Below are 56,413 nucleotides of genomic sequence, written 5' to 3'. Positions count from 1 at the left end.
TCTTCTCCAGGAGGAGGTACACACCCTGGTACTCCCCGTTGACGATGACCTCGCAGAACCGCGTCCGGCTCGCGTACCGGCCCATCCGCCGCACCAGCCGGTACGCGACGGCGTTGCGGACCAGCGTTTTGTCGGTGTATGGCGCGTGCAAGATCCAGTCGTTCTCAGACGGCATCCCGAGAAGCGGCACGTTGCGGTTCTCGCCGTCGGCGTCGCGCGTTTCGAGCGCGTACTGCTTCTTGGGGAACAGCTGCGAGGTCGCCCCGCGCACTTCGATGCCGATGTGGCCGTCGTAGCCCGTCGGCGGGTCCGTGACGGCGTTCCGCCGCCCGCCGCCGTTGTCGATCACGCGCATCCGCCCCGGCACCTTCGGCTCGTCCGGGATCGGTTCGTCCGTCTCGATCAGCACGATCGGCAGGTTGGAGGACGTAAGCGTTTGCCCCGCCAGAGGCCCGGCGATCAGTGCAGAAACCGCGAGCACGCCCAACCCGCGCCAGAGGCGTTCACGAACGGAAACACGGTGCGCCATACGGGGCTCTTTGCAGACGGGTATGGACGTACAGGCGTCGCGACGCGGAGGTTCAGCGCTCGGCACCATTCACGGGAGCTACGCCCCCAGCGGCGCCCTCCACGCGCTCCTTGCGCCCCGTGCCCGGGCCTCTGGCGCGAGGGCTCGCCAGCGCCGCGCGCGGAGGTCGGCCTCTGGCGGGATACTCGGACCGGGACAGGCGTTGGAGCGCTGAACACACTCTCCCCACCCGTATGGAACCGCTCCGTGAGACCCAGACCGAGACGCTCACCATCGAAGGGATGACCTGCACGCACTGCGTGGCCGCCGTCCGTGCCGCGCTCGAAAGCGTGCCCGGCGCCCTTGTCCGCACGGTCGACATCGGCTCCGCAACCGTCGATCTCTCGCCAGAGGCCGACCGCGACGTGATCCGCGCGGCCGTCGAGGACGCCGGATTCGACCTCGCGCCCGAGGCCTAAACGCACCACCGCCCGGCGCGCGCGATCTTGCCGCGTGACCGACGCCCCGACGATGCCCGACTCCCCCGACGCACAGCCCGACTCCACCCCGACGCCAGAGGCCTCTGGCGCGGCGAAAAAGCACGTGGGCCTGCACACCATCAACCTCTCCTCCGGCGAGGTGCCGCCGCCAAAGCCTCCCGAGCCGAAGCCCAAGCCGGTGCCACCCGCGGCCTCTAGCGAGAGCCGGGGGCACGAGGGCGTGTTCACCGTCAACCTCGCCTCGGACGTGACGCCGGGCTCGCGCCCGCGGCGCGCCCGGAAAGTCGCCGCAGCGCCCACGCTGGTCACCAAAACGATCAACCTCTCGACGCCCAAGACGGAGGAGCAGAAGGCCGCCGAAAAGGCCGAGCGCGAGCAGGCTGAGCAGGCCAAGGCGCAGGCAAAGGCCTCTGGCGCCAGAGGCGGATCGCGAGGCAAGGGCGGAAAAGGCAAGCGGGGCAGCGGACCATCCGGCGGCGCCCCCCGGGGCGGCAACCGCCGCGACGACGCCCGCGGAAACGCGCGCCCGTCCTCGGGCAGCAGCCTCGCTGACCTTCTCGATCCGGAGGTGCTGAAAAAGCTGCGCGGCGGCTGACGTGGAGCGCGGCCGCCAGAGGCTGAACAGGCGCCTCTGCGCCGCTCTTCAATCCCCGCTTCTCGCCAGAGGCATGAAAGCGCTTGCACGAGGTCGCTAGTTTGGGGCCATGACCTCTCCCGTCCCGCCCGAAGAGGGCGCCCGCCAACGCGGCGGCCTCCCCGATTACGACGTCGTCCTCACCGTCCGCAACGCGCAGCGTCCCGGCATGATCGGCGCGCTGCTCGGCGTCATCGGCGAGCACGGCGCGCTCGTCGGCGACATCGAGACGCGCTACGTCGGCCGCGATCACTTCCTCCGCGACGTCACCGTCTCGGCGTACGACCAGCCGCACCTGGACGAGGTGCTCAAGGCCATCCGCGAGGAGACCGAGACCGAGATCCAGAACGTCCGCGATCTCGTCTTTGAGCGCCACGCCGGCGGCAAGATCCGCGTCGGCCGCACGACTGCCGCCGACACGCCAGAGGACCTCCGGTACATCTACACGCCGGGCGTCGCGCGCGTGTGCCGCGCCATTGAGCAGGACCCCGCCCTCGCGCGGCAGTTCACGTCGATGGGCCACACGGTCGCGATCGTGAGCAACGGCACGCGCGTGCTCGGGCTGGGCGATATCGGCGCACTCGCGAGCCTGCCGGTCATGGAAGGCAAGGCCGTTCTCTACGATCGGTTCGTGGGCCTCAGCGCCGTCCCGCTCGTGATCGACGAGGACGACCCGGAAGCGTTCGTGGACACGGTCTGCCGCGTGGCGGTCGGCTTCGGTGGCATCCACCTCGAAGACATCCGCACGCCGGATTGCTTCTGGATCGAGGACGAATTGATCCGCCGCCTGCCGCAGCCGGTCATGCACGACGACCAGCACGGGACCGCGACGGTGCTTCTGGCGGCCGTTCTCAGCGCGCTCCGCCACACCGACCGCGAGGGCCGCCGAGACCTCACGTGCGCTCAGGTCGGCCTGGGCGCCGCCGGGCTCGCCATCGCGCGGCTGCTCATGGACGCCGGCTTCGACGTGGTGGGCGTGGACCCCGGCGCGGAGGCCCGCGAACGCCTCGAAGCCTCTGGCGGGCGCACCGCCGAGCTCCACGCCGCCGCCGAGGAAGCGGATGTCTTGATTGCCACAACGGGCGTGATCGGGCTGATCACGCCGGAGATGATCCGACCCGGCCAGGTCGTCCTCGCACTGTCCAACCCGATCCCCGAGATCTCGCCAGAGGCCGCCGTGGAAGCGGGCGCGGCCTTTGCCGCCGACGGCCGCAGCGTCAACAACGCGCTCGCCTTCCCGGGCCTGTTCAAGGCCGCGCTGGACGTGGGCGCCCCGGCTATCACGAGCGCGATGAAGATCGCCGCCGCCGAGGCCATCTCGGCCCTCGCGCCGGACCAAGAGCTCGTGCCGAGCCCGTTCGACCCGCGCGTCCACGAACGCGTGATCAAGGCCGTCTCTGCCGCCGCCTAGCCTCTGGCGCCGCGCCGTTGCGCATCGCTCTTAGGGAGCGGCCGCCTCTGGCGCCAGAGGCGTGGTGAGAAGGGGCGAACCTCTGCAATCGCATGCCGGTAGGAGCGGCATGGCCGTCGCTGTTTCCTACCCCGCTCCGCTGCCAGCGCCGCGCCAGAGGCGCGGCCGTGGTCTCGTGCTCCTCGCGTTGTGGGCCGTCCCCGCCGCAGTCGCGCTCGGCCAGATCTACATCGCGCAGACGCTCGGCGGCGAGCCCGTGGACTGGCCTCTGGCGCTGTGGACGACGCTTCCGAACTGGGCGCTGTGGGCGCTGATGACGCCGGCCGTCGCGTGGCTCGCGCTGCGGTTCGCGCTGGGGCGCGTGCCGGTGTGGCAACTCGTAGTCGCGCACGGGCTCGGCGCGGCGCTCGCGCTGGGCTTCCATGCCGTGGGCAACGTGGCGGCGTTCCAGATCGCCGGCCTGCCCGCGCAGTGGACGCTTGGGGACATCCAGACGCACTACGCGCTTCGGGCGCACGTCAATGCCGTGGCCTACGCGCTCGTCGTAGCGGGGACGTGGGCGTGGGCGGCCTCGCGCCAGAGGCAGGCGCGCGAAGCGCGAGAGGCCGCGCTTCGGGCCACACTTGCCGAGACCGAGCTGGGGGCGCTGCGGATGCAGCTCCGACCGCACTTCCTGTTCAACGCTCTCCACGCCGTCGGCGCGACGGTGCGCCAGGGCGAGAGCGAGAAGGCGGTCTCGATGATCTCGTCGCTGGGCGATCTCCTGCGCCTCTCGCTCGAAGCCGACGGCACCGATGAGATCCCGCTGCGGCGCGAGCTCGACGTGCTGGACCGATACCTCACGCTGGAGCAGGTCCGGTTCTCGGACCGCCTCACCGTTTCTGTAGAGGCCGACGACGACGCCAGAGGCGCCCTCATCCCCGCGTGGAGCCTGCAGCCGCTCGTCGAGAACGCGCTCAAGCACGGCATCGCGCCCAAGCCCGGACCGGCGCGGCTCTCCGTGCGCGCGCGCCGCGAGGGCGATGCGCTCGTCGTCGAGGTGGAAGACGACGGGATCGGGCCCGCGGCCTCTGGCGCCCGCGCTAGGACCGCCGGGACCGGCGTCGGGCTGGCGAACACCCGCGCCCGGCTGGACGCGCTCTACGGCACTGACGCCTCGCTCACGCTGGCCCCTGGCGAAAGCACCGGCGCGCTCGCGACCCTCACTCTTCCCTACCGTCTGGCATGAGCCCGCTCCGCGTCCTGGTCGCCGACGACGAGCCTCTCGCCAGAGGCACGATCCGCCAGCTTCTGGCGACGCAGCGCGACGTGGACGTGCGCTGGGAGGCGACCGACGGTCAGCAAGCCGTGGACGCCGTTCGCGAGCACCGCCCGGACCTCGTGTTTCTGGACGTGCAGATGCCTGCGCTGGACGGCTTCGAGGTGGTCCAGGCGGTCGGCCCCGAGGCCATGCCGACGACCGTCTTCGTGACGGCCTACGACCAGTACGCCGTGCGCGCGTTCGACGTGGCCGCCGTGGATTACCTCCTCAAGCCGTACGACGACGCGCGCTTTTTCCAGGCCCTGGACCGCGCCCGCGATGCCGCTCGTCGCCACGCCGACGCCCCCACGGACCTCGCCGGCCAACTCCGCGACCTCCTCGCGGCGCAGGCCCTCCCGCCAGAGGCCTCTGGCGCCGCACCGCTCGACCGCCTTCTCGTGCGCGAGGGCAAGCGCCTGGCCGTGCTGCGGACCGAAGCCATCGACTGGGCCGAGGCCGATGGGGACTACGTGGCGCTCCACGTCGGCCCACGCACGCACCTGGTCCGCGAGACGCTCACGCGGCTGGCCGAGCAGCTCGGCCCTCGCTTCGTGCGCGTCCACCGGTCCGCGATCGTCAACCTAGACCGCGTGCGCGACCTCCGCCCGACGGCCTCTGGCGACTGCACCGTGCGCATGCACGACGGCGCCGAGGTGCGTGCCAGCCGCCGCTACTGGCGCGACCTGGCCGACCGGTTCGGGGGCGCGCGGTAGCTGGGGACTGGGGACTGGGGACTGGGGACTGGGGACTGGGGACTGAAGCTGCGTGGCTGGAGCCTCTGGCGCCAGAGGCTCGTCCCCGTTCGGCGTCCTGCTCCGCCGCTCGGCGGCGCAAAGCCGCCGCTTGTCGCATCCAGGGATCGCGAACCGCCAGAGGCTCCGTTGAGAGAGCGCCCGGCACCTCCGCCGGCTCTCTCACCAAGCCTTTCTTGCCATGCGCCTCCGCATCTCTCTTTTCGCGCTCCTCGCGCTTCCGCTCCTCGCCGCCAGCCCCGTCCAGCGCCACGACGACATCGTCGACATTGCCGCCGGCAACGACAACTTCGCGACGCTCGTCGCCGCCGTGAAAGCCGCCGGCCTGGTCGAAACGCTCAAGGGTGACGGCCCCTTCACCGTCTTCGCGCCCACCAACGACGCGTTCGCCTTGCTCGGCGACGATGCCATCGAGCGCCTCTTGCGTCCGGAAAACCGCGCGCAGCTCACCGCGATCCTGACGTACCACGTCGTCCCCGGCGAGTACAAGGCGCGCGACATCGGCCGCCTGGACGAGCTGAAGACCGTCAACGGCGAGGCGCTCTCGCTCGGCTCCCGCGTGGACAACGCGCAACTGCTCTCGACCGACATCGAGGCCTCCAACGGCGTCATTCACGTGATCGACCGCGTGCTCATGCCGCGCGAGATGCCCGCGCCGCGCCGCGCGCAGCGCTCGCACTAACGCCTGGCCCTCACCCAGTGCCACGTTCTCGGGCCGCTCTCCACCTCGGAGGGCGGCCCGGATCACGTTTCGCGCCAGAGGCCTGGGGTCTCGCCAGAGGCCTCTGGCGCCACGCTACTGAGCGGACGGGTCCGGCGCGAACGCCTGCCGCGTCTCCACGTCGTAGCGCGCGCCCTCGGCGAGGAGGTGGAGCTGCAGGCCGATAAGGCTGACCGGCTCCTTCGGCGCGGCCGAGTCCATCGAGGAGTAGGTGAGCCCTGTCGGGTCCACGACCGTGACGGCGCCGCTGCCGACGACCTCGAACGAGCCGTCCGGTCCCAGGAAGATGGCCGTGTCCTCGTCCAAGCCCACACCCACGGCGAAGGGGTTGAACGAGACCGCCGTGAGCAGCCGACCGAGGCGATCGCGCTGGCGGAAGTGCTGGTCGATCAGGAGCCGGTTGGTAAGGCCGAGGCCCGGCGCCATCACCACGCCGTCCACACGTGGCGTGTGCCCGCTGCGCCCGCCCGCGATCATATGCTCTGGGAGGATCGCCGCGCCCGCGCTCGTGCCGCCGACGTGCATGCCGTCCGCGTTGCGGCGCCGGATGGCCTTGGCCACGGGAGAGCCGCCCAGGATGGTGGAGAGCCGGAGCTGGTTGCCGCCCGTCAGGAACACCGCCGTCGCGTCCTCGATCGCCGCCACGCACTCGTCCTCCATCGCGTGCTCGCGCGTGGTGATGGGCAGCGAGCGCGCGGCCTCGACGTAGAGCCCCTCGAAGAGGTCTACGTAGCGGTCACCGGTGTCCTCCAGCTCGGAGGCCGTCGGGATCACCACGATCCTCGCGTCGCCGCCGCCGGCGATCTTGACGAACCGCTTGAGGATCGGCATCTCGGCCGTTTTCTTTTCCGCGCCCCCAACGGGGACGATGTAGCCGCGGCTCACGCCGGGAGTGCCTGTAGAGGGCATGGGAGAGTTCCGATGGGTAGAAGTCGGGGCCGGAAGTTCGCCTCTGGCGCGCGTAGGCGCTTGTGAGGCGCCGGGGAAGCCTCTGGCGCCAGAGGCCGGTCCCCTAGAGGCCTACGCCTCGAACGTGCCGCGCACGACGGGCTCGCCGCCGCGCACGTGCCAGCGTCCTCGCGCCATCACGTCGCGCGGGCGGTGGTCATCGCCTAGAACAACGAGATCCGCATCGGCGCCCGGCGCGATGCGGCCTTTGGCGTGGAGGCGCAAGAGGTCCGCGGGGTTGGAGGTGAGCGGCGCGAGGGCGTCCTCTGGCGCCATGCCGCCGTCTAAGAGATCTGCGAGCAGGTCCGCGAGCGCGCCGCTCGTGGCGAAGTCCATGCGCGTCATCTCGCCCTGCGCGTCGAAGTGCGGCAGGCAGCCGCCGCCGTCGGAGGAGACAGTCAGTTGCGCTAGAGGCAGGCCACCCGCGACGTAGGCGCGCACGGCCTCGGCGGCGCCGACCTCGTCGGTCTCGGCGAACTCCGGCGGAAAGGCCGTCACGTCGATGGTGCTCCCGCGTTCGGCGAACACCAGCGACTCCTCCCAAAGCGCGCGCTTGCGGTTGACGTGCGTGGGGTGGAGCGTGCGCGGCGGGATCTCGGTCGTGTCCAGGATATCGCGCAAGAGGCCGAGGCCTCTGGCGCCGTCGCCCATGTGGCAGTGGAGCACGCCTGCCTTGCCGGTCATCAGCCCGCCCACATGGCAGTCCGCCGCCACGCGCGCCACCTCGTGGACCGTCGGTTGAGAGGAGCGGTGGTCGCTCAGCGCCAGCTCGCCAAAGCCGATGACTTCGGAGAGGTGCGCGATGTCGCCGCGGACCGAGCCGGTGAGCGTCGTCGGGGGCAGGTGATAGCCGCCGGTCCAGGCCCACGCGCCGAGGCCTTCGCGCCGGAGCGCGCGCACTTGGCGCAAGAGGCCTGCGGTCGTCCGCGTCGTGTCGTCCGTGCCCAGCAGGCCGACCACGCTGGTGACGCCCGCGCGGGTGTAGTGGCTGAGGCTCGGGGCAGGCGCCGCCGTTTCCGGCCCGGCCTCTCCCCCGCCGCCGGTCACGTGCACGTGCAGGTCGATAAGTCCTGGCACCAGCCGCGCGCCGTCCAGATCCACGGTCTCCACCTCCACGCCTGCAAGCGTCGGAGGCCGCTCCGAGATCGCGAGGATCTGCCCGCCTCCGACGAGGACGCAACGCCGCCCGAGCGGTTGGGGAGCGAACACCTCGGCGTTGAGGAGAAGCGTCAGAGCAGGCATCGCGGGTCAAAGGTGAGGGCCGGCAAGATCGCGCCCGGCGCATGTGGGCGCGTGCGGGTGGAATGCAGAGCTCTGGGCGCCAGAGGCGCACCGGGAAGCCTGGCCTCTGGCGGGATGCCGCGGGCACCGCCTCTCACGCCTTCAGCCCCCTCGCTCCGTGCCGAAGTCCAGCGTGATGCGCGTGTACGTCCGCACCGTGCGCCCCTCGTGCTTGGCCGGGCTGTGGACATAGCGCCGCGCCGTCGCCAGCGCGATGGCGTCCATGCCGTGCGGGAGTTGCGCAACCGGGCTCTCGCGCCCGCGCCGGTCGATGAGCACGCGCTCCACGATCTCCGCCTCCAGGATGCGCCCGCCCTCGCTGATGAGCACCTCCACGACCGCGCGCGCGCGCACGCCCGCCCGCCGCGCCTCGTCCGGGTACTCCGGGAACGGCGCGAAGCGCGTCTGCGGGACCACGTCTGGCTGACGCACGAGCGTGGGCCCCGTAGAGCCTGTGGCCGCCGCGCGGCCGGGGCGGCTGGGTGCCGGAGCGGGCGGACCCGGTGGGGCGGGCGGCGCGGGAGGCCCCGGCGCTGAAGGCCGCTCCGCCGGCGTGGTCACGCGGAACGGCGCGATGTCCAGGTCCTCGATCTCGACGAAGTCCTCCACCTCGATGGGTGGGATGTCGGCCTCCGCCAGAGGCGGCGGGGGCGGCGGCAGGAGGTTCGCGGGAGGCGGCGGCTGCGACGTGGGCAGGATCTCGAGGACCTCCATCGGGTCCACCAGCTCCGCGTCAGTGTCAAACGCGACGGCCTCTGGCGGCGTCCGCGGGGGCCACAACAGGATCGCGAGCAGCGCGACGCCGATGCTCGCCGCCAGGCACGCAAGCGTGCGCGTCGCGACGTGGGGGTCGCGCTCGTCGGGGAAGCGGGGGCGGCGGAGCGGCATGGGGGATCGAACGCGCCAGGGGCACCTTTCGCGCGAGAGGATACGCGAAGCCGGCCGGAGCCCGTCGGGCCATTCGGCGGCACCCTCCGCCCGGCCTCTGGCGCGATGGTCCCCCCGGGGAGCCGAAAACGTATAGGTTGTCCGCCCCTCTCCACGCGCCGCCTAAACCCTGTGGACGACAGCCGATACAGCGAAGCCAAACGCCTCTTCAACGAGGCACAGTCGCTCTCGCCCGAGGACCGCGCTGCCTTTCTCGACGCGCTCGCGCCAGAGGCCCGCGCCGACGTGCAGGCGCTCCTGGACGCCGATGCCGAGATCGACGACGCGTTTATGCAGCCCGTGGCGAATCTGAACGAGATCATGGGCCACGACCCGCAGATCGGGACGCAGGTGGGCGCGTTCCGCCTGGACCAGCTGATTGGCGAGGGCGGCATGGGGCGGGTGTACGCGGCCTCCCGCGCCGACGGCGCGTTCCAGCAGCAGGTGGCGCTGAAACTGGTCAAGAGGGGCATGGACACCGCGGCCGTGTTGCGCCGCTTCGAGGCTGAGCGGCGGATCCTGGCGCGGCTGCGGCACCCCGGGATCGCGCGGCTCGTCGGCGGCGGCGAGACCGAGGACGGGCGGCCGTACGTCGCGATGGAGCTCGTGGACGGCGAGCAGCTCAACGAGTACGTGGAGCGCTACTCGCTGGGCCTGCAGGACCGCGTGCGCCTCATGCTCCAGGTCTGCGAGGCCGTCGCGCACGCGCACCGGCACCTCGTGGTCCACCGCGATCTCAAGCCGTCCAACATCCTCGTCGAGACTGACGCCAGCGGCCGGCCGACGGTGAAGCTGCTCGACTTCGGCATCGCGCGGCTGCTCGAAGGCGACCCCGACGACGCGCTGACGCTGACCGGGCAGCGGCCGATGTCGCGCCCCTACGGCGCGCCCGAGCAGGTTCGTGGCGGCGAGATCACGACCGCGACCGACGTGTGGGCGCTCGGCGTGCTGCTCTACCAGCTCCTGGCGGGGACTAAGCCGTTCAGCGCCGACAACCAGAAGGGGTTGGAGACGGCCATCCTCGAAACCGACCCGACGCTGCCCAGCGCAGCCGCCGCCAGAGGCGAGCCCAGCACGGCCTCTGGCGCCGCCCGTCGCGTGCGCGGCGACCTCGACGCGGTCTGCCTGACGGCGCTCGCGAAGGAGCCCGAGCGCCGCTACCCCAACGCCGACGCCTTCGCCGCCGACCTCCGGCGCTACCTGGACGACCTTCCTGTGGAGGCCCGGCCGCCAGCGGCCAGCTACCGCATCCGCAAGTTCATGTCGCGCCACCGCGGGACGGTCGGCGTGGCCTCGCTGGCGCTTCTCGTGCTCGTGGCCAGCGCGGCGTTCTACACCACGCGGCTGCGCGCCGAGCGCGACCGCGCCGAGGCCGCGCTCGCCGAGGCCGATGCGACGGCCACGTTCCTCGAAGACATCTTCGGCGCCGCCGATCCCACCGGCGCCGACCCTGCCGACCGCTCCTCGCGCGAACTCCTCGCGCTGGGCCTGGAACAGGCGCGGGAAAACCTCGCCGGCCAGCCCCGGCAGCTTGCGCCCGTGCTCGCTACGCTCGGCCGCGTCCACATCGCGCTTGGGCTCTACGACGAGGCCTCTGGCGCGCTCACCGACGCCGTCCGGCTCTACGAAGACAACGACCTAGACCCGCTCGGGCACCGGGACGCCCTGCTCCAACTCGCGAACCTCAGCTACCGCACCGACGACTACCCCGCTGCGGTGCAGCACGCGCAGGCCGCGCTCCGCCTCCACGAGCGCCACGCGTCGCCGGACTCCATCGGCAACCGGCTGGAGATCCTCAACACGCTCGCGATCTCCTACTCCGACCTCGACAGCCTCGGCCTCGCCGCCCGCCTCCTGCAAGAGGTCGTAGAAGGCCGCCGCGCTATGACGAGCGAGGACGCGCGCGTCGACCTCTCGGTCAACCTCAACAACCTCGGGCTCATCCTGTACGAGTTGGAGCGCTACACCGACGCGCTCCCCATCATGGACGAGTCCATCGCGCTCGCTACCGACGTACGCGGCGCCGAACATCCGTACGTCGCCTTCGCGCTGCACGGGCGCGCGGGCGTCCACGCCAAACTGGGGCACGGCCAGAAGGCGCTGGACGACGAGCGCCGGGCGCTCGCCATCGGCGAGGCCGCCTTCGGACCGGACCACCCGTTTGTAGACGCGGCGCGGAGCAGCCTGGAGGAGTTCGAGGCCCTGGGCGGCGTCGCGCCCCAGGACTGAGCCGCTGGCGGCGCGCGCCCACGCCGGGCGCGGTGGCCTCTGGCGCCAGAGGCTGAACCGCGCGTGAAGACCCGCCGAGCCTCGCCGTCCGGTTGCCGGCGCGCGGCGCGCGCCCGTAGCTTGGGAAAACCACGGAGCCCGATGCTGCTAACACCGCTGCACTTGCCGATTTCCGACTGGGGCCAGCCAGCCCCTCGGCTCCGCCGTTCCCGCGTCCAGCCTTCCCCCGGGGAGGCTGTTTTTGTATCCGCCCCGCACGCCGTCCCGTGCGCTCCCGCCAGAGGCCACCGATGACCGAGACCGCCCCCGCCAAGATCGCCCTCGAAGATGGGCTCGTCCTTACCGGCACCGCCGTCGGCGCCAGAGGCGAGACCGGTGGCGAGCTGTGCTTCAACACGTCCATGAGCGGCTACCAGGAGATCCTCACGGACCCCTCCTACGTGGGCCAGCTCATGATGATGACCTACCCCCACATCGGCAACTACGGCGCGTTCGAGGACGCGACCGAGAGCGACACGCCGAAGGTGGCGGGCCTGGTCGTCCGCGAGTTCTGCCACTCCCCCTCCAACCACCGCTCCGAGGAGACCCTGGCGGCGTGGATGGAGCGCCACGGCCTCGTGGGGATCAGCGGCATCGACACGCGCCAGCTCGTGCGTCACATCCGCGAGAAGGGCGTGATGAACGCCGTCGTCTCGTCCGAGGACCTGGACGACGACAGCCTGATCGCCAAAGCGAAGAACGTCCCGAGCATGGCCGGTCTGGAGCTGGCCTCTCGCGTCAGCGTCGCCGAAGCGGAGGACTTCTCCGAGGGAGACGGCCCGCGCATCGCCGTCTACGACTATGGCGTCAAGCGCAACATCCTCCGCTCGTTCGCCACCAGAGGCGCCAGCGTCCGCCTCTTCCCGCACGACACGCCTCTGGCGACGGTCCAGGCGTGGAACCCGGACGGCATCTTTTTCTCGAACGGCCCCGGCGACCCGCGCGCGATGCCGGACGCCGTCGCGACCGTCAAGGAGGCCATCGCCAGCGGCCTGCCGCTGTTCGGCATCTGCCTCGGGCACCAGCTCATGGCCCTCGCCGAGGGCATCGAGGTGTTCAAGATGAAAGTGGGCCACCGCGGTGCCAACCAGCCGGTCCTCAACGCCGAGACGGGCAAGGTCGAGATCACGACGCAGAACCACGGCTTCGCCGTCGATCCCGAGTCCGTCACGCCAGAGGCCGCGGCGGTCCACCACCGCAACCTGAACGACGGCTCGGTGGAGGGCCTGCGCTTTGCGCGCTTCCCCGGCTTCTCCGTCCAGTACCACCCCGAGGCCTGCCCCGGCCCTCACGACAGCCACTACCTCTTCGACGAGTTCCTGAGCCTGATCGCCTCTGGCGAGAACGCCCCGGCCTAGCTCCGTCCCCCGTGTGCCGGCTGGCCCGCCCCGGACTCCAGTCCGCGGCCGCCAGAGGCCAGCCCCCGATTATGACCGATCCGACCACCAAGAAAAAAGCCCTCGTCGTCACCTGTCAGGCCGACGGCCAGAACGGCAACGTCGCCGACCTCACGCGCCACCTCAATGAGGGCTGGCGCCTGGTCTCCACGACCGCCATGGGCGGCGTCGGCGGCTACGACGGACCGGTCCAGTTCGCCGCGCTCGTGATCCTGGAGCGCGAGGAGCAGAAAACCGTCGGCGGGTTTACGGGCCAGTAGGAACGAGCCAGCGGCCAGTGGCAGAAACGCCCCGACCTCTGGCGGCACCCGCGCCCGGACGGTCCTCGACGCCGCTTCCTGATTCAGATCCCTCGCCAGAGGCCCCACTCGCCACTGGCCACTCCCCACTGCCTCACCGATGCCCAAGCGCACCGACATCCAGTCCATCCTCCTCATCGGCAGCGGCCCCATCGTGATCGGGCAGGCCTGCGAGTTCGACTACTCCGGCACCCAGGCCGCCCGCGCACTTCGCGACGAGGGCTACCGCGTGATCCTGGTCAACTCCAACCCGGCCACGATCATGACCGACCCGATGACGGCGGACGTGGTCTACCTCCAGGAGCTGACGCCCAAGAGCATCAAAGAGATCGTCGCGAAGGAGAAGCCCGACGCGGTCCTGCCCACGATGGGCGGCCAGACCGCGCTCAACCTCGCCGACACGCTGCACCAAGAGGGCTACTGGGAGGAGCAGGGCATCCACGTGATCGGCGTGGACATCGACGCGATCCACATTACGGAGGACCGCCAAGCCTTCCGCGACCTGATGGACACGGTCGGCATCGACCAGGCGCGGTCCAAAGTCGCGAAGTCCCTTTTGGAGGCGAAGGAGATCGCGCAGGACCTCGCCAGAAGCGAGGACGGCGGGCTCGGGCTCGGCTTTGAGCCGGTCGTCATCCGGCCCTCGTTCACGATGGGCGGCATGGGCGGCGGCATCGTGTGGAAGGCGGAGGACTTCGACTACAAGGTGACGCGCGGCTTGGAGCTGTCACCCGTTCACGAAGTGCTGATCGAGGAGTGCTTGGTCGGCTGGAAGGAGTACGAGTTGGAGCTCTTGCGCGACGCCAACGACAACGTCGTCATCATCTGCTCCATCGAGAACGTGGACCCGATGGGCGTCCACACCGGCGACAGCGTGACCGTCGCGCCGCAGCAGACCCTCACGGACCCGCAGTACCAGCGCCTGCGCGACGCCGCGATTCGGGCGATGCGCTCCATCGGGACCTTTGCGGGCGGCTGCAACATCCAGTTCGCGGTCAACCCGGCCGACGGGCGGATGATCGTGATCGAGATCAACCCCCGCGTCTCGCGGTCCTCGGCGCTCGCATCCAAGGCCACAGGCTACCCGATTGCGAAGGTCGCCGCGCGCCTCGCGGTCGGCTACACGCTGGACGAGCTGCCCAACGAGATCACCGGGACGACGAGCGCCTGCTTCGAGCCTGCGCTGGACTACGTCGTCGTCAAGGTGCCGCGCTTCAACTTCGACAAGTTCGAGGGCGCCGACGAGGAGCTGACGACCCAGATGAAGGCCGTCGGCGAGACGATGGCGATCGGCCGCACGTTCAGCGAGAGCCTTCAGAAAGCGTGGCAGGGGCTCGAAATCGGCTTCTCAGGCCTTGGCGCCGACCGCCCGCTCCCCGACCGGAACGTTATCCGCCAGAGGCTCTCGAAGAGCTACTGGGACCGCCTCTACCAGATCCGCAACGCCTTCCGCCTCGGCACGAGCGTGGAGGAGATCCACGACATCACGCGCGTGGACCCGTGGTTCCTAGATGCCATCCACGGGCTCGTGGAACTGGAGCGCAAGACCGAGAAGCAGCCTCTGGCGGAGATCAGCCACGAGGCCATGCTAGAGCTCAAGCAGCACGGCTTTAGCGACGTGCAGATCGCCTACCTCGTCAAGGACGACGCGACCGAGGAGCACGTGCGCGAGCATCGCCAGAGGCTCGGCCTCAAGCCGACCTACCGCGTCGTGGACACGTGCGCGGGCGAGTTCCCCGCCGAGACGCCGTACTTCTATAGCACGTACGACCAGGGCGAGACGGAGAGCACGCGCAGCGACCGCAAAAAGGTGGTCATCCTGGGCTCGGGCCCCAACCGGATCGGGCAGGGCATCGAGTTCGACTACTCGTGCGTCCACGGCGTACTCGCAGCCAAAGAGATGGGCTACGAGGCCATCATGATCAACTGCAACCCGGAGACGGTCTCGACCGACTTCGACGTGGCCGACAAGCTCTACTTCGAGCCGGTCTTCTGGGAGCGCGTGGCCGACATCCTGGACCACGAGGACCCGGACGGCGTGATCCTCCAGTTGGGTGGCCAGACGGCGCTCAAGCTCGCGCGGCAGTTCGTTGCCAGAGGCCTGCCCATCATGGGGACGCCGTACGAGCGGATGGACCTCGCGGAGGACCGCGGCAAGTTTTCCGAGGTGCTCAAAAAGCTGGAGATCCCGTTCCCACCCTACGGCATGGCGCGGAGCGTGGAAGAGGCGGTCGAGACGGCGGAAAAGATCGGCTACCCGATTCTCGTGCGGCCCTCGTACGTCCTCGGAGGCCAGGGCATGCACATCGCGATCAACAAGGACGAGGTGGCGAGCTACGTGGCCGACGTGCTGGAGCGCTTCCCCAAGAACGAGATCCTGCTGGACCTCTTCCTGGAGAACGCCATCGAGGTCGACGTGGATTGCTTGGCCGACGGCGACGAGGTGCACATCGCGGGCGTGATGCAGCACATCGAGCCCGCGGGCGTCCACAGCGGCGACTCCACGGCCGTGATCCCGCCGTTCTCACTTTCCGACGAGACCGTCGAGGTGCTCAAAGAGACCGTGACCAAGATCGCGACCGAGTTGGGCGTCGTCGGCATGATGAACGCGCAGCTCGCGGTGCAGAAGCGGCCCGACGCCTCTGGCGCGCCTGTGGACCACGTGTTCGTGATCGAGGCCAACCCTCGCGCGTCCCGGACGGTCCCGTTCGTTGCCAAGGCGACGGGCGTGCCTATCGCGACCATCGGCTCGAAGATCATGCTCGGCGCCAAGATTGCCGACTTCCGCGCCAGCGGCGAGTTGGAGTCCTCGCTCGAAGGCTATGCCGTCAAGGAGCCCGTCTTCTCGTGGGACAAGTTCCCCGAGGTGAGCAAGGAGCTCGGCCCAGAGATGAAGTCCACCGGTGAGGCGATTGCGTTCGTGGACGACATCACGGACGAGCACATCGCGCGGCCGTTCGAGATGCGGAATCTGTACCTGTCCCGGTAGCCTCTGGCGCCGGAGTCTACGGGCACAGATAAGTCCCGATACCGGTCTTTATCCTACTCAATGCGCGCTCTCACTCTTCTTCTGCTCTGTCTAGTCTCTGGCGCGAGTGCTCAAACCGGCACAGTGGAGCTTCGCGAGGCAGTGGTTCCCTCGTGGTACCCCCTCAGGGCTGACCTAGCTGAAACGACCGGGATGACAGGGTTGCCTGGCCCGGACGGTGAGACGATATACGTCGGAGAGCTACTGCTAGAACTGTCCTTTGGCGACGTGGAGTCTGTTGGCGTCACGTCTGACCCTTTAACATCGGTCCCGCTAGTCTCGCTCGCGTTCGCGCCAGAGGCGTCGAAGACGCTAGCGGAGATTACAGGGGATCGGATTGGTCAACCATTGGCGGTCGTGTTTGAGGATCGGGTGCTCTCCGCGCCCCGAATCAACGGTCGTATCACAGGAGGCCGTATGAGCATCGAAGGCACGACGCTTGAGGAAGCAGAGGACATCGCGGCATCGATCCGTGAAGCTGTTGGGGGTCTTACTCCATGGGAATACGCACGTCGGACAATTGACACATCGACGCCTGAGGCTACAGTTGTGTCGCTGGAACGCGTGCTCCGTCTCGGTGACTGGCAAAGTGCCACCCGCCCGTTACATCCAGACGCGGTCACAGACCTTCGCGGAGCGATAGGCTCGGCTGCGATTCGTCTCGTTGGGGATGAGGCCGAAGGGATTGCAGGCACGATCGACGGCCTCCGGTTGCCTTTGGCGGAGGTACTTGGGAGCGTTCCGCCCGGCAGAAGCTTCGGAGACCTCTCCGACACGGATGCCCTAGCCCTGGCGTTCGCGCTCACGACAGCCGCCGGCACTCCGATGTGGTCATCTCCAATAAGAGGCGAAACCCTGGGTATCACAACGCTCGGCGATCGCGCCTACGTCGTCCAAGGTGACACCTTTCTGGAGGCAGACGGCTTGACCTCCGCAACCGTCATCGCTCTAGAGCGCCTCGATAGTCCAGAGGGGCACCGGTGGGTTGTTTTGTTCTCGCTCCCATAATTTGGCAAGCCTCTGGCGCCAGAGGCTTGCGATGTCGGTCTATTCGGCTTCCACTTTGAGCCGTTGGCGGCACGCTAGAGGCAAGGCGTGAGAAACGGCGCGAGGTTTGGCGTCCCGTTTCCTACTTCGTTGTGTCTGGGATACCCCGAACCGAATGTCCCATCGCGCGGCTCACCATTGAGCCGCACGAGAATGCCGACGCTCTTGAACTCGCCGCCGTAGGCGGCTACCGCGCGGTCGTTGTGAAAGGCCGCTATCAAACAGGCGACCTCGTGGTGTACATCCCTGAGGGCTCTCTCGTATCGCGGGCCGTACTCTGACGCCACGCTGGGCGAGTACACGTCGGGCCGCGAGGCCGTGAGAGGGCGCGAGACGCACATCCGCGGGGGCGTCTTGGTGCGCTCTGCGACTGAGTGCACAGACCCCGGACTCGGGCGCGTGCAGCTCAAATCGGTCAGCGACAACTACCTCACGCGCAAGGGCGGGACCGAGTACACGTGAGAACGCCGAGCCTCTGGCGTCAGAAGCTGGGTGCGGCCCCTGGCGCCAGAGCGATCCCGCCAGAGGCTAGACCTTGCCGAACAGCGCCTCCTCGACGCTCTTAAGCTGTTTCGCGTCGGCCTCCATTTTGCCCTCGGGCGTCTCGGCGTACTCGGCGGCTTTGCGCTCGGCCTCGGCGATGGCCTCCAAGCGGGCCTCCTCTTTTTGCTCGGCCCGGATCTGGTCCGCGAACGGCTCTTGCGAGCGGGCGAACATCACGTGCGGCTCCTCGACGGGGTATCCCGCCTCCTGGCGCTCGCGGTAGAGGCGCAGGCACCCGTTCCAGAGCGCGCGGCGCAGGCCCCACTTCTCGACGGAGTAGGAGGCCGCTTTGCGCTTGCCGGTCGAGTCGATCCAGTTGAGCTGGACGTAAAGGCGCGGCTTGGCGCCCTCGTCCTTTTCGCGGACCGAGAGGCCCACGACGCCGGTGTTGCTCCAGGCCTTGCGGGGCTTCTGGGGAGTGTCTGGCATATCAGAAAGAAGCTGATCTCGGTATGCCTTGGCAGCGTCCAGGGCGCCGTCGCGGCCGTCGTTCTTGGCATCGGCGAAGAACTTGGAGAGCCGTTTCCCCTCGCGCCGGGCGCGGACCTGCCATCCATGGGTGGGATGCCGGTTGGGGTAAGCCTCCGAAGGCTCGATGTCGATGCGGGTGATGTGGTGGAGCTCTCGCTGCGGCGACTCGGACGAGTCGTCGGCGGTGGTCGGCTCCCCGCTCGCGCGGGAAGGGCTGTCGGCCATCGGGTGGGTCAGGGGGCGACCGCGCGGACTGCGCGGATCGGAAAACGAACGCGGCGCCAGAGGCGCCGCTAGAGGGAAGGACCGGTGGGCTAGGCGTGCTCGGGCACGACCACTTCGACGCGGGACACCTCGGGCACGGCGCGCTTGATGGTCTGCTCGATGCCTCCGCGCAGCGTCATCATGCTCAGGGGGCACGTGCCGCAGGCGCCCAGCAATTCCAGCTCCACGACCATATCGGGCGTGATGCGGTGGACACGCGTCGAGCCGCCGTCCGCCATCAGGTAAGGGCGGATGGCGTCGAGCGCGGTCTCGATGCGTTCCAGGAGGTCGGAATAGGTCGAGTCGTCGGCCATCGGTCTGGGGGGCTGTCGGATGATACGCAGGGGCGGCGGCCTCTGGCGCGGGTGCCGTTCCGTGAACGCGCCAGAGGCGCGAGGGGGTTCTGACGCACCAACGCGGACGGACCGGCCTCTAGCGCCAGAGGCCGGAACGCCGCGCCTAGCGGTGCAGGATCTCGATGGGTTGCGTGGCGGGGGCCTCGGCGTTGCGGATGGACACCTCGCGCGCGACGCGGCCCGCGAGTTCGCGGAAGACGCCAGCGGCGACGGAGTCCGGCTCGCGGACCGTGACGGGAGCGCCGAGGTCGCCGGCCTCTCGCGTGGCCTGCTCCAGCGGGATCTCCGCCAGGAGCGGGACCTCCATCTCGGCGGCGAGCTTCTGAGCGCCCGCCTGGCCGAAGAGGTAGTACTTCCGGTCGGGCAGATCCGGCGGGGTGAAGTACGCCATGTTCTCCACGATGCCGAGAACGGGCACGCCCGTCTTCTCGAACATCTTGATGCCCTTGCGCGCGTCCGCGAGCGCGACCTCTTGCGGCGTGCTCACGATCACCGTCCCGGTCACCGGGACCGTTTGCACGAGCGTGAGCTGGATGTCGCCCGTGCCCGGCGGGAGGTCCAGAATGAGGTAATCCAGCTCGCCCCAGACGGCGTCGTTGACGAACTGCTTGACGGCGCTGGACGCCATCGGGCCGCGCCACACGACGGCGTTGTTGGGATCCACCAGGAAGCCCATCGAGAGCAGCTTGACGCCATAGCGGACGAGGGGGATGATCTTGCGCTCCTCGTTGACGCGCGGCTTCTCGTCGATCGGGATGCCGAACATGACCGGCACGCTCGGGCCGTACACGTCGATGTCGAGCAGGCCGACGCGCGCGCCGGTCTCGGCCAGCGCGACCGCAAGGTTGGCCGCGACGGTGCTCTTGCCCACGCCGCCCTTGCCGCTGGCGACCGCGATAAAGTTCTTGACGCCAGAGGCGCCGCCCTGCGCGATCTGGGCCTCTGGCGTGGTCGTCTCCGCCTCCATCTGGACCTCGACGGTCACCTCGTCGCCGCAGTCGCGGTGGATGGCCGTCTCGCAGCGCTGGCGGATAAGCTCCTTGAGCGGGCACGCGGGCGTGGTCAGGATGACCGTGAATGCGACCGCGTTGCCCTCAACGACGAGGTCTCGGATCATCCCGAGCGAGACCAGGTCGTCCTTGAGGTCGGGTTCTTCGACGGTGGAGAGGGCCGCGAGGACGGCGTCTTTCGTGAGCGGCATAGCAGAGCGCGGTGTTTCGCCAGAGGCTACGCGCACACGCCGCGTGCGGACGTGCACCGCGCGTGGATTCCGCCTCTGGCGCCCAGTGTCTCGCACTGCGCGTCTCCTGCGCGATCCCGCCAGAGGCTACTCCGGAAGGCCCCAGGCCTCGCGCAGCCGCGCCGCCTCTGGCGCGGGGAGTTGTACCAGGACCGGGCGCTCGCGCGCGTCCAGCCACCCCATCACACGCTGGAGCGCCGCGCTCGGCATGGCGGTGCAGCCGGCGGTCGAGGAGCCCGGCCCACGCCACACGTGGAGAAAGATGCACGAGCCTGCGCCCGGAGCGGGCGACGCGCCAGAGGCCGCTGGCGCCAGGTCCGGCGCGATGCCCGGCCCGTTGTGCGCCACGACCACGCCCAGGCTGTAGAGGTTGTCCGGGCGCCGCATCTGCTCGCGCGAGTCCCAGTCCTTCGATACTTCCGCCCCGTCCACGACGAGGTTGTAGAAGGCCGAGGCCGCATCGTCCACACACGCCAGCGTCGGCGTGGCCTGGACGTATGGGAGGCCGGTCGGCTCGGCGTCGGCGTAACCGAAGGCGGCGCTCAGCGCGAACGCGCCGGCGGGCGCGCGCCCATCGCCCTCGGCCTTCTGCACTCCGGCCTCTGGCGCGTGGAGCCCTCTCCCCCACCCCAGTCCGCTACGTCCCACCACGGTTGGCGTCGCCGCGCCGACTTCTCGCCAGGGACCAGGCTCGCCAGAGTTGCTGACATCGCGCTCGAACGTGCGCAGCGTGCCGTCGGTCGCGCTCCAATTCGGCGTCGTCACAAAGACGAGCTGGCGGCTCTCAGTTGGGATCGGAGAGACGCCAGAGGCCAGGGAGACTGACTGAGCGGCGCAGCCCGCCAGAGGCAGAAGGGCGAGGGCGAGGAGGACGAGCAGACGCATGAGTCGGGCGGAGGGCAGACGAAAGCTAGCCGCGCGAGAACGCGGGCCGGGTCTCGCGCGTGCGTGGGCCATGTCCTCTGGTTTCTACCGCCTCCTGATCGCCTCTGGCGTCGTCTTCGCGCTCAGCCTCGCGCTCGCCATCGCAGACGCGCTGGACTGGCTCGTGCTGCCGCAGGCGGCGCGGCCGTTTATCCCGGTCGTGCTCGTGGCGTCCACGCTCGTCGGGATCGTGCTGCTCTCGGGCAGCATCGGCATTCCCAAAAACCCGCGGCTGCCGACAGAAGAGGAGCTCCGCGAGGCGGCTTCCAGCACTACGCCTCCAGCGCCGCCGACCACTCCCGCGCCGCCAGAGGCCTAGGGCTCCGCGAGGAGCTCGCCGTCCATCCACGCGAGCCTCTGGCGGAGCCAGGATCGGAGGAAGTCCACCTCCTCGGCGTACGTCTCGCCGACAAACTCGTTGGGCCAGATCCGGCGGCCCAGGACTGGCCAGCGCTGGAAGTTGCGCGCCTGCGCCTCGTCCAGCTGGTCCGCGATGCCATCCACGCGCGCCACGAGCGAATCCGTCGCCAGAGGCCCGGCACGGAGTTCTGCCCACCGGGCGCGAGCCGCGCTCTGGAAACTCTCGGTCTGGACCAGGCGAGGCCACCACGCCGGAATCTGGAACGGGTCCTCGGCCTGCGTCATCAGCACCTGCCAGCCCTCGGGATCGGCACCGCTGTAGTAGTCCGCGTTGCCGAAGCCGATGTTGACGTCCCAGACCGGACCGGCGCGCAAGAGGCCGCCATTGGAGTCTTTGTCCTTGTGGAAGTAGGCGCTCAAGCGGTAGCCGTCTACGTTTTTGCTGAGCTCCACGAGCAGGAAGTAGTCCACGAACGAGGCGAGGTCAATAAAGGCCGGGTAGCCTCTGGCGGGGTCCTCGATGGTCTCGGCCATGAGCGCGCGCTCAAAGTCCGAGATCCAGTTCTCGATGTAGGCCGCTTGCTCGGGCGCGATCTCGGACGGCTTCGGGTCGTGGAACTGGTAGAGCGGGCGACCAGAGCCACCCCAGCCCGGGGCGCGGACCGGCGAGAGCCACCCGCCGCGCTCGCCGCCGGAGCGCTTGTCGATCTTGACGATGTAGCCGCCCGTGAGGTCGTCGCCAGAGGTCTCGTCGGGGTTGAGCGTCGCGATGTCCACGCGCCCGTCGTCGCGCTTGATCTTTTCCATGAGCACGTAGACGCCCTGGTACTCTCCGTCGAGGATCAGCTCCACGTAGCGCGTGCGGCTGGCGTACTGGCCCATCTCGCGCGCGAGGCGGTAGGCGAGCACGTTGCGCATGAGCGTCTTGTCCGAGTACGGCGCGTGCAGGATCCAGTCGTTCTCCTCCGGGAAGCCGAGCAGCGGCACGTTGAGGTTGGCGCCCGCTTCGTCGCGGGTCTCCACGGCGTACTGCTTTTTGGCGTACTTCGTGCGCGAGGTCGCGCCCCGAAGCTCAATCCCAATCGGGCCGTCGTAGCCCGTCGCGGCATCGTCCGGCCGGTTGCGCTCACCCGGGCCGTTGTCCACGATCCGCATCCGGCCCTCCACCTTCGGCTCGTTTGGGATCTCTCGCCCTACGTCCACGATCACGAGCGGGAGGTCAGACGACTCGAACGGCTGCGCCGATGCGCCAGAGGCCGCGAGGGCGAGGAGGAGAACACAGACGAAACGGGAGCGCAAAAACATGAGACTCGCGGGAGAACAACGGGCCTCTGGCGGTAGCGCCAGAGGCGAAGCGGCTAGCGGGAGGCGGCGCCCTCGGTGCGCACGCCGCCGGGGATGATCTCGACCGTGCCGGCATCGGAGATCTGGTCGGCGTACTCACCGTCCACGCCAGAGTCGCCTTTGACGGGGTGGCCGCCGAACTGGCCGCGCATAGCCGAAAGGACGCGGCTGGCGAACTGCGTCTCGTCGCGGCTGCTGAAGCGCGCGAACAGGCTCGCCGCGATAACGGTTGCGGGCACGCCGAGGTCGATGGCGGCCTCAACGGTCCAGCGCCCCTCGCCGGAATCCGGTACGTGGGGCGCAACGGCTTTGAGTCCGGGCCGCTCCACGAGCGCTTCGGCGATCAAGTCCAGCAGCCAACTCTGCACGACGGACCCCTCGCGCCAGAGGCTCGCGATCTGGCCGAGGTCGAGGTCGGCCGTGATCTCGTCGCCCGCTTCGTTGGTGCCCCAGTCTTTCTTGGCATCGAGGATCGCGAAGCCCTCGGCGAAGGCCTGCATCATGCCGTACTCGATGCCGTTGTGGACCATCTTGGTAAAGTGCCCCGCGCCCGTCGGGCCGACGTGGCCCCACCCGGCCTCTGGCGACGGCGCGAGGGTCTGGATAACGGGCGTGATCCGTTCGGCGGCGTGGTCGCTCGCGCCGAACATGATGGAGTATCCGTTTTCGAGGCCCCAGACGCCGCCCGAAACGCCGGCATCGACGTAGTGGACGCCCCGGCCTCTGGCGCGTTCGGCGCGCGCGAGGGTGTCGGTCCAGCGCGTGTTGCCGCCCTCGACGAGGATGTCGCCGTCTTCCAAGTATTCCAGCGCCTCGTCTACGTGGTCATCGGTGACCTGCCCGGCGGGGAGCATGAGCCACACCACGCGCGGGCTCTCCAGCTTGCCGATCAGGTCCCCCACGCTTTCGGTCCCCTCGGCGCCCGCTTCGACGGCGGTGTCGATCGGCCCCTGGGAGCGGTTGCTCACGAGGACGCGGTGGCCGCCGCGCGAGAGGCGGATGGCCATGTTGAGTCCCATCCGGCCGAGGCCGACGATGCCGATATCCATTGTGAGAAGCGGTTGCGAGGGTGGAGTCACACCTCGCGCCGCTCTCGGTTCCGCCTCTGGCGCCAGAGGCAAACGGCGCCTCGCTTAGGCGAGGCCGAAAACCTCCTCCTTGAGCGTGCCGAAGTCGATGGGCTTGGTGAGGTAGCCGCGAGCGCCCTTTGCGAGGGCGGTCGTCTTGAGCTCGCCGTCGTCGTAGGCGGTCACCATGTACACCTCCAGTTCGGGGAACTCCTCCTTGATGCGCCCGAGGAGTTCGAGCCCGTTCATGCCGGGCATGTTCACGTCCGAAAGCACTACCACGACGTCGGCCGCGGCGCCGCCCTTAAGGATCTCGAGGGCTTCCTGACCACTCAGAGCGAACTGAAGCTCGATGTCGCCCTTCCGGATCTCGCGGCGGAACCGCTGCTGAAAAAGGATCTGGACGTCGGACTCGTCGTCTACGACGAGCGCGCGGAGAGGCTTGGGCATGGACTCGAACATGAGAGAAGGTACCAGGGAAGGAGTGAACGCCCGCCCCATCATTCCGTTGCACAGGCGAACTTCACGCTATGACTGCTCCCCCTGTGATCGGCCGGCTCCACGTCCTGACGGATTTCCACTTCCAGCAGCGCTACAGCCACGGTGCGCTCGCCCGGCTCGCGCTCGCGGGTGGCGCTGAGACCATCCAATTCCGCCAGAAGGTGGGCTCTCCACGCGATGCCTGGGTCAACGTGCGCCCCGTAATCGCGGCCTGCCGCGACGCGGGGGCCACGAGCCTCGTAGACGACCGCCTTGGCCTCGCGCTCGGCGCGGGCGCCGACGGGGTGCATCTAGGGCAAACGGATCTGCCCCTTGAGGCGGCTCGGACCGCCTTCGGCGCGCGGGGCGGCATCATTGGCGCGACCGCGACAACGGCGGCGCAGGCGCAAGAGGCCGAAGCCTCTGGCGCGGACTACATCGGCTTCGGCCCCGTGTTTCCGACGGGCTCGAAGGCCAACCCGGCGCGCGTCAAGGGCCTCGACGGCCTGGCCGAGGCGTGCGCGGCGGTGTCCATCCCGGTCATCGCCATCGCGGGGATCACGCCCGAGCGCGTGGCGCCCTGCCTGGACGCGGGCGCGATGGGCGTGGCGGTGATGACGGCGGTCTCGTGCGCGCCGGACCCGCAAGCGGCGGCGGCGGCCTTCCGCGAGGCCATTGAGCGCTGGGGCTAACGCCAGAGGCCTCTGGCGGCTACAGCTGGTCCAGACGGGCGAGGAGGAGCCGCGCGCATGCGCGGAGAGACGGCTCGGGCGCGTCCAACCAAGCGTCGAGTTCGGCGATGAGGCCTGCACGCTGAGCCGGGTGCTGTTCGGCGACGGATGCGAGCGCGGTGAGCGCGTTCGCGCGCGTGCCGTTGGCCGGCGTATCGCGGAGCCGGCGCCGGGCGAGCGCGAGGACCGTCTCTGCCTGCTGAGAGGTTAGAGCGATCCTCGCGAGGAGCAGCGGCAGCGTTCGGCGGAGCGCGGAGCCTCTGGCGTCAGCGCGGGCAGCGCTTAGGAGGGCGTCCGCGTGCAGAGCGAGCAGACCGGGGTGCCGCCGCGTGGCGAGGTCGAGCGCGGAGGCGGCGTGGTTGCGCAGAGCCGGGTCTGTACTAGCGAGGCCATCGACCAGAACGGCCGTGAGTTCGGGATCGCCAGCGGCCTCTTCCGCGATGCGCATGGCGCCGCGGTGGGAGCCCTCAGCGAGGCGGAGGTGGAGCGGGTGCACGGCCTCTGGCGCCAGAGGCGCTTTAGTCGTCTCCGTTGCCTGCAGGTTTGCCGCGAGGAACGCCGTCGTGCGCGCCCAGGCGGTCTCGGCGGCTTCAGGGTCGTAGGCCTGCCCAGAGGGGTTGGCAAAGGCGTGCGCAGCGTCGGTGTAGACAAACACCTCGTAGTCCACGCCCGCGGCCTCCAGCGCGCTGTCGAACTGCTCCACGGCGCTCATCGGGATGGAGTCGTCGGCCTCGCCGAAGTGGGCGAGGATGGGCATCGCCAGAGGCGCTAGCTCGTCGGACTCGGTTACGGGCTGGCCGTAGTAGATCACCGCGGCGTCCAGTTCCGTCGGCATTGCGAGGGCGGCCCGCAGGGACCACGCGCCGCCAAAGCACCAGCCTAGAGAGGCGACGCTGGGCGCCTGTTGCACCGTCTTGAGGTACGCGTAGGCCTGCTCCAGGTTATCGGTGAGCGCGGCGGAGCGGTCCATCGCGCCGCGCATGAGGCCCGTCGCGGCGTCGGGTGTGTCGGCAGACTCGCCCTGGTAGAGGTCGACGGCGAGCGCGGCGTAGCCTTCGGCGGCGAGCTTGGCGGCCATGTCGCGCACGTTGTCGTTGAGCCCCCACCACTCGTGGATGACGATGACGGCGGGCAGCGGGCCCGTCACGCCGGCAGGCCGGACGAGCGTCCCGGTTACGCTCTCGCCATCGACCGTGGCGTAGACCACCTCCTCGCGCGTCACGTCGAGCGCCGCGGCGTCCGCACCCGCGCCAGAGGCCTCTGGCGTCTCGCCGTCGTGCTGCTCGCGCATGTCGCCGGCGTAGTCGGTGTCGGAGCCGCAGGCGGTGAGAAAGACGGTGAGGAGCAGGGCGAGGAGCGTGCGCATGGCGCCAGAGGCGAGTGAGGGGCGGCTACCTTCCGCCGTCCCCCCGCGTTCCATGAGCGACCACGTCCCCGTCATCTCGTACGCCGCCGAGGTCCGCCGCAAGGCCCTCCACCTCGGCGCGCTCGTCATCCCGGTCGGGATCCTGCTGTTCGGGCGCGAGGTCTCGCTGTGGGTGCTGGTGCCTCTGGCGGTGATCGCGCTCGCGGCGGACTGGAGCCGCCAGAGGATCCGCTGGGCGCGGGACTTCCTGCTCAAGGCGTTCGCGTCGCTGATGCGGCCGGAGGAGATCCCGCCGTTCGGCGAGCGCATCGTGTTCAACGGCGCGACGATGATGTGCGTGGCGGCGGCGTTGTGCGTGGCGCTGTTCTCGCCCGTGGTGGCGGCCTCGGCGATGGCGATGCAGATGATCGGCGACGCGGCGGCGGCGCTCGTGGGCCGGCGCATCGGCAGAACCCGGCTGTTCGGCTCGCCGAAATCGCTGGAGGGCACGCTGGCGTTTATCGTCACCGCCGCGCTCATGGGCTGGGCGTTCGCGCAGTGGCCGGGCGTAGAGCTATCGCTCGCGCAGATCCTCGTCGGCGCCGTCGTGGCCGCGGCCGTGGAGGCGCTGCCGATCCCGGTCAACGACAACCTCCGCGTGCCTCTGGCGGCGGGCGCGGCGATGTGGGCGGTGGGTCTGGTGGTCTGAGCCTCTGGCGCCAGAGGCCCGCTCAGGCGTCGGCCGAAGGCAGCGAGATGGTAAACGTGCTGCCCATCGCGGAGGGCTCCAAATCCAGCGAGCCCTCGTGGCCGTCCACGACGATCTGGCGCGCAAGCGTGAGCCCGAGGCCTGTGCCCTCGCCCGTGGGGCGGGTGCTGAAAAACGGCTCGAACACGCGGTCGCGCAGGTCGTCCGGAATGCCGGGGCCGTTGTCCATCACGCGGAGGATCACGCGGTCGTCCACGCGGTCCAGCGCGACGCAAACCACGGCGCGGAAGCCGTCGTCCTCGTGGGCGCGGTCTAGGACGGCGCGGCGCGCGTTGTCCACCAGGTTGACGAGCGCGCGGTCGAAGGCCTGCGCGTCCACCTCGGCGTGAACCGGCTCCGCTCCGGGGACCCAGACCGGCCGGATACCCGAGCCCGCAAACGTGACGTCGACGACGCGGCCGACGAGGTCGCGGAGGTCCACGGTCTCGCGCTGGCCCGAGGACGTGTTGCCGTGCCCGATGAGGCTCTTGACGATGCCGCTGGCGCGCTGGGCGTGCTCCCGCACACGCCCGGTGTTCGCGCTCACGTCGCCGAGGAGGTCGGTGAGTTCGTCCGCGAGGTCGGGCGGCAGTTCGGCGCGGCGGCGCTCCACCGTCTCGCGCATCTCGTCGGCGTAGTCCGCGTTGATCTCGGCGAAGTTGGCGATGAAGTTGATCGGGTTCTGGATCTCGTGCGCCACGCCAGAGGCCAGGCGCCCGAGCGAGGCCAGCTTCTCTTGCTGGAGCAGCCGCCGCTGCGTTTGCTGGAGGTCCGTGAGAGCCTCTTCGAGGCCCGCGTTGGCGTCGGCGAGCTCGACCGAGCGGAGGTGCGCGATCTCGGCCTCGCGCTGCGCCTGCTCGGCGTCGGCGCGGATCTGGATGGACTGGATGCGGCTGCGCGATTGCGCGTCCAGCATCCGCTCGCGGCGGGCGTGGAACAGCCGGAAGTGCTCCAGCGCGCGCGCGGCGTCGCCAGAGGCCTCGTAGGCGTCGGCCAGCGCCTCGTCGGCTTGCGCGATGCGCGGCTCGGCGCCGACCTCCATCGCGAGGTCGCGGGCGTTCACCAGGGTCTCGATGGCCTCTGGCGCGCGGCCGAGCGCCGTGAGCGCGAGCCCGATGTGGAGCAGGCTCGTGCTCTGCGCCTGCCGGTTGCCCACCTCGCGACGGATGCCGAGCGCCTCGCGGTGGAGTTGGAGTGCCTGAGCGTACTCCTTGGCGAGGTACGCGCACTCGCCGAGGTCGTGGAGCGCGCGGGCTTCGTTGAGGCGGACCCCGTCTTCGCGAGCGAGGCGGAGCGCGGCTTCGTGGTGCGCGCGGGCCTCGGCGCTGCGGCCCATCCGCATCAGCGCGCCGCCCATAACGCCGTGCGCGCGGGCCTGCCCCGCCGGCTGGCCCAACTCGCCGAACAGGCGCAGCCCGGTCTCGCCCGCCTCCATCGCGCGTTCCAGGTCCCCGAGGTCCAGGTAGCTATTGCCCAGGCCGACAAGCGTCCACGCCTCCCGCTCCCGGTCTCCCAGCACCCGTGCCACGCGGAGCGCGTCGAGCGCGGTTTCCATCGCCTCGTCGAAATGCCCCAGGCTGACGTGCACGCCAGCGAGCCCGCCGAGGAGCAGCCCCCGCCCGTACAGGTCCCCGAACGGCTCGATCAAGGCCAACCCCTCCGTTAGCGCCTCCAAGGCCTCCTCGTGGTCGGAGCGCATGTACAACCCCGTGCCAAGGACGCCCAGCGCGTAGGCCCGCCCTCGGGCGTTGTCCGTGCTGTCCGCGCGGTCTAGTGCTCGCTGCGCGTGCTCGACTAGGTGGTCCGGCCGGTCGGGCATTCCCTCCCACGCTCGGAGCAGGATCGCGTCCAACGCATCATCGCCGGTCTGAACCGACGGAGGCGTCATCGTGGAGACGGAAGCGGGAGAGACCTCGGCCATGGCCGAGTCTACGCGCTAGAAGCTGCAGGGGTGCCCGCCTCTGGCGCCGAGGGTCGCAGTGCTTGTGCGGAAGCGGTGGGAGCGCCACGGGGCGCCCATCCCGGGTACAGCGTTATTTCCTGAACTTCCGGATCAGCGCCTCCACCTGCGGGTCCGGGATCGCGAGCGTGGACGACGCCGGAGCGCCGTCGCCAGAGGCCTCTGGCGATGCCGTGGGCCGCGACACGGGCGCGTTGCCCGCGCGGTCGAGCAGGCGACGCTCGATCTCGTCCATCCAGCCGCCCGACGTGGAGGTGCCGGAGCCTCTGGCGCCAGAGGCCGGGGCAGGACGCGATTCGGAGCGAGAGGCCGACCGAGACGCCGGCACGGGCGTCTTGCCGCGCTGGGCGTTCGCCGCCAGAGGCTGCCCCGCGTCGTCGTTGAGCGGGGCTGTCTCGAACGCGACGCGCTTGACGTTGATGAGGTGCAACGGCGAGACGTTGTCGCTCGTGATGCTCCCGCCGACGGTCCCCGGCCCGAGCGTCATCGCCGGGAAGAGCTTGGTCGTCATGCCGACCGAGCCCAGCGCGGCGACCGTGTTGACGACGATGCGCATGGACGGCTTCTTGAGCGCGAACTGCTCGATGGCCCGCTCGCTCTGCGCGTGGATCGCGAGCGTGTGGCCGATGCCGCCGAATTCCAGGATCTCGATGCAGCGCTCGCAGCCGCGCTCCCACCCGTCGGCGACGTAGAAGCTGAGGATGGGCGAAAGTGTCTCCATCGACAGCGGCTCGTCCTTGCCCACCGCGTCCACTTCCGCGATGAGGGCGCGCGTGTCGTTGGGGACCGTGAAGCCCGCCATCTCAGCGATGCGCATGGGGCTCTGGCCCACGATCTCCGTGTTGAACCGCCCGCCGGGCTTGATGATGGCGCGGAGCTTGGCCCGCTCCGCGTCCGAGCAGACGTACCCGCCTCTGGCGCGGAACGCCTCCAGCAATTCGGTCCGGATCGGCGCGTCCGCCACGACCGAGCGCTCGGTCGAGCACAGCGTGCCCCAGTCGAAGCTCGTGCCGGTGAGCACGTCTGCGGCTGCCTTGGCGACGTTCGCGGAGCGGTCCACGTAGACCGGCACGTTGCCGCTGCCCACGCCGTAGGCGGGCTTGCCCTTGGAGTACGCCGCACGGACCATCGCGCCGCCGCCGGTCGCGAGGATCACGTCGGTGATGTCGTTCTCCATGATCTCGTTTGTCCCCTCCATGGTCACACGCGTGAGGCACGCGAACAGGCCCTCGGGCGCGCCAGCGGCGTAGGCGGCCTCGGCCACGACGCGTAGCGCCTCCGCCGTGCAGTTCGCCGCGCGCGGGTGCGGGCTCATCACGATGCCGCAGCGCGCCTTCGCCGAGATAATGGCCTTGTACATCGCCGTCGCCGTCGGGTTGGTACTCGGGATGAGCGCGGCCACCACGCCCATCGGGGTCGCGACTTCCCACACCTTTCCGCCCTCCAGCTTGCGCACGATGCCGGCGGTCTTCATGCCCTGCATCCGCTCCTGGAGCGTGCGCGTCGCGAAGAGGTTTTTCTGCCGCTTGCTCTCGGCTCGTCCGAAGCCTGTTTCCTCGTGCGCCATCACGCCGAGCCGTTCGGCCTCTCGCGCGCCAGCCTCCACCATCGCGTCCACGATGCGGTCCACGTCCTCTTGCGGCGTGGCTTTAAAGCGGCGCTGGGCGTTGCGGACACGCGTGAGCGCGTCGCGGGCTTCCTGAATCGAGGTGAGATCGGCGTCCATCGGGGGCGGTCGGCTGGGGACCCGGAAGGTACGGGCGCCTCTGGCGAGGGAGGTCTGGGTTCTGGACACGAACTCCGCTGCCGCCTCTCGCGCCAGAGGCCGCGCCCCGACACAAAAACGCCTCTGGCGTCACGGCGGACGCCAGAGGCGGAATGGGACGGAAATGAAGTGCTACTGCGTGCCGGCAGCGGAGGCCATCGACATCGCGCCCTCCCCAAGGTTATCCCGCACGAAGTTCGTCATCAGCGTGTAGAGGTGGAGCCGGGTGCCCCGGCCCTCGTAGATGCCGTGCGTGCGGCCGGGGTAGATCATCATCTCGAACTGCTTGCCCTCGGCCTGGAGCGCGTCCGCCATGGCGAACGTGTTCTGGGGGTGCACGTTGTCATCGGCGTCGCCGTGGACCATGAGCAGCGCCTGGTCGTCGCGGAGGTTCGCCGCGTAAGTAACCGGGCTGCCCAGGTCGTAGCCCTCGGCGTTCTTCTGCGGCGTGGAGAGGTAGCGCTCGGTGTAGATGGTGTCGTACTGGCGCCAAGACGTGACGGGCGCGACGGCCATGCCGGCCGCGAAGGTCTCCGGACCGTCGCCGTAGGTCATCGCCAGAAGCGTGAGGTAGCCGCCGTAGCTCCAGCCCCAGATGCCGACGCGGTCGGCGTCGACGAAGTCCATCGCGGCGAAGTGCTGCCCGGCGGCGATCTGGTCCTCGGCTTCGAGGATGCCGAGGCGGTTCTGCGTGGCGGTCTTAAAGGCGTAACCGCGGCCACCCGTGCCCCGATTGTCCACGCCGGCCACGATCACGCCGTAGGTATCGGCGAGGTAGTGGTGCCAGAGGCGCTCGTTTCCGGCCCACGCGTCGCGCACCTCTTGCGAGCCCGGCCCGCCGTAGGTGTGGATCAGGAGGCCGTACTCCTTGCTCGGGTCGAAATCGCGCGGCTTGACGACGTACGCGTTGAGCGGCGTGCCGTCCGCGCCCGGAACGGTCATGAACTCCGGCGCGGGGAGATCATAGGCCGCCAAGCGCTGGATGAGCGCGTCATTGTCCACGAGGACGCTGACCTGATCGCCCGACGTGCGGTAGAGTGCCGTCGTCGCGGGCGTGGTCGCGTTGGAGTACGTGTCGATGAAGTAGTCGAAGTCCCGCGAGAGGTCGACCGAGTGCGTGCCGGCTTGCTCGGTGATCTGGACCGGCGCGCCGCCCGCCAGAGGCACGCGGTAGAGGTGCCGCTCCAGCGGGCCTCTGGCGGTCGTGGTGACGTAGATCTGGCCCTCGGCCTCGTCGATGCCGTGGAAGTCGGTCACGTCCCACTCGCCGCGGGTGAGCTGGCGGACAAAGGTGCCGTCGTTCTTGTACAGGTAGAGGTGGCCGTAGCCGTCGCGCGGGGAGCGCCAGGCGAAGTGCTCACCGTCCTGCAAAAAGGTGATCGTGCCGGTTTCGGTATCGGAGAAGCCGTTCTCCACCTCGACGTACGCGCTCACGTCCTCCTGGAGGACCGTACGGACCGCGCCAGAGGCCGGGTCGGCGTAGAGCAGGTCGACGTGGTTCTGGTCACGGTTGAGGCGGAGCATCCATACGTCGCGCCCGCCGTCCGCTAGCGGCGGCGTCCAGCCCATGGCTGCGATGTACTCGGTCTCGTCGCCGCCCTCGAACCACGTGTCGGTGTCGAATAAGGTGGTCTCGCCGGAGGAGGCATCCACCACGCCGACGCGGATCTCGGAGTTGGCTTCGCCGACCTTGGGGTAGCGGAAGCTGGTCAGCTCGGGGTAGAGCGTGCGCGAGTCGTACATCGTGAAGTCCCGCGTGCCGGATTCGTCGAGTTGGTAGAAGGCGATCAGGTCGCCCTCAGGGTGCCAACGGAAGCCGTCGCGGAGGCCGAACTCCTCCTCGTACACCCAGTCGAAGGTGCCGTTGATGACGGCGCCCGGGCCGCCATTGGTGGTCAGCGCGGCCTCCTCGCCCGAGGCGAGGTCAACGACGTACAGGTTGCGGTCGCGCACGAAGGCGACGTGGCTGGCGTCGGCGTTGAACTTGGCGAACATCTGCAGGCCTCTGGCGCGGTCGGCGACGGGCTTCACCTCGCCAGAGGCGAAGTCGTAGACGTAGTAGTAGCCCTTGGTGTTGAGGCGCCAGACGCGCTCGGAGTCGGTGTAGAGCAGCGCTTTGGAGCCGTCGGCGGAGTACTCGTAGTCCTCGATGGCGATGAGGCCCTCGCCGTCGGTCTTGGTCAGGCGCGCGCCGTCGATGAGCACCTCGCGGCCGTCGTCGGTGAGGTCCAGCCGGACGAGGCTACTGGCGCCAGAGGCCCGGTCGGTCTCGACGTAGAGCAGTTCGGGGCCCTCGGCGGCCCAGCGCCCGCCCTGGAAGCCGTCGCCGTAGAACTCGCCGCTGTTGAACAGCTTCTGGAGCGTGAGCTCGGCGGCGGGGGCGGCCTCTGGCGCCCGCATCGGGATGGCGGGCGGCATCGCCGCAGACTCGGTCGTGGGGGCCGGGGTCTGGGCCGTCGCGCAGCCCGCCAGAGGCAGGCCAAAGGCGAGGAGGAAGACGTACGGGTGAAGCAGTCGGCGCATGGTGTGGGCGTTCGTGGTAGGCATCCCTCAAAGTACGGTGGAGCCTCTGGCGTTCGTGTGCGCCGCCGCCGCGTCAGGGATCTCGGGGACCCTCCCCCCTCTTGCCCGTACACGCCCGATGTCTCCTCACCTCCGCAGCGCCCGCGCTGCCGCCCGCACCGCTCTCACCAGCCTGCGCCAGAGGCACGATCTGGCCCTTCTCGCCGCGCTCGTGGTCCTTGCGGCGGGCACATGGGCGTTCGTGGGGCTCGCAGACGTGGTGACGGACGGCGAGGCCCGCGCCATCGATGAGCAGGTACTGCTCCTGTTTCGTACCCCTGGAGACACCGCCGACCCCATCGGGCCCTCCGCAGTGGAGGAGGCGGTCCGCGACATGACGGCGCTCGGGGGCGTGCTGCTCACGTCGCTCGCCACGCTGTTCGGCGTCGGGTTTTTCCTCTTGGATGGGCGCCCGCGGATGGCGGCGTTTCTCGCGGGCGCCGTCCTCAGCGGGGTGGCGCTGACGTTCGCGCTTAAAGCCGGGTTTGCGCGTCCACGGCCGGACCTCGTCGCGCACGGGATGGAGGCGCTGTCGGCCAGCTTTCCCAGCGGGCACTCGGCGACTTCCGCCGTGGTCTACCTCACGCTCGGGGCGCTTCTGGCGCGGGCCTTGCCATCCAGGCGGCTCCAGATCTACGTCGTGGCCTCGGCGGTCACGCTCACGCTCGCGGTGGGAATGAGCCGGGTGTACCTCGGCGTCCACTGGCCTACCGACGTGCTCGCAGGGTGGACGGTCGGGGCGTTCTGGGCCGCGGCGGCGTGGCTTCTGGCGCAGGACCTCTGGCGGCGAGGCGTCCTCGAAGCGGGGCACGTGCTGGATGCGGAGGGGCAGGCCGACGGCTAGGCGGACCAAGCTCTGAACAGCAGGGCCGCTACCGCGCGGAGGGGAGTCATCCCGGCGCCAGAGGCGCACCTGACCAAACTGTAATGCGAGTGCAAGCGGGTGGTAAGCACGGCGCGATGTTGGCGTGGGAGGCCTCTGGCGAATACAAACGCGGGCCGCTTCCCCCTACAGGAAGCGGCCCGCTCAGGACGATTCGCATCGGTACGCGAGGATCAGTCCGGTAGGTTGAAGACGGCCTTCACCTGCTCATAGTTACGGAGGTCGATTCCCGTTTTGCCGAGTTCGGCAGATTTCCGCGCGTAAACGTCCGCTTCGAGCGTGACAAGGCGCATCTCGATCTCGTTGGGCAGTAGGTCCGCGAAGAGCACGCCGGGGTCCTGGTCCGCGCCGGGGAAGCTGTCCGAGCGAGCGGAGGAGAGAACGTCCACGTAAAGGTCCTCGTTGTCGAAGGCGTACGTGTACGTGATGGTGTACTCCACGACCGGAAGGCCGCTGTCCAGCTCAACCTCGTAGCCGACGGTTACGGGAAGCGGCGTGTAGGTCTGGCCCGTCGTGGACACGTCGAGGATGAGTTCGTTGTCCGCGTAAAGGAGGACGAGGGCTCCATCTCCGGCAAAGCGCAGCGCGTCCTCGACCTCGTCGCGGTCGCTGGTGCCCTGAATGTCATCGGTGTCGAACGAGGCCGTGCGGGTGTCGCTGCTCAGTTCGAAGCCATCGGTATCGAGTTCGAAGTCGACCACGCGGACGAGCGCGTCGCGGTCATCTCGGTCGTCTTCGTAGTAGGTGTCGCAGGCGGAGGCAAGCGGAAGCAGAGCCGCCAGGAGGAAGAGGGTGGCAGTACGCATGAGGGGAAGGAGTTGTGCGGGGGGCCGCGAGTGGGGACTACAGGCGAGCCGCACCGCTGGCGGGCGGGGTAACGGCAGGCCCTGCCCGTTCGTCTGCAACCGCTACGCCAGAGGCCTCTAGCGGCGAAACCTTCGCATACGCGGCGGTTCTGCGTCCGGCATCGTGGACAGCGCGCGTGCCGGGCGATCACGGCGCCGGGCACCTGCAGCCCACGCCAGTCCTGCGCCTCTGGCGCCAGGGGCGAACGCAGCGCGGAGGGCCCGCCTGTGCGAGCCCTCCGCGTCTCCGTCTCACGTGCTTGCCTAGCGCACGACCGTCAGCCGGCGCGTCTCCGCGAAGCCGCTGGCGCCCGTCATGCGGACCACGTAGACGCCCGCCGCGAGCGACTCCGTGTCGAGCGTAGCCTCGTGCGCGCCAGAGGCCCGCTCGCCGCTGGCGAGGACGGCGACCTCGCGGCCGAGCGCGTCGTATAGCGCCACGCGCACCTCGCCGGCTTCGCCGACCGAGTACGGCACGCGCACGATGCCTCGGACGGGGTTGGGCTGCGGCACGCCGAGCGCGGACGCGGTCACGCCCGCTTCCGTATCCGTTGCGCCTCTGGCGAAGGCGACGGTAAAGCGCGTCGCGACTTCGCCCTGGATGCGGAGCGGGTACGCGCTCGGAAGTGCGCCCTGTGCCGTCTTGGCCGCTGGCGCCTCGGCCGGGAGCACGAGCGCATCGCCCGAGAGAAGGTTGAGGCGGAACGAGCCCTCGGTCGTGAGGTCGTAGGTGCGCCCCGTCGTGCGGTCGTGGAGCGTCGCGAGCCAGCCGTCGGGCATGGCGACGGGCTCCCAGGCGATCTCGGCGTCGGCGCTCGTCGCCTCGCCAGAGGCCAGCGCCTCGGCGTGGACGGCGATCTCCGCCTCGCCGGGGACCGACGCGACGGCCAGCGCCTCGTCGGCGCCCAGCACGCGCGCCACCAAGCGCACGGCGTCGCCAGAGGCTTCGAGGGCGTACCCGTCACGGGCGTCCAGGCCGAGCGCGGACTGCTCGTCCAAAACCAGCCGGAGGGTGTGCTCCCGCGCGTGGCCGGACACCTCGCCAGAGAGCGTCAGCGCGACGTGCGGAAGCACGGTCTCCGTTTTGCCGCTGGCGCCAGAGGCGCTCTCGCCCGAGCCCGTGAGGCCGTACACGTCGGGACGTGTGCCGGTGCGGGCGGAAGCGGACGCGGTAAGGACGGGGTTCGCGTCCATCGCGTAGGCAAAAAAGCCCTGCGCGACGGGGATCACGCCGCCGGTGAGCGAGCCGCCGACGCCGTTGGTCCACTGACGGTAGTCGCCGTAGCCGGTCACGGGGTCCACGTTGAAGGCCGGGTCGTAGACGTAGATGGTCGAGGAGACGTTGGTGCGCGTCCAGCCGCTGGCGCTCCAGTCCAGCCCCTCGTCGTACGGGTTGCCGAGCAAGTTGGCACCGGTGAACTCAGCCGCTGGCGTAAACGTGATCGGGAAGGAGAAGTCCGTGGTGCGCGCCGTTCCGGCCGCCAGAAGCTCTTTCGGGAAGACACCCTGCACGCCGTTGGTGTAGGCGTCCTCGTCCTGGAAGGCGTAAAACCAGAAGCCGCGGCCCTCGGGCACGGACGAGGAGGTGGCGGGAACGGGGTAGGTGTTGTTCGCCTCGTTGTAGAGGAAGACGTTGGCGTAACCGCCCGGGTTGGTCGGGTCGCCGGAGTTGTCGGGGTCGAAGTCGGCGCCCTGGTAACCGGCGGTGTAGATGCTCGTGAACAGGCCCGGCGTGATGGGCTCTCCGGGCGGATCGCCTCCCAGGCCGAGGTCGGCGTACGGGAGCGACATCGCGCGCCAGCCCTCGCTGCCGTTGAGCGTGATGACGAAGCCGACGGCGTCCACGGTCACAACCACATCGGTCGCGTTGTAGGCAACCGAAACGACGTAGCCCGGCGGCGCGTCGACGGCGTCGAACGTGCCGGTTACGCTCGTGGCCGTCAGCACGGTGTAGCTGTCGCCGACCTCTGGCGCGGCGCCGTCGGCGATGGAAAGCGAGAGGGTGCCGGCGAGTGCGGCTGCGTCGTTGACGGCGAGTTGGTCGTAATCGTCACCCGCGGTGGTGCCGCCGATGCTGGCGAACAGCGTGGCGCCAGAGGCCGGGGCCCAGGGCTGGCCACGCCATTCGAGTACGCCCGTGCTGTCGGGCGAGCCTGGCGAGGTGTCCCCGGACTGGGTAAACGCGGAGCCGGCGATGTCGAACCGCGCAAAGCCCGCGATGCGGCCACCGGCCTGGTGGTCCATCGGCACGTCGACGTCGAGCGTGTTGCCGCGTGTCTCGACGGTGCCCGCGTTTGCGAACGAGCCGCTGGCGTCGGGGCTGTACAAACGTGTAGCCGAGACGCCGCCGGGCGTGCGTACGAAGAGGCCCGCGTTCGTCATGGCGCCACCGGCGACGAGCGCGATCTCGTCGTCGTTCCACTCGATGGTGCCCGCGTTCGCGAGGACCGTTTCGGTCCCGCTGATGGTGCGGCGCGCCCCGTTGAAAAACCCGGTGATGCGGAGGAGGCCTCCGTTCGTGAGCGTTTCCCCGCCGATGAGGTCTGCGGTGAACCACTCGATGCCGGACCCGCCGATGTTCCAAGCCGCGTCCCCGAGCGAGGCGATCTGCGCGTCGCCGGTCATGCGGATCACGCCTGCAGGGTCGTCGCCCAGTGCGGGCGCGGCCGTCCCCGTCGTGGTCCCGGCGAACGCGTGCGTGACATCGGTCCCACCTTCGAAGTTCAGCTGCGCGCCAGAGGCCACCATAAACGTCGCGCTGGTGGTCCGTGAGTCGACGCCGATGTCGATGCGGCCTACCTGGACGTCGATGGTGCCGGTGTTGGCGAAGAGGCGAGAGCCGGTGTTCGCGCCTTCAAACACGAGCTCTGCCGTCGACACGCCGGGAAGGGTTTTGGTGATCGTCCCGGTGTTCGTCAACGCGCCGTCGTCGACGAGGAACAGCTGATCGTCTTGCCAGTCGACGGTGCCCGCGTTGACGAACTCGGTGCCGAGGCCGTTGATGGAGCGCTGGTTGAGGCTGAAGAAGCCGGTGATGACGACGAGGCCGGTGTTGGTCAGCGCCTCTCCGCCCACGAGGTCCGCTTCCACCCACTCAATCCCGGTGCCGCCGAAGTCCCAGACGGCGCCCGCCTCGGCCTCGAACTGCGCGTCTCCGCTCATCCGGAGCACGCCGGCGGGCGTGCCCGAGGTGGTCCCGGCGAAGGTGTGCGTGACGGCGTCGCCGCCGCCGAAGGCGAGCGTGGCGCCAGCGGCCACGCCGAGCGCGGCGCCGGCGGTCCGCGATGGTGCGTCGATGTTGATCCGGCCGATCTGGACGTCGATGGTCCCTGTGTTGGTAAACGAGCCCGGTACCGCGCCAGAGGTCTTGATCTCCGCGGTCGCAACGCCGGCGACCGTTTTGATGATCGTCCCGTTGTTGCTCAGCGCGCCGCCGTCGATGAGATAGAGTTGGTCATCCTGGAAGTCCAGGACGCCGAGGTTGTCGAAAGCCGTCGAGGCACCCGCGATGGAGCGTTGGATGTTGCTGAAGAACCCTGTAATGACCACGAGCCCCTGGTTCGTCAGCGTCTGCCCACCGATGAGGTCGGCCTGGTCCCACTGAATGCCTGCGCCCGCGATGTCCCAGATGGCCCCGGCGTCGGCGGCAAACTGCGCGTCTCCGCTCATGAGCAACACGCCCGCAGGGTCGTCCCCGCTAGCGAGTGAAGCGGTGCCCGAGGTGGTCCCGGCAAAGGCGTGCGTGACGGCGTCGCCGCCACCGAAGGCGAGCGTGGCGCCAGCGGCCACGCCGAGCGCGGCGCCGACAGTCCGCGAGGGCGCGTCGACGTTGATCCGGCCCGTCTGGACGTCGATGGCGCCCGTGTTGGTGAAGAGCCCCGGCGTCGCGCCAGAGGTCTCGAGCTCTGCCGTCGCGACGCCTCTGGCGGTCTTGACGAGAGTGCCGTTGTTGGTCAGCGCGCCTCCATCGACGAGGAAGAGCTGATCGTCCAGCCAGTCGATAGTGCCCTCGTTGACGAGTTCGGTCCCCAGGCCCGTGATCGCGCGCAGGGCGCCCGTAAAGAAGCCGTCGAACTGAACGAAGCCGTTGTTGGTGAGCGTGGCCCCGCCGGAGAGCACTCCGACCCTCCACTCCCACCGGCCGTTCGCGCCAATCGTGCTCGGCGCCGCGATTGCGATCCCTTCGTCGGTGTCTAGCGTCTGCGTGCCGCTGGCGCCGCCGAGCGTGAGCGAGTTCACGTTGATCTGCGGCGGCGCGTTGTTGGTGACGGTGTACGTCCCGGCTAGCGTGACGCAGGCGTCATCGGCCGGACCAGGAACGCCGTTGTCCCAGTTGCCCGGGACGTTCCAGTCTCCGCTCCCGGCGTTAGTCCACGACGTGGTGCAGGTCTGAGCGAGGGCCTCTGGCGCGACAAGCGCGGCGAGGGCGAAAAAAGCGAGGGTGCGGAGCATAGCCAGGATGCGGTGAGAAAGCCTTTCCCTCTCTCATGCGTCACCCCGATCCAAACGGGACCACGAGAGCCGCCCTTTCTTTCCCGCTAGCTTGCAGCCCCCTCCGAACGACCCGACATGACCGACCACGTCCGATCCACCCGCGACGGCCGCGTGCTGCACCTCACGCTGGCCCGCCCCGAGAAGAAGAACGCCCTCACGCGGGCCATGTACGCCGCGCTCGCCGACACGCTGACCGAGGCCTCTGGCGACGCGCAGGTGCGTGCCGTCGTGCTCAGCGGCGAGGGCGGCAGCTTCACGGCCGGCAACGACCTGTTCGACTTCATGATGGAGCCGCCCACGGATGAGACGAGCCCGGTCTTCCAGTTTCTCCATGCCGCGGTGGCGTTCCCCAAGCCGCTGATCGCGGCCGTCGACGGCGTCGCCATCGGCATCGGGACGACGATCCTGCTGCACTGCGATCTCGCCTACGCCACGCCAGAGGCCCGCTTTAAAATGCCCTTTACCGATCTCGGACTGGTGCCCGAGGCGGCGTCTTCCCTCCTCATCCCGCGCATGGCCGGCGGCGCGAAGGCGGCGGAGTTGCTGCTGCTCGGCGAGACGTTCGGCGCGGAGACCGCGCGCGAGGTCGGCCTTATCAACGGTGTGGAGGCGGAGCCTCTGGCGGTGGCGATGGAGAAGGCGCACGCGCTGGCCGCGAAGCCGCCCGAAGCCGTCCGGCAGTCCAAGGCGCTGCTGCGGGCGCCGCTGCGCGAGCGCGTGGACGCGGTCATGCGCGAGGAGGCCGAGTTGTTTATCGCGCGGCTCCAGAGCGAGGAGGCGCAAGAGGCCTTCACCGCGTTTATGGAGAAGCGCGCGCCGGACTTCTCGCGGTTCGAGTAGCGAGGCACGGCCTCTGGCGCCAGAGGCCGCCGCACTGGGTAGGCCGTAAGACCCGTCGCCAGAGGCTACTGGGAGCGACGCGCCATCGACCGCGCGCTCTGCGGCCAGTAGGCGCCCTGCGTGCGGCCGTGCCCGTTCTGGTCGTCGAACTGCCGCTGGCGCTGCTCGCTGACCTCGCGGAGGCGCTGCGCAGCGCGGCGCGCGGCGACGTCCATGTCCGCGCAGGTGGTGGTGCGGAGGTTGGCGAGAACGTGGTAGATCTCGCGGGCGCCCCACTCCGCGATCTCGCGGTGGCCGTCCTCGTGGCGACGCAACGCGGACTCGAAGCGCGTCCAGTCGCGGCGCAGCTCGTAGGGCGCGTCGCGCGGCTCGATCCACTCGGGCAACGTGATGGTGACGTTGAGGTCGATGCGGATCTGGTCCAGCGTGCATCCCCGCTCGGTCTCGTTCTTCCAATAGCGATACGCGAACTGCGTCTCCGTGAGGCCGAAAAAGTCGGCGCCGCCGGACTTCGGGCCTCTGGCACGCATCGAGGTCAGGATCTCCTGCTCCGTCCGCCCGCGCACGGAGTAGGTGTTCACGTCGATGATGGTGAACACCGGCGAGCCGGCGCTGGAGTCCCCCCCGGCGGAGGCTTCGGGCGTGACCGTCCCGACGACCTCGTCGCTCGTGTCCGCTCGCGCGAGCCATAGACTCGCTCCCAGCAGGAGAGCGCCAGCGAGTGCAGCGGAGACGAGGAGGCGCATAGGACCGGGGGGAGGCTCTGAGTATCGCCCGCCCCCGCCCCCGGTTTAAGGCTACGCGACAGGCGGCGATTCGGGAACGGCCGCACCGCCAGAGGCGCCATCGCCCGAGAGGGCCTCTGGCAAGCGCTCGGCGGGCGCCGGCTCGTACGCGAGCACCGGCATCAGCCACCGCTCCGCCTCTGGCGTCGTCATGCCCTTGCGGGCGGCGTAGTCCTCCACCTGGTCCTTCGCCAGAGGCCCCACGTTGAAGTAGGCGGCGTCGGGGTGGGCGAAGTAGAGGCCGCAGACGCTCGCGGGCGGGTTCATCGCGAGGTGCTCCGTTAGTTCGACGCCCGTGCGGGCCGTCGCGTCGAGAAGCGCGAACAGGGTCGGCTTCTCGGTGTGATCGGGCTGGGCGGGGTAGCCGGGCGCGGGGCGGATGCCGCGGTAGCGCTCGCGCGTGAGGTCGTCCACGCTCAGGTTCTCCTCTGGCGCATAGCCCCAGTGCGTCGTGCGGACCTCACGGTGCAGCCACTCGGCCGCGGCCTCGGCGAGGCGGTCGGCGAGCGACTGGATCAGGATGGCGCGGTAGTCGTCGCCAGCCTCGCGGGCCTCTTGCGCGAGGTCAACCGAGCCGTGGACGGTTACCACGAACGCGCCGAGCCAATCCTGCACGCCCGAGTCCTCTGGCGCGATAAAGTCGGCGAGGGCGCGGTTGGGCTTGCCCGGCGTCTTCTGGGTCTGCTGCCGCAGCGTGTGGAACGTGGTGGGGCCAGTGGGAAGTGGGGAGTGGCCAGTAGCAGACCCGTCGCCAGAGGCCGCGCCATTCTCTGCCACTGGCGACTGGCTACTGGCCCCTCCCCCGCTGCCCACCACGACGTCGTCGCCGGAGGCGTTCGCGGGGAAGATGCCGGCCACGGCGCGGATGTCCAGCGCGCCAGAGGCCTCAAACTCGTCGAGCAGGGCCTCGGCGTCTGCGCGGAGCGCGCGGGCGGTATCGCCTCTGGCGTCGTCGTCCACGTCGCTCGCTTTCATCTCCCACGCGATAAAGAACGGGCCCCAGTCGATGATCGGACGCAGGTCCGCAATGCTCGGCGGCGCGATGTCGAGCACGCCAGTGGCCGCGGGCGCCGTGACGCTTTCCCAGGTCAACTCCTGCTTGTTGGCTCTCGCCTTCGCCAGAGGCAGGATGTTCTGGCGCCTCTGGCGCCCGGCGTGCGCCTCGCGGACGCGCTCGTAGTCGGCCTCGGCGGCGGCGAGGAACGCGGCGCGTCCCTCCCCCACCAGGGCGCTCACGGCCGGGACGCTTTTGCTCGCGTCGAGGACGTGGACGGTCGGGCCGGTCCGCTGCGGCGAGACCTTGAGCGCGGTGTGGAGCTTGGAAGTCGTCGCGCCGCCGATGAGGAGCGGAAGCTGGATGCCCTGCCGCTCCATCTCGCGCGCGACGTGCACCATCTCGTCCAGGCTGGGTGTAATGAGGCCGCTGAGGCCGACCACATCTACGTGGTGCTCTTTCGCGGCGTCCAGAATCGTCTGCGCCGGGACCATCACGCCGAGGTCGATCACCTCGTAGCCGTTGCAGCCGAGCACGACGCCGACGATGTTTTTGCCGATGTCGTGCACGTCGCCCTTGACCGTCGCCATGAGGACCTTTTTGCGCGCGACGGTCTCGCCGGCCTGCTCGGCCTCGATAAACGGCGTGAGGTAGGCCACGGCGCGCTTCATCACGCGGGCGCTCTTGACGACCTGCGGGAGGAACATCTGGCCGCTCCCGAAGAGGTCGCCCACGCGGTTCATGCCCGCCATGAGCGGCCCCTCGATCACGTCGAGAGGCTTCGGCAGCATGGCGCGCGCCTCCTCGGTGTCGGCCTCAATGTGCGTCGTGATGCCCTTAACGAGTGCGTGGGCCAGCCGCTCCTCGACGGGCCTCTGGCGCCAGGCGTCGTCCTTCGCCTGCGTCACGCCAGAGGCCGTGTCGCGAAGCGTGTCGGCGTACGTCACCAGGCGCTCGGTCGCGCTGTCCCGGCGGTCGAACAGGACGTCCTCGACCAACTCCAGAAGCTCAGGATCAACCTCGGAGTAGACCGCGAGCTGCCCCGCGTTCACGATGCCCATGTCCATCCCCGCCTGCACGGCGTGGTACAGGAACGAGGCGTGCATGGCCTCGCGGACGACCTCGTTGCCGCGGAACGAGAAGCTGAGGTTGCTCACGCCGCCGCTCACCCGCGCCAGAGGCAAATTGGCCTTGATCCACCGGACGGACTCGATAAAGTCGATGGCGTAGCGGCGGTGCTCCTCCAGGCCCGTCGCCACGGCGAAGATGTTGGGGTCGAAGATGATGTCCTCTGGTGGGACGCCGACCTCCTGGGTGAGGATGTCGTAGGCGCGGCGGCAGATGGTCTTGCGGCGCTCCAGTGTGTCGGCCTGACCGTCCTCGTCGAACGCCATCACGATAACGGCCGCGCCGAAGTCACGGGCGCGGACGGCCTGGGCGCGAAACGCGTCCTCGCCCTCCTTCATCGAGATGGAGTTGACGACGGGCTTGCCCGGGATGCACTTCAGGCCGGCCTCGATCACCTCGAACTTGGATGAGTCGACCACGACAGGCACGCGCGCGATGTCGGGCTCACTCATCGCCAGAAGCAGGAAGCGCTCCATCTCCTTCGCGGAGTCCAGCAGCCCCTCGTCCATGTTCACGTCGATCATCTGCGCGCCCGCCTCCACCTGCTGCTTGGCGACCGTCAGCGCCTCCTCGCTCTCGCCGCCTTTGATCAGCCGCGCGAAGCGCTTGGAGCCGGTCACGTTTGTGCGCTCGCCGATGTTGACGAAGTTGGTCTCGGGCCGGAACGCCAGAGGCTCCAACCCGGCCAGCCGCAGCGTGGGATTCGCCTCTGGCGGCGTGCGGGGCGCGATGTCGCGGACGGCGTCCGCAATGGCGCGGATGTGCTCGGGCGTGCTGCCGCAGCAGCCGCCGACGACGTTGACGAAGCCCTCGCGCGCGTAGCCCGCGATCTGCTCGGCCATGTAGGCCGCGCTCTCGTCATAGCCGCCGAGTTCGTTGGGGAGCCCCGCATTCGGGTACAGGCTGGTGGGCACGGTCGCGACGCGCGACAGCTCTTCCACGAACGGGCGCATCTGGGCACTACCGAGCGCGCAGTTGAGCCCGAACGCGAGCAGGTTGGGCGTGTGCGCGAGCGAGATCCAGAACGCCTCGACGGTCTGCCCCACGAGCGTGCGCCCGCTCTGGTCCACGACCGTACCCGAGACGAGAACCGGAAGGCTGGTCCCCGTCTCGCGCTCGAACTCACGCAGCGCCACGACCGCCGCCTTGGCGTTGAGCGTGTCGAAGACAGTCTCCAACAGGAAGAAGTCCACACCGCCCTCGGCCAGCGCCTCGATCTGCTCGCGGTACGCGTCCTTGACCTGATCGAACGTGACCCCGCGGAAGCCCGGGTCCTCCACGTCGGGCGAGAGCGAGAGCGTCCGGTTCATCGGCCCGATGCTCCCCGCTACGAAGCGGGGGGACTGGGGGCTGGAGACTGGGGACTGAGCAGGGTCTCGATGCGCATCCACGCCTCTGGCGCCAGAGGCGTCTCCCACGCCAGAGGCCTCTGGCGCGCGTCCCACTGGCGACTGGCCACTGGCCCCCTCCCTCCACTGCTCGATGGCCTCTCGTGCGAGGTGGGCTGCGGCGACGTTGATCTCGCGGACGAGGCCCGTCATGCCGTAGTCCTCCATCGAGATGGCCTGGGCGTTGAACGTGTTGGTGCTTACCACGTCCGAGCCCGCCTCGAGGTACTGCACGTAGATGTCCCGGATGGCGTCCGGCTGCGTGAGCACGAGGAGGTCATTGTTGCCCGCCAGAGGCGAGCCCCAGTCGGCGAAACGCTCGCCGCGGTAGTCCGCCTCGGTGAAGCGGTGGCGCTGGATCATCGTGCCCATCGCGCCGTCGAGGACGAGGATGCGGCGGGCGAGGATCTGGCGGAGGGCGTCGGCGCTAGACATGCGGATCGGTCGGTTTTGAGCAAGCTAGGCCGTCCTACGCGCCAGAGGCGGCGCGTGCCTCTGGCGGAAGCGCTTCGCCGCCCCGCCCTCGGTGTCTTCGCCGGATCGCCACACGCCAGAGGCGAACGCGCCGCGCCCGCCAGAGGCGTCATCCGCAGGCCCAGCCGAACGCGAGCACATCGGCGTGCTCGGGGCAAACACTTAGGTGCCCGGCGCCCATGTCGCCGAAGTAGATCGGCAGGTGGTCGTGGGAGTCGAGTTGAAGCAGCACCTCCATCTCGCGCCCGCAACGCCGGCAGGCGGGGCGCTCCGGGCTCTGCACCCAGTGCGGCCAGCCGCCCAGCTTGTCGCCGGCGCGGGGCCAGCCGTCGTCCGCCAGCGCGTCCCACGTCGCGTCGTCCAGCTCCACCGATCGCACGGCGGCCTCCTCGTAGAGCGGCGGCTCCTCAAACGCGGTCCAGCCTGTGATGCGCCGCGGCGGGAAGCGGTCCGGGATGGCCTCTGGCGGCGACGAGAGCGCGGGCACGCCGCTTGGGACGACGCGGCGCACGACGTGGGCGTCGGAGAACGGCGCCCACCCTTCCAGGTCCACGTCGCACTTTGGGTCCGCGTTGGTGCAATAGAAGGCCTGGATCAGGCCGGTGCCCGCCTGCGCGCGGGTCGGCTCCGGGAGATCGGCGGTGTTGAGCTGCGCCAGAAGCTGAAGCGGGCGCCCGCAGTTGGGGCACTCGGGCCACGTCTCGCCCTCGGGGATCCACGCGAGGCCGGAGAACGAGGACGCGTCAGCCGGTCCCATCTCGGCGGATGTTAGGGGCGCCCAGGCGGTGCGGAGAAACGGACGGAGAACGTCGGGGATCATCACGATTCTGGCGGGTGTGCCGGAACGTACGCGAGCGCGGTGACACCTCTGGCCCAGCCTCTGGCGCGGCACGCCAGAGGCCAAGCGGCGCCCACTCTGGCCGCGGTCAGAGGCTACACGTCCAGGTTGCCCAGCATCTGCTCCGTGCGCGCGTCGCTGACCTTGTTGAGCCATTTTTTGGCCTCGTGGTCGTCGCGGAGCGTTTTGGCGAGCGTGAACGAGGAGCCGACGAGGAAGAGCGCGCCCATGGCGATGTAGCCGCGGATCCACGGATCGACGGGGATGTGGTAGATGCCGAGGCCCATTGCGAGGGCGGCAAGGGCGAACGAGGCGACGACAAAGCCGCGCCAGGAAGCGGAGTCGCGGCGGAGGTCGGGTTCTTTGAACATGGCAGTGAGAGTCTAGAGGAGAAAGTGTTGACAGTGTCAACATGAAATCCAATGTTGACAGCGTCTACTCGGTTCCCGACCTTCCGCGATGCCCTCCGCGTACCACCACGGCGACCTCCGCCGCGCCCTCCTCGACGCCGCCTCTGGCGTGCTCACCGCCGACGGCGTCGCCGCGCTGACGCTCCGCGGGCTGGCCTCTCGCGTCGGCGTGAGCCGTACGGCGCCGTACCGGCACTTCGCGGACAAGAGCGCCCTTCTGGAAGCCGTCGCCGCAGAGGGGTTCGAGCGGTTGCAGACCGTCGTCCGCGAAGCGCGGGAGGCGGGCGCCGATACGCCAGAGGCCTTCGTGAAGCTCGCGCAGGCGTACGTCGGCTTCGCGTTGAGCCACCCGGCGCACTACCGCCTGATGTACGGCCGCGAGGCGATCTCGCGCCGCCAGAGGCCCGCGCTCCAGGTGGCGGCGGACGCGCTCTACGACGAGTTGGTGGGCGCGCTTACCGCCGCGCAAGAGGCCGGCGTGATGCGCCAGGGCGACGCCGAGCCTCTGGCGTCTATCGCCTGGGCTCAGGTCCACGGGCTGGCGATGCTGATGGTGGAAGGCCAGATGGAGCCGCCCGACGACGCGATGGCGCTTACCGCGCTGGCCGCGCGAGCACTGCTGGAAGGCCTCGCGCCGTAGCGCCTCTGGCGGCGGCAGGCCTCGCCGCGGTGGGAGACCGGGGCACTTCTGCGTGCGGCCCGGCGTTTTATCCTCTGGTGGCGGTTTTCTTTCCACCGTCGCCTCGCTCTTTTCGTCAGACGCTGCTCGCCGGAGGTTTCTCGCCAGAGGCGCCGCGCCGCGCGATCTTGTCCCATGCTCGTCATCCCAGCCATCGACCTCCACGGCGGACAATGCGTCCGCATCCGGCAGTCGCGCTACGCCGTGGAGACGGACTACTTCGCCGACCCCGTCGCGATGGCGAAGCTGTGGCGCGTGATGAACGCGAAGGTGCTCCACCTTATCGACCTGGACGCGGCGGGCTGGGTGGAACCGCAGCAGCCGGACAACGACACGCCGCACGACAACCACGGCCCGGTCGCCTCTATCGCGCAGGCGCTGGACATCCCGGTACAGGTCGGCGGCGGCATCCAGACGCCAGAGGCCATCGAAGCGACGCTCGCGCTCGGCGTGTACCGCGTCGTGTTCGGGCCCGTAACGGAGGCCACGGCCGAGGCCGCTGGCGACGCCGTGGCCCGGTTCGGCGCCCGGCGCGTGATCGTCGCCATCGACGCGCAGCACACCGGGGTGACGGACCCGCCCGCCCTCGCGGCGGACCTGGAGGCGCGTGGCGTGCGCCGCATCGTGTACACCGACGTGGACCGCTCGGGAGAGCGGACGCGCCCGAACATCGAGGCCATCCGCGCGCTCGCCGACCGGCTAACCTTGGCCAAGGTGACCGCCGCGGGCGGCGTGACGGGCTACCCGGACCTTCTCGCGCTCCAGACCATCGAACGCTCCGGCGTCGACTCCGTCGTCGTGGGCCGCGCCCTCTACGAGAACACCTTCCCGTGCCAGCGCTTCTGGTGCTGGCAGAAGCCCCAGGACGTTGACCTCTCCCGCTTTTCCACCGCCCGCCTCGCCCTCCGCTCCGATGGATAACTCGCCCCTCGCCTCTGGCGCCACGCCAGAGGCCTCACACGACTCCCGCAACCAGGGGCTCGGGATGCTCCGGTGGGCGCTCGGCGGCCTCGCCGTTTTCCTCGTCACCGCCAGCGGCTGGACGCTCGTGCGCGCCATTCAGAACCCGGACGTGCGGCTCAAGCCGCAGTGGGTGGCCGAGGGCCGCACCTTTGACCACTCGTTCTGGAGCCCGCTCTTGTTCACGGTCGTGATCGGCTCGCTGCTCGTCGGCTGGGTCCTCTGGCGCGCGTACCAGCGTCTCCGGTCTGGCGAGGACCTGTACGCCGAGCGCTTTGGCAAGGGCCTCCGGCGCAACCGCGAGTCCCACCTCACCGACGGCGACCGGGCGTAGCCTCCGACGGCACACCCCGACGTACGAGCGCCCCGCGAGCCGAAGCCCGCGGGGCGCGTTCTTTTTCGCCAGAGGCCCCGCTCGCGCGCGCCTCTGGCGAGAGCAGCCTTAGCGGCTGAACCGGTCGAACAGCGCCGCCTGGGCCTCGAAGACCCACTGGTGCATGATGGTCTCCTCAGAGACGCCGACCTCGCCGCTGATGCGGCGGGCGTCGGAGCGGCCCCAACGCGCGATCTCGTCGAGCGAGACCACGCCGGCCATGTAGAGCGCGCGCTGCGTGTCCTCGTCCACACTGGAGATGACCGTGAGGTCTTCGGCGCCTTCTGGCACCTCGAATGCGGGAACGTCTGCCTGCGCCGCCTCGGCGGGAGGCGCTCCGGCTGGGGGCGCAGCGGGCGGAGCCTCTGGCGCGGGCGCCGGCTCGGGCGTGCTGGGCGGTGCGGATACGAACGAGTCGGCCGACATCCTCATCGCCTCGGGCGACGCGGGGTCGTCACTCGGCGCCGGCTCTTCCAGGCGCGGCATCCCGTGCTCTTCCGCGAGCGCCATCTCGGCTTCGATGTCGATGCCGAAGTCGAACGACGGCTCGGCGGCGAGTTCGCTCGCGACGACGGGCGCCGGGAAGTCATCGTCGGAATCTGGGGCGGGCGCCTCCGCCAGAGGCGAGGCAGACGCTGGCGGCACGTCGCCGACCTGGTCGATTCCGATTCCGCCGATGGTCTGGAGCGGCTCGTCGTGATCGGGACGGTCGGGGCGCGAGATCCACGTCGTGGGCGCCGCCTCGGGCTCCTCCACCTCGACCGAAGGCTCGTACGAGGGCGTTGCGGGCGACGCGCCAGAGGCGCGGGCGGTCGTGGCGTGGGCCTCGCGGTCGGCCTGGCGGCGCGGTGCGGCGGCTTCCTGCGTGCTCCCGAAGGTGAACGCGGGAGTCTCGGCCTCTGGCGCGGGGGCCTCCGTTTCCGGGGTCAGAAACGAGACGATCTCGAACGCGCCAGCGGGCGCGGCCTCCGGCACGGCGTCCTCCTCAGCAGCGGCTGCGCCCTGCGAAGCGAGAGATGCTTCCTCGAACGTAGGCGCCTCCTCGAACACGGGCGCCTCTTCGAAGGCCGTGGCCTCTTCGAAAGCCGTGGCCTCCTCGAATACTGGAGCCTCGTCGAAGATCGGCGTATCGTCGAAGACTGGAGCCTCCTCAAAGGCAGCAGGCGCCGGGGGGGCGTCCTCAATGTGGGCCTCTGGCGCGAAGACCTCGGGCGCAGTTGGCTCGGGCGCAGCAGGCTCGGGCGTGTGGGCCTCTGGCGTCGTGGGCGCTTCGGGTGCGGCAGCGTCATCGGCGGTCGCCGAGAAGTCATCGATCGGCATCGCCTGAAAGACGAACGGGGCATCGTCTGCGGGCGCCTCCTCGGGTGCCGTCGCCAGAGGCGAGGGCTCGTCGGGCTCAGAAGCGTCGAAGGACAGCGGCGAGACCTCCTCAAAGCCGAGCGGATCAGGGTCGTTGAGCGTGGGCAAACCCGTCGCGTCGGGCACGACAGGCGAGGCCGGGTCGGCGTCCTCGTTGAACGAGAAGCTCATCGGCTCGAACGAAGATGCCTCCTCCCCGGTCTCAGCGTCTCCCGCCGAGGCCTCTTGCGCGAACGGCGTGGTGGCTTCGGAGAACGAGAGCGGATCGGGCGTGGCCTCAAACGAGAGCGGATCTACAGAGGTGAACCCATCGCCGGCGGGGTCCGCGTCATCGAAGGACGGCGCCGGGTCGATCGTGAACAGAAACGGGCCCGGCGTAGCCGAGTCGTCGTCGTCCTCAAAGGAGGCCTCCTCGAAACCCGTCGCGGCGAACAGCGAGTCGCCAGAGGCGTCCGGCGTGAAGCTGTTCTCGGCGTCGTCGAAGGTCACGTCTTCGAACGGCGTGAACGCGAGGTCGTCGCCAGAGGCCTCGTCGGACTCGAACGTGAGGGGCAAGAAGGGGCCCTCGGCCTCTGGCGCACCGAGGTCGGCGGCGGGGAGCGCGTTCTGCTGCGCGGGCGGCAGCCCGACGCCTTCGCGGACGGCCTCGATCTGCGTGCGGATGTCGTGGAGCTCGGCGTCGCGCTTTTGCACCTCGTGGCGGAGCTCCTGGCGGAGGCCCGTCACGGCGTGGTGCTGGCTCTCCACGCTCTCCTTGACCGCGTCGATCTTGCGCGAGAGGTGCTGCCTCTGCGTCTCGCCGTTGTCCTGCTGCTGGAGCACGATGTCCTCGATGCGCGAGGTCAGCTCGCGCATTTCCCCGAGCCCGTTGCTGCCGCCGGCGGGCGCGCCAGCGGAGAGAGCGGAATCGACGGCCTCGCGGTTTTTCGCTCGATAGAAAAAGAACGCAGCGATGCCGGCCACAACCGCGGCGGCGACGCAAATCAGCGCCACGATGATGTTTTGCATGGCACCGGCCAGCACAAATGTGAGAATCGTCATGACGAGGAAGAGTCGGAAACGAGAGTGAGGGCGTGCGGACCGGAGCCCGCGCCGAGGATGACGCGGGGCTCCAGCACGCCCGCTCGGTCGAAGAGGCGGCGCAGCGTCGCGGCGCGAGCACGGGCGAGAGTTGCGTCGGGCGCGGTCGCCGCGATGCGGAACGAGTCCGTGCGGACGGAGAGGCGGCCGGCGATGCGGAAGAGGTAGGGGCGCAGCGTGGGCTCGATCTGCGCGCTGCGCTCCGAGAACCCGATCTGGACCGCCTCCAGGAGCAGCCCGAGTTCGACTTCCAGCGGCTCCTCGCTGGCGTCTTCGAGGCGCGTGATCATCGCCGTCGGGATGGGCTTCGCCTCCGAGGGAAACATGGAGAGCAGCGAGTCCAGCCCGACCGTCTCCGCGCCCATCGTCGCGGCCTCTGGCGCGCGCCGCGCCGTGTCCGGGAGGGCGGGTGCGAGGGCCGCCGTAGACGGCTCGCCCATGCTCGGCTCGGACGATGCCGCCGGGTACGCCACGGAGGGCTCCCCGGAGGTCATCACCAACGCGGCCAAAAGCGCGAGGCAGAGCAGGATCAAACCCGCGATCGCGAGGACCCCCTTGCTCGGCAGAGAGGGCCCCGTCGTAACGGGGTCGAGTAGTTTGGTAACGTCCATGGATGTGCGGACCGCACGCGAGGGACTTTGGAACACGGTTATGACATGGGCAAGGCACGTGCCGACGCCTCGCGGAGCCGCCAGAGGCCGGGCTATCTTCCCCGAGCGGTCCCTTTTGACCGCTGCCCCGGTCCCCCGACGTGCGCGCCGCCCGCCCCCTCGCCCTCGTTCTCCCCCTCGCGATTGCCGCGGCCTACGCGCTCGCCGCGTGCGGCGGCGGCGATGCGGGCGCGGCCCTTGCCTCTGGCGGCGACGGCTGGACCTACGTCGGCGACGAGGCCTGCGCGTCCTGCCACGCCGACGTGTACACGGACTACCACCGGACCGGCATGGGCCGCTCGGTCTCCGTCTTCGATCCGCAAGAGGCCCCTGAGCAGTTCGGCCCCGATGGCGAGTCGCCCCAGGTCTGCGCCGACGACGGGTACTGCTACGTCGCCTTCGTGCGCGGCGACTCGCTGTTCCAGCGCGAGACGCGGCCGGACACGCCAGGCTGGGAGCGGACCCACGCGGTCAGCCACGTCGTGGGCTCGGGCAACGCTACGCGGTCCTACTTCATGACCGTCGGCGAGGCCGATTCCACGGCGGCGTACGTGACCGAGATGCCGCTGACGTGGTACGTGGAGCGCGAGCTCTGGGACCTCTCGCCCGGCTACAGCCAGACCAACCGGCGCTTTGAGCGGCCCATCAACCTGGAGTGCATGGCGTGCCACAACACGGCCCCCACGCACGCCACCAGCCAGAACGCCTACGGTGAGATCCCGCTCGGCATCTCGTGCGAGCGCTGCCACGGGCCGGGCTCGGCCCACGTGGAGGCCTTCGACGCCGGCGGCGCGCCAGAGGACACCCGCATCGTCAACCCGTCCAAGCTCAGCGCCGAACTGGAGCTCGACGTGTGCCAGCAGTGCCACCTCACCGGCCTGAGCGTGTTCGCGCCCGGCGAGGACGCTTCCACCTATCGCCCCGGACGGCCTCTGGCGGCGCACCGCGCCGTGTTCGTGCGGCAGGAGGAGTTGGACGACCCGGAGTCGTTCGGCATCGCGAGCCACGCCGAGCGGATGCGCAAAAGCGCGTGCTTCCAGGAGACCGCCGGCCTGGAGAACGCGATGACGTGCACGACGTGCCACGACCCGCACAAGCCCGCCGAGGAGGGCAGCTACAACGTGACGTGCCAGAGCTGCCACGGCGGCGCGGCGCACGAAACCGTCTGCTCCCGCCCGGACACCTCCGGCTTGGAGGACGCGATGACGGGCGACTGCGTGAGTTGCCACATGCGCAGCGCAGGCACGAGCGACATCCCCCACGTCTCGTTTACCGACCACTGGATTCAGCGCGACCCCGCGCCCAGCCAGACCGGCACGCGTCTGGCGGAAGAGGCCTTTGAGCGCCAGACGCCGTTTACACTCGTGGACCTCGCCGGCGCGCGCGCCTCTGGCGCCGAGGCGGACGTGCAGGCCGGCATCGCGTACCTCACGCTGTACGATACAGAGCACCGCCTTCCGCACTACCTCACGGAGGCCACGACGCGCATCCGCCGAGGCCTCGACGCGGGCGCGGACCGTGCGGACGCCTACATCGCGCTAGGTCGCGCGCTGCTCGCTCAGAACGACTTCGGTGGTGCCGAGACGGCCCTCTCCGAAGCTGTCCGGCGCGATCCGCAGAACGCCTACGCCGCCTACTGGCTCGGCGTAACCCGCACCACGCGCGGCGACGCCAGAGGCGCCGTCGCTCCGCTCCGCGACGCCGTCCGCCTCGCGCCGCGCTTTACCGAGGCGCGGACCGAGCTTGCCGAGGCGCTCGGAGCCTCTGGCGACGTTGCGGGTGCCGTGCGCGAGCTGGAGCGGGTCGTGCGGCAGGACCCCGTCCACCACGTTGGCGCCTGGAACGACCTCGGGCTGTACCGCCTCCAACTCGGGCAGGTAGAGCCCGCGCGCCAGGCACTCCGCCGCGCCGTGGCCCTCGACCCGATGCTCGCGCCGGCCTGGGTCACACTCGGCGCCGCCGCGCTCCAAACCGGCGACGCGCCAGAGGCCGAGCGCGCCTTTCTCCGCGCCCTCCGCGCCGACCCGGCCAGCACGGGCGCGCTCGGAAACCTGGCCGTGATCCGCGCCCAGCAGGGCCGCATCGGCGACGCCCGCACGTTGCTCCGGCAGCTTCTGGCGGCCGACCCGTCCGACCAGCGCGCCCGCGCCCTTCTCGCCGAACTCGGCTCCTGATGTTTTCGATGGACCCACGGACGCCCCGCGCCTCTGGCGCCAACAACGGATATGCCGGCGGTGTGTCCCGACCCAAGACCGTGTGCGCCTCTCGCGCCAGAGGCTGGCTGCTTGGGCTCCTCTGCCTAGGGGTCCTCGCCGGATGTGGCGGGGGCGGCGCCGTTGATGTGCAAACCGCCGAAAGCGTCCCGCTACGTCTGGATAAGAAAGACCCGGAACGCCTGGTCCGCTCCGTTCTCGGCGGCTACACGGCCGAAGCGGGCGCCGACCCGTTCGAGGCCGGGCTGGTAAGCGGCGAGGGCGACGGCCTCACGCTCCACCCACAGAAGCTCGCCCCCGCCATCCGCCAGCAGCTCTCCGACGCCGACGGCGACGGCGCCATCGGACCCGACGAGTGGACCGACTGGGTAGAGGCTACCTACTACAGCGCCAGAGGCCTGCCCGCGACCGTCGCGGCCCTGCGCGAAGCGGTCCCGTACGCCTCTGGCGACGCGGCGTGGTTCGAGGTGGAGGTGGACGGCGTGATGACGGCGGCGCGGCGGCGCCTCTTCCTCCCCGTCACGGCCGTGCGCGCGGCGCTAGAAGCCCACGCCAGAGGCGACGGGCTGATGTACCCCGCCGGAACGTGGATCATCGGCGAGCACCTCATTGACGGCGAGGTGGTGGAGACGACGGTGAAGCACCGGCGCGAGGACGGCTATTGGGACTTCGCGGTGTACGACGGCTCTGGTGCCCTCGCGCCCGCGACCTCCACCGAGCCGCGCGCGCTCCGCACGCCGACGCAGTGCACGGGCTGCCACCTCGGACAAAAGCTTTTCGAGCCCGAAAAGTCCTGGCCCGGCGCCGCCTCGGATGGCCCCTTCGGCCCCCGCGCCTACCACGTCCCCGATGCGTGGCGCTCGCCAGAGGCGGCGGCGCTGTTCAACGAGCACGCCCGCCGCGACGACGGCGTGCTCGGGCTGTACGGCACGCTCTACGCCTCCCAACTCCTCACCGACCGAGCCTCTGGCGCGATCTCGCCAGAGGACGCGGCATTTCTGGACCGCCTCGGGCTGTAGCGGGACCGGATTGCTGTCGGCCGAAGCCTCTGGCGATGTGCCGGAAGGCGGCATTTTTCCGCGCGAGAGGAAAAGGACACGGACGTGATTGGTCCTGAACCTCAGAGGCCGACGTATGGATGGAGTACACCCCTCCATCCTGGATATGTACCGTCTCCTACTCGCGCTCCTTCTCACCCTCCCGCTCACCGCATCGGCGCAGTTCACGCGGAGCCGCGCTGCGACGCCGATTTCGAGAGCATCACTGGTGGCCGTCCCGGACATGGGCCACGGACCGAAAACCACGGTCCGCGTCTCCGGCACCGACGCCGGCGAGATTTCTGCCGAAGCCGTGGTTCCAGATGGAGGCTGGGTGTACGGCATCGAGATCGGAGAGAAGTCCGACGTGCCATGCCACCTCCGCCTCCGCTGGGCCACCATTGACGACGATAACATCACCGTAGCGTCCACCATCGCGTCCTCGTGCCACGGCAATCCGACAAGCCGCAGCATGACGGCCGTCGGCTTCAACTACCGGAACACCTACGAAGAGTGGTCCGGCACGTGGACAGAAACCCTGACCCTCGGCGGCGGCCCTCTCGGCCTCAACCTGATCGGCAACGCCATTGCGAGCGCGTTCGACAACAGCACCCCGCGCTACCCGCTCCCGTACCTCAGCGAGCCCAACAACCCGCCCGTCGCGCTGAAAGGCCTCAAGGTGTGCCAGCGGAACCGGAACGACCGGATGAAAGGGATCGCGGTACGTGGCGTGACGCTGCAGAAAAACAGGGCCAACGGTCGGTTCGATACGCGCCCGATTCAGGAGAACGGCCGGTGGGTGGAGCCTTCCTTTGAACGCCCCAACTGCAACGACTGGGACGACATGGAGGTCTGCCCGAACGGAGAGGTCATGGTCGGCGTCCTGATCCGGGGCGAGCGCAACGGCAACTACGTGTCTGCCCGGCCCCGCATGAGCATCGAGGGCCTCGCCCCCATCTGTTCGCGGCTGCTGATCGAGGACTGAGCACCCGGACCGGACCCATCGCGGCCTGCTCGGCACATGACCGGGCAGGCCGCCGTGCGTTCGCGCGCCTCGCACCTCGCCTCTGGCGCCAGAGGCCCGGCGAAATCCCCGCGTGCGGCTTGCCGCCGGCGCCCGCGCCTCGGACCTTGGGCGCACCCCGCCTCTCGCGCCCGTGCTCGCCACCGTCCGCCTCGTCAACGCCGTCTTTTACGCTCACCACGGCGTGCTGGAAGAGGAGCACAAGATCGGCGGCCGGTTCGAAGTGGACGTCGCGATGGACCTCGACATCACCGAAGCGGCCGAGACGGACGACCTGACCAAGACCGTCGACTACGAGCGCGTGTACCGCATCGCGCAAGAGGTGGTGATGGGCAACTCCTCGTACCTCATCGAGCGGCTCGCACACCGCATTGGGGCGGCGGTTTTGGAGGCCTCGCCACGCGTGGAGCACGTAGAGGTCACGGTCCGCAAGCCCAACCCGCCCGTGGGCGGACCGGCCGAGCGCGCCGAGGTCTGCGTCCGCCTCGCGCGATGACTGACGAGTCCTGTATGGGAAACGAGGGGAAGGGCAGCCCCCCCGCCTCTGGCGCGAACGGAGAGGGGCAGGCGGAGCGCGCAGCTTTTGCCCCCCCCTCGTCCCTCGCTCCCTCTCGCGTCTACATCGGTCTCGGCTCCAACGTCGGCGACCGGCTCGCGGCGCTCCAAACTGCGCTGAGCGCGCTGGAAGCCTCTGGCGTGCGCGTAGAGGCCATCTCGCCCGCCTACGAAACCGAGGCGCATGTCCGTCCGGGCGCCCCGCCGCAGCCCGACCACCTCA

The 56,413-nt window shown here is 69.7% G+C and carries 48 protein-coding genes (2 of these 48 only partly in view); 25 read left to right on the top strand and 23 right to left on the bottom strand.

From position 1 onward, the window contains the following. Positions 1–529 carry the beginning of a CotH kinase family protein gene (locus BSZ36_RS03020; RefSeq protein WP_179270987.1) on the bottom strand. The gene continues 1,121 nt to the left of window position 1, outside the view, so only the first 529 of its 1,650 coding nucleotides appear in the window; its start codon is at positions 527–529; its stop codon lies beyond the left edge, outside the window. 233 nt (positions 530–762) lie between these two features. On the opposite strand from BSZ36_RS03020, the gene BSZ36_RS03015 reads away from it, so the two are divergent. The 6 genes from BSZ36_RS03015 (at position 763) to BSZ36_RS02990 (ending at position 5,787) form a co-directional block, all read left to right on the top strand. Continuing rightward, positions 763–987, top strand: a complete 225-nt coding sequence (locus BSZ36_RS03015) for a heavy-metal-associated domain-containing protein (RefSeq protein WP_094545872.1) — start codon at positions 763–765, stop codon at positions 985–987. 52 nt (positions 988–1,039) lie between these two features. Beyond that, positions 1,040–1,603, top strand: a complete 564-nt coding sequence (locus BSZ36_RS03010) for a hypothetical protein (protein ID WP_094545870.1) — start codon at positions 1,040–1,042, stop codon at positions 1,601–1,603. A 109-nt stretch (positions 1,604–1,712) separates the two neighbouring features. Beyond that, entirely contained in the window at positions 1,713–3,053 is a 1,341-nt protein-coding gene (locus BSZ36_RS03005) for an NAD-dependent malic enzyme (protein ID WP_094545868.1), read from the top strand. A gap of 109 nt (positions 3,054–3,162) precedes the next feature. Beyond that, positions 3,163–4,281, top strand: a complete 1,119-nt coding sequence (locus BSZ36_RS03000) for a sensor histidine kinase (protein WP_094545866.1) — start codon at positions 3,163–3,165, stop codon at positions 4,279–4,281. After that, on the top strand, positions 4,278–5,066 hold the full coding sequence (locus BSZ36_RS02995) for a LytR/AlgR family response regulator transcription factor (RefSeq protein WP_094545864.1): 789 nt from the start codon (positions 4,278–4,280) through the stop codon (positions 5,064–5,066). Before BSZ36_RS03000 ends, BSZ36_RS02995 begins: the two co-directional genes overlap by 4 nt. 220 nt (positions 5,067–5,286) lie before the next feature. Further along, complete coding sequence (locus BSZ36_RS02990; RefSeq protein WP_094545862.1) at positions 5,287–5,787, top strand: fasciclin domain-containing protein; 501 nt, start codon at positions 5,287–5,289, stop codon at positions 5,785–5,787. Positions 5,788–5,901: 114 nt separating this feature from the next. Here the strand turns inward: BSZ36_RS02990 and BSZ36_RS02985 are convergent, their stop codons facing one another. The 3 genes from BSZ36_RS02985 to BSZ36_RS02975 form a co-directional block, all read right to left on the bottom strand. Continuing rightward, on the bottom strand, positions 5,902–6,735 hold the full coding sequence (locus BSZ36_RS02985; protein WP_094545860.1) for a cyanophycinase: 834 nt from the start codon (positions 6,733–6,735) through the stop codon (positions 5,902–5,904). 111 nt (positions 6,736–6,846) lie between these two features. After that, positions 6,847–8,016 carry a beta-aspartyl-peptidase gene (gene iadA / locus BSZ36_RS02980; protein WP_094545858.1) on the bottom strand — a complete coding sequence of 390 codons (1,170 nt, stop codon included), beginning with the start codon at positions 8,014–8,016 and terminating at the stop codon, positions 6,847–6,849. Positions 8,017–8,157: 141 nt separating this feature from the next. Beyond that, complete coding sequence (locus tag BSZ36_RS02975) at positions 8,158–8,943, bottom strand: energy transducer TonB (protein ID WP_094545856.1); 786 nt, start codon at positions 8,941–8,943, stop codon at positions 8,158–8,160. A 171-nt stretch (positions 8,944–9,114) separates the two neighbouring features. Between BSZ36_RS02975 and BSZ36_RS02970 the strand changes: the two genes are divergently transcribed. From BSZ36_RS02970 to BSZ36_RS02950, 6 genes are all read left to right on the top strand, one after another. Beyond that, positions 9,115–11,211, top strand: a complete 2,097-nt coding sequence (locus BSZ36_RS02970) for a serine/threonine-protein kinase (protein WP_179270986.1) — start codon at positions 9,115–9,117, stop codon at positions 11,209–11,211. Between the two features lie 290 nt (positions 11,212–11,501). Beyond that, positions 11,502–12,608, top strand: a complete 1,107-nt coding sequence (carA, locus tag BSZ36_RS02965; RefSeq protein WP_094545852.1) for a glutamine-hydrolyzing carbamoyl-phosphate synthase small subunit — start codon at positions 11,502–11,504, stop codon at positions 12,606–12,608. Positions 12,609–12,679: 71 nt separating this feature from the next. Beyond that, entirely contained in the window at positions 12,680–12,907 is a 228-nt protein-coding gene (locus BSZ36_RS02960) for a DUF4177 domain-containing protein (RefSeq protein ID WP_094545850.1), read from the top strand. A gap of 139 nt (positions 12,908–13,046) precedes the next feature. After that, entirely contained in the window at positions 13,047–15,935 is a 2,889-nt protein-coding gene (carB, locus tag BSZ36_RS02955) for a carbamoyl-phosphate synthase large subunit (protein WP_094545848.1), read from the top strand. A gap of 123 nt (positions 15,936–16,058) precedes the next feature. Then, the gene (locus tag BSZ36_RS18795) at positions 16,059–16,982 is read left to right on the top strand and encodes a SecDF P1 head subdomain-containing protein (RefSeq protein ID WP_179270985.1); all 924 of its coding nucleotides are present in this window, start codon (positions 16,059–16,061) and stop codon (positions 16,980–16,982) included. 131 nt (positions 16,983–17,113) lie between these two features. Then, positions 17,114–17,302 (top strand): hypothetical protein, encoded by a 189-nt coding sequence (locus tag BSZ36_RS02950; protein WP_094545846.1) that lies wholly within the window; start codon positions 17,114–17,116, stop codon positions 17,300–17,302. Positions 17,303–17,549: 247 nt separating this feature from the next. On the opposite strand, the gene BSZ36_RS02945 is transcribed toward BSZ36_RS02950, so the two are convergent. The 4 genes from BSZ36_RS02945 to BSZ36_RS02930 form a co-directional block, all read right to left on the bottom strand. Further along, positions 17,550–18,260, bottom strand: a complete 711-nt coding sequence (locus tag BSZ36_RS02945) for a hypothetical protein (RefSeq protein ID WP_094545844.1) — start codon at positions 18,258–18,260, stop codon at positions 17,550–17,552. Between the two features lie 89 nt (positions 18,261–18,349). Next, positions 18,350–18,613, bottom strand: coding sequence for a NifU family protein (locus BSZ36_RS02940; protein WP_094545842.1), 264 nt, complete (start codon positions 18,611–18,613; stop codon positions 18,350–18,352). Positions 18,614–18,758: 145 nt separating this feature from the next. After that, complete coding sequence (locus tag BSZ36_RS02935) at positions 18,759–19,856, bottom strand: Mrp/NBP35 family ATP-binding protein (RefSeq protein WP_094545840.1); 1,098 nt, start codon at positions 19,854–19,856, stop codon at positions 18,759–18,761. A gap of 126 nt (positions 19,857–19,982) precedes the next feature. Next, the gene (locus BSZ36_RS02930; RefSeq protein ID WP_094545838.1) at positions 19,983–20,780 is read right to left on the bottom strand and encodes a L,D-transpeptidase family protein; all 798 of its coding nucleotides are present in this window, start codon (positions 20,778–20,780) and stop codon (positions 19,983–19,985) included. 70 nt (positions 20,781–20,850) lie between these two features. Here BSZ36_RS02930 and BSZ36_RS02925 point away from each other — a divergent pair, with 70 nt between their 5' ends. Then, positions 20,851–21,138, top strand: coding sequence for a hypothetical protein (locus tag BSZ36_RS02925; protein WP_094545836.1), 288 nt, complete (start codon positions 20,851–20,853; stop codon positions 21,136–21,138). On the opposite strand, the gene BSZ36_RS02920 is transcribed toward BSZ36_RS02925, so the two are convergent. The 3 genes from BSZ36_RS02920 to BSZ36_RS02910 form a co-directional block, all read right to left on the bottom strand. Continuing rightward, a complete protein-coding gene (locus BSZ36_RS02920; protein WP_179270984.1) occupies positions 21,135–22,478 on the bottom strand; it encodes a CotH kinase family protein in 1,344 nt (447 codons plus the stop codon). The two genes, BSZ36_RS02925 and BSZ36_RS02920, sit on opposite strands and share 4 nt — an antisense overlap. Positions 22,479–22,537: 59 nt before the next feature. Further along, positions 22,538–23,572, bottom strand: a complete 1,035-nt coding sequence (gene gnd / locus BSZ36_RS02915; protein WP_094545832.1) for a phosphogluconate dehydrogenase (NAD(+)-dependent, decarboxylating) — start codon at positions 23,570–23,572, stop codon at positions 22,538–22,540. Between the two features lie 84 nt (positions 23,573–23,656). Beyond that, the gene (locus BSZ36_RS02910) at positions 23,657–24,040 is read right to left on the bottom strand and encodes a response regulator (protein WP_094551135.1); all 384 of its coding nucleotides are present in this window, start codon (positions 24,038–24,040) and stop codon (positions 23,657–23,659) included. An 80-nt stretch (positions 24,041–24,120) separates the two neighbouring features. Here BSZ36_RS02910 and thiE point away from each other — a divergent pair, with 80 nt between their 5' ends. Continuing rightward, on the top strand, positions 24,121–24,762 hold the full coding sequence (gene thiE, locus BSZ36_RS02905) for a thiamine phosphate synthase (protein ID WP_094545830.1): 642 nt from the start codon (positions 24,121–24,123) through the stop codon (positions 24,760–24,762). Positions 24,763–24,781: 19 nt separating this feature from the next. Here the strand turns inward: thiE and BSZ36_RS02900 are convergent, their stop codons facing one another. Continuing rightward, positions 24,782–26,167: a dienelactone hydrolase family protein gene (locus tag BSZ36_RS02900; RefSeq protein ID WP_094545828.1), complete on the bottom strand. Its 1,386-nt coding sequence runs from the start codon at positions 26,165–26,167 to the stop codon at positions 24,782–24,784. Positions 26,168–26,219: 52 nt separating this feature from the next. Here BSZ36_RS02900 and BSZ36_RS19205 point away from each other — a divergent pair, with 52 nt between their 5' ends. Continuing rightward, on the top strand, positions 26,220–26,855 hold the full coding sequence (locus BSZ36_RS19205; RefSeq protein WP_094545826.1) for a diacylglycerol/polyprenol kinase family protein: 636 nt from the start codon (positions 26,220–26,222) through the stop codon (positions 26,853–26,855). Positions 26,856–26,877: 22 nt separating this feature from the next. Here BSZ36_RS19205 and BSZ36_RS02890 read toward each other — a convergent pair whose 3' ends face one another. From BSZ36_RS02890 to BSZ36_RS02880, 3 genes are all read right to left on the bottom strand, one after another. Further along, on the bottom strand, positions 26,878–28,815 hold the full coding sequence (locus tag BSZ36_RS02890; RefSeq protein WP_094545824.1) for a tetratricopeptide repeat protein: 1,938 nt from the start codon (positions 28,813–28,815) through the stop codon (positions 26,878–26,880). A gap of 112 nt (positions 28,816–28,927) precedes the next feature. Further along, entirely contained in the window at positions 28,928–30,580 is a 1,653-nt protein-coding gene (locus BSZ36_RS02885; protein WP_094545822.1) for an aldehyde dehydrogenase family protein, read from the bottom strand. Positions 30,581–30,751: 171 nt separating this feature from the next. Beyond that, a complete protein-coding gene (locus tag BSZ36_RS02880; protein WP_218827538.1) occupies positions 30,752–33,142 on the bottom strand; it encodes a S9 family peptidase in 2,391 nt (796 codons plus the stop codon). Positions 33,143–33,260: 118 nt separating this feature from the next. On the opposite strand from BSZ36_RS02880, the gene BSZ36_RS02875 reads away from it, so the two are divergent. Then, positions 33,261–34,025 (top strand): phosphatase PAP2 family protein, encoded by a 765-nt coding sequence (locus tag BSZ36_RS02875; RefSeq protein ID WP_094545820.1) that lies wholly within the window; start codon positions 33,261–33,263, stop codon positions 34,023–34,025. 212 nt (positions 34,026–34,237) lie between these two features. On the opposite strand, the gene BSZ36_RS02870 is transcribed toward BSZ36_RS02875, so the two are convergent. Continuing rightward, complete coding sequence (locus BSZ36_RS02870) at positions 34,238–34,870, bottom strand: hypothetical protein (RefSeq protein ID WP_094545818.1); 633 nt, start codon at positions 34,868–34,870, stop codon at positions 34,238–34,240. Positions 34,871–35,173: 303 nt separating this feature from the next. After that, a complete protein-coding gene (locus BSZ36_RS02865) occupies positions 35,174–39,361 on the bottom strand; it encodes a T9SS type A sorting domain-containing protein (RefSeq protein WP_094545816.1) in 4,188 nt (1,395 codons plus the stop codon). Positions 39,362–39,478: 117 nt separating this feature from the next. On the opposite strand from BSZ36_RS02865, the gene BSZ36_RS02860 reads away from it, so the two are divergent. After that, positions 39,479–40,243, top strand: a complete 765-nt coding sequence (locus tag BSZ36_RS02860; RefSeq protein WP_094545814.1) for an enoyl-CoA hydratase — start codon at positions 39,479–39,481, stop codon at positions 40,241–40,243. 65 nt (positions 40,244–40,308) lie between these two features. On the opposite strand, the gene BSZ36_RS02855 is transcribed toward BSZ36_RS02860, so the two are convergent. The 4 genes from BSZ36_RS02855 to BSZ36_RS02840 form a co-directional block, all read right to left on the bottom strand. After that, positions 40,309–40,989: a DUF922 domain-containing protein gene (locus BSZ36_RS02855; RefSeq protein ID WP_094545812.1), complete on the bottom strand. Its 681-nt coding sequence runs from the start codon at positions 40,987–40,989 to the stop codon at positions 40,309–40,311. A gap of 51 nt (positions 40,990–41,040) precedes the next feature. Next, positions 41,041–44,973, bottom strand: coding sequence for a methionine synthase (gene metH / locus BSZ36_RS02850; protein ID WP_094545810.1), 3,933 nt, complete (start codon positions 44,971–44,973; stop codon positions 41,041–41,043). A 148-nt stretch (positions 44,974–45,121) separates the two neighbouring features. Continuing rightward, a complete protein-coding gene (locus BSZ36_RS02845; RefSeq protein ID WP_218827537.1) occupies positions 45,122–45,832 on the bottom strand; it encodes a DUF1963 domain-containing protein in 711 nt (236 codons plus the stop codon). A 113-nt stretch (positions 45,833–45,945) separates the two neighbouring features. After that, positions 45,946–46,221, bottom strand: a complete 276-nt coding sequence (locus tag BSZ36_RS02840; protein WP_094545806.1) for a YiaA/YiaB family inner membrane protein — start codon at positions 46,219–46,221, stop codon at positions 45,946–45,948. Positions 46,222–46,309: 88 nt separating this feature from the next. On the opposite strand from BSZ36_RS02840, the gene BSZ36_RS02835 reads away from it, so the two are divergent. The 3 genes from BSZ36_RS02835 to BSZ36_RS02825 all read left to right on the top strand — a co-directional run bounded on the left by BSZ36_RS02835 (position 46,310) and on the right by BSZ36_RS02825 (position 48,233). After that, a complete protein-coding gene (locus BSZ36_RS02835) occupies positions 46,310–46,900 on the top strand; it encodes a TetR/AcrR family transcriptional regulator (RefSeq protein WP_094545805.1) in 591 nt (196 codons plus the stop codon). 174 nt (positions 46,901–47,074) lie between these two features. Continuing rightward, a complete protein-coding gene (locus BSZ36_RS02830; protein WP_094545803.1) occupies positions 47,075–47,860 on the top strand; it encodes a 1-(5-phosphoribosyl)-5-[(5-phosphoribosylamino)methylideneamino]imidazole-4-carboxamide isomerase in 786 nt (261 codons plus the stop codon). Then, entirely contained in the window at positions 47,853–48,233 is a 381-nt protein-coding gene (locus BSZ36_RS02825; protein WP_094545801.1) for a hypothetical protein, read from the top strand. The genes BSZ36_RS02830 and BSZ36_RS02825 overlap by 8 nt, the downstream gene beginning before the upstream one ends. 108 nt (positions 48,234–48,341) lie before the next feature. Here the strand turns inward: BSZ36_RS02825 and BSZ36_RS02820 are convergent, their stop codons facing one another. Further along, the gene (locus tag BSZ36_RS02820) at positions 48,342–50,672 is read right to left on the bottom strand and encodes a hypothetical protein (protein ID WP_094545799.1); all 2,331 of its coding nucleotides are present in this window, start codon (positions 50,670–50,672) and stop codon (positions 48,342–48,344) included. After that, complete coding sequence (locus BSZ36_RS02815) at positions 50,669–51,244, bottom strand: hypothetical protein (RefSeq protein ID WP_218827536.1); 576 nt, start codon at positions 51,242–51,244, stop codon at positions 50,669–50,671. Before BSZ36_RS02815 ends, BSZ36_RS02820 begins: the two co-directional genes overlap by 4 nt. A 218-nt stretch (positions 51,245–51,462) precedes the next feature. Between BSZ36_RS02815 and BSZ36_RS02810 the strand changes: the two genes are divergently transcribed. The 5 genes from BSZ36_RS02810 to folK form a co-directional block, all read left to right on the top strand. Continuing rightward, the gene (locus tag BSZ36_RS02810) at positions 51,463–53,535 is read left to right on the top strand and encodes a tetratricopeptide repeat protein (RefSeq protein ID WP_094545795.1); all 2,073 of its coding nucleotides are present in this window, start codon (positions 51,463–51,465) and stop codon (positions 53,533–53,535) included. Further along, positions 53,535–54,593: a hypothetical protein gene (locus tag BSZ36_RS02805; RefSeq protein ID WP_094545793.1), complete on the top strand. Its 1,059-nt coding sequence runs from the start codon at positions 53,535–53,537 to the stop codon at positions 54,591–54,593. The genes BSZ36_RS02810 and BSZ36_RS02805 overlap by 1 nt, the downstream gene beginning before the upstream one ends. A gap of 145 nt (positions 54,594–54,738) precedes the next feature. Beyond that, positions 54,739–55,596: a hypothetical protein gene (locus BSZ36_RS02800; RefSeq protein ID WP_094545791.1), complete on the top strand. Its 858-nt coding sequence runs from the start codon at positions 54,739–54,741 to the stop codon at positions 55,594–55,596. Between the two features lie 172 nt (positions 55,597–55,768). Beyond that, positions 55,769–56,131 (top strand): dihydroneopterin aldolase, encoded by a 363-nt coding sequence (gene folB, locus BSZ36_RS02795; RefSeq protein ID WP_094551130.1) that lies wholly within the window; start codon positions 55,769–55,771, stop codon positions 56,129–56,131. Next, positions 56,128–56,413, top strand: partial view of a 2-amino-4-hydroxy-6-hydroxymethyldihydropteridine diphosphokinase gene (folK, locus tag BSZ36_RS02790; RefSeq protein WP_094545789.1) — the 5' portion only. It continues 1,079 nt past the right edge of the window; the window shows 286 of its 1,365 coding nt (coding positions 1–286); its start codon is at positions 56,128–56,130; its stop codon lies beyond the right edge, outside the window. The genes folB and folK overlap by 4 nt, the downstream gene beginning before the upstream one ends.

This window comes from Rubricoccus marinus, from assembly GCF_002257665.1.
GTDB classification, from domain to species: Bacteria; Bacteroidota; Rhodothermia; order Rhodothermales; family Rubricoccaceae; genus Rubricoccus; species Rubricoccus marinus.
The sequence above is the reverse complement of the archived record's forward strand: the minus strand, read 5'-3'. Positions and strand labels throughout refer to the sequence as shown.

Bases quoted from the DNA above. Each gene is read 5' to 3' on its own strand.
- BSZ36_RS02870 (WP_094545818.1), bottom strand. From the start codon at position 34,870: ATGCGTACTGCCACCCTCTTCCTCCTGGCGGCTCTGCTTCCGCTTGCC.
- BSZ36_RS19205 (WP_094545826.1), top strand. From the start codon at position 26,220: ATGAGCGACCACGTCCCCGTCATCTCGTACGCCGCCGAGGTCCGCCGC.
- BSZ36_RS02960 (WP_094545850.1), top strand. From the start codon at position 12,680: ATGACCGATCCGACCACCAAGAAAAAAGCCCTCGTCGTCACCTGTCAG.
- BSZ36_RS02930 (WP_094545838.1), bottom strand. From the start codon at position 20,780: ATGCGTCTGCTCGTCCTCCTCGCCCTCGCCCTTCTGCCTCTGGCGGGC.
- gnd (WP_094545832.1), bottom strand. From the start codon at position 23,572: ATGGATATCGGCATCGTCGGCCTCGGCCGGATGGGACTCAACATGGCC.
- metH (WP_094545810.1), bottom strand. From the start codon at position 44,973: ATGTCTAGCGCCGACGCCCTCCGCCAGATCCTCGCCCGCCGCATCCTC.
- BSZ36_RS02805 (WP_094545793.1), top strand. From the start codon at position 53,535: ATGTTTTCGATGGACCCACGGACGCCCCGCGCCTCTGGCGCCAACAAC.
- BSZ36_RS02945 (WP_094545844.1), bottom strand. From the start codon at position 18,260: ATGGCCGACAGCCCTTCCCGCGCGAGCGGGGAGCCGACCACCGCCGAC.
- BSZ36_RS02875 (WP_094545820.1), top strand. From the start codon at position 33,261: ATGTCTCCTCACCTCCGCAGCGCCCGCGCTGCCGCCCGCACCGCTCTC.
- BSZ36_RS02995 (WP_094545864.1), top strand. From the start codon at position 4,278: ATGAGCCCGCTCCGCGTCCTGGTCGCCGACGACGAGCCTCTCGCCAGA.
- BSZ36_RS02940 (WP_094545842.1), bottom strand. From the start codon at position 18,613: ATGGCCGACGACTCGACCTATTCCGACCTCCTGGAACGCATCGAGACC.
- BSZ36_RS02885 (WP_094545822.1), bottom strand. From the start codon at position 30,580: ATGGACGCCGATCTCACCTCGATTCAGGAAGCCCGCGACGCGCTCACG.
- BSZ36_RS03000 (WP_094545866.1), top strand. From the start codon at position 3,163: ATGGCCGTCGCTGTTTCCTACCCCGCTCCGCTGCCAGCGCCGCGCCAG.
- BSZ36_RS02825 (WP_094545801.1), top strand. From the start codon at position 47,853: ATGGATAACTCGCCCCTCGCCTCTGGCGCCACGCCAGAGGCCTCACAC.
- BSZ36_RS02865 (WP_094545816.1), bottom strand. From the start codon at position 39,361: ATGCTCCGCACCCTCGCTTTTTTCGCCCTCGCCGCGCTTGTCGCGCCA.
- BSZ36_RS02820 (WP_094545799.1), bottom strand. From the start codon at position 50,672: ATGACGATTCTCACATTTGTGCTGGCCGGTGCCATGCAAAACATCATC.
- BSZ36_RS02890 (WP_094545824.1), bottom strand. From the start codon at position 28,815: ATGGCCGAGGTCTCTCCCGCTTCCGTCTCCACGATGACGCCTCCGTCG.
- BSZ36_RS02855 (WP_094545812.1), bottom strand. From the start codon at position 40,989: ATGCGCCTCCTCGTCTCCGCTGCACTCGCTGGCGCTCTCCTGCTGGGA.
- BSZ36_RS03010 (WP_094545870.1), top strand. From the start codon at position 1,040: ATGCCCGACTCCCCCGACGCACAGCCCGACTCCACCCCGACGCCAGAG.
- BSZ36_RS02830 (WP_094545803.1), top strand. From the start codon at position 47,075: ATGCTCGTCATCCCAGCCATCGACCTCCACGGCGGACAATGCGTCCGC.
- BSZ36_RS02840 (WP_094545806.1), bottom strand. From the start codon at position 46,221: ATGTTCAAAGAACCCGACCTCCGCCGCGACTCCGCTTCCTGGCGCGGC.
- BSZ36_RS02845 (WP_218827537.1), bottom strand. From the start codon at position 45,832: ATGATCCCCGACGTTCTCCGTCCGTTTCTCCGCACCGCCTGGGCGCCC.
- thiE (WP_094545830.1), top strand. From the start codon at position 24,121: ATGACTGCTCCCCCTGTGATCGGCCGGCTCCACGTCCTGACGGATTTC.
- BSZ36_RS02935 (WP_094545840.1), bottom strand. From the start codon at position 19,856: ATGCCGCTCACGAAAGACGCCGTCCTCGCGGCCCTCTCCACCGTCGAA.
- BSZ36_RS02990 (WP_094545862.1), top strand. From the start codon at position 5,287: ATGCGCCTCCGCATCTCTCTTTTCGCGCTCCTCGCGCTTCCGCTCCTC.
- iadA (WP_094545858.1), bottom strand. From the start codon at position 8,016: ATGCCTGCTCTGACGCTTCTCCTCAACGCCGAGGTGTTCGCTCCCCAA.
- BSZ36_RS02835 (WP_094545805.1), top strand. From the start codon at position 46,310: ATGCCCTCCGCGTACCACCACGGCGACCTCCGCCGCGCCCTCCTCGAC.
- carB (WP_094545848.1), top strand. From the start codon at position 13,047: ATGCCCAAGCGCACCGACATCCAGTCCATCCTCCTCATCGGCAGCGGC.
- BSZ36_RS02985 (WP_094545860.1), bottom strand. From the start codon at position 6,735: ATGCCCTCTACAGGCACTCCCGGCGTGAGCCGCGGCTACATCGTCCCC.
- BSZ36_RS02880 (WP_218827538.1), bottom strand. From the start codon at position 33,142: ATGCGCCGACTGCTTCACCCGTACGTCTTCCTCCTCGCCTTTGGCCTG.
- BSZ36_RS02925 (WP_094545836.1), top strand. From the start codon at position 20,851: ATGTCCTCTGGTTTCTACCGCCTCCTGATCGCCTCTGGCGTCGTCTTC.
- BSZ36_RS02910 (WP_094551135.1), bottom strand. From the start codon at position 24,040: ATGCCCAAGCCTCTCCGCGCGCTCGTCGTAGACGACGAGTCCGACGTC.
- BSZ36_RS02860 (WP_094545814.1), top strand. From the start codon at position 39,479: ATGACCGACCACGTCCGATCCACCCGCGACGGCCGCGTGCTGCACCTC.
- BSZ36_RS02975 (WP_094545856.1), bottom strand. From the start codon at position 8,943: ATGCCGCTCCGCCGCCCCCGCTTCCCCGACGAGCGCGACCCCCACGTC.
- BSZ36_RS03005 (WP_094545868.1), top strand. From the start codon at position 1,713: ATGACCTCTCCCGTCCCGCCCGAAGAGGGCGCCCGCCAACGCGGCGGC.
- BSZ36_RS02800 (WP_094545791.1), top strand. From the start codon at position 54,739: ATGTACCGTCTCCTACTCGCGCTCCTTCTCACCCTCCCGCTCACCGCA.
- carA (WP_094545852.1), top strand. From the start codon at position 11,502: ATGACCGAGACCGCCCCCGCCAAGATCGCCCTCGAAGATGGGCTCGTC.
- BSZ36_RS03015 (WP_094545872.1), top strand. From the start codon at position 763: ATGGAACCGCTCCGTGAGACCCAGACCGAGACGCTCACCATCGAAGGG.
- BSZ36_RS02900 (WP_094545828.1), bottom strand. From the start codon at position 26,167: ATGCGCACGCTCCTCGCCCTGCTCCTCACCGTCTTTCTCACCGCCTGC.